Source organism: Seonamhaeicola sp. ABD4_175 (genome assembly GCF_056160885.1).
Genome location: NZ_JBSWYC010000001.1, coordinates 413,185 through 470,855, shown reverse-complemented (window position 1 = coordinate 470,855; position 57,671 = coordinate 413,185). Strand labels below are relative to the sequence as shown.

Sequence of the window (57,671 nt, the reverse complement as noted above, 5' to 3'; positions counted from 1 at the left end):
TGTGTGGTTTTTTCATAGCACAGTGCTTTTCCTCCTAAGCCTTGTTCACCCATAAATAATCCGTGGTCTGAGGTGAAAATTATAACGGTGTTTTTATCAAGTTTTAAATCTTTTAACTTTTTTCTTAAGTTGCCAACTAACCTGTCTATGCCAGTCATGGCTTGTAATTGGCGAGTGTAGCGTTCTATATTATCTTCGGGTTTGTCTACGTAGTTGTAACCTGTTTGTCTGTTTTCAACTTTCAAAAGATTAGCAGGTAATTTAGGTGTTATAATATCTTTTTTTGCAATGTAATTTTTAGGTAGCGGAATATCTAAATCACGATACATGGTTTTGTAAATGTCATCATCAGTTTTTCGTAATTTCATAGAGCCAGTACCAGCACTGTGAGGTAGGTTGAAATTTACCGATAGCATAAAGGGTTTGTTGCTTGGTCTGCTTTCTAAAAATTTGATGGCGCCTTTAAGTTTGCGTTCGTTTGGGTCTAAAAAATCATTGATACCTTCATTAATAATTTCAACCTGTGTGTCTGCAATGGCGTCATTAAAAATATTGTGGACTTCTTTTGGGTAAAATCTAATATGGCCGTGTCCTGCATACCAATAATCAAAACTCTTTTCCATGAGGCCGCTACCATAACCGCCTTTGCCAATTGGCGCGTGATTTTTACCAATCCAGCCTGTGTAATAACCCGCATTTCTGATTACCACTGGGTAAGATTTAGCCCAAGCTTCATTTGAAACACTGGTGCCAGAATTAAAATTAACGGCATGTTTTCTTTCAAACTGACTTAATAAAATTGAAATTCTGCTTGGTGTACAAATAGCGCTAGTTATATGTGCGTTTTTAAATAAAGTGCCATCTTTTGCAAGTTTGTCTAAGTTGGGTGTTTTTACAATTTCGTTACCAGTGCATCCCATCATGCCATAAGATTGATCATCAGTTAATATAAAAATGAAGTTAGGGCGTTCTTGTGCGAAACTTATAAAAAAACTTAAGCAAAAAACTGTTGCTAAAAAAGTGTTTTTAAGGTTCATTATTTTTTATGCTTTAATGATTTATTTCTAATGGCTTGAAATTTTTTCTCTTCTTTAATTACATTCTCAGGGTGCGGATCTACCCAACCAGGTTCTAAGTTTTTAGAGTTCCATTCTGCATATGCTTTTTCTAGTTTAGAAACTATTTCAGGATTATTTTGAGCAATATCGTTTCTTTCAAAAGGGTCTGTTTTTAAATCGAATAACAATGTTTTTTCTTTGTAAGCACTTTTGTATAATTTATAATCATCAATTCTAGCTGCATATTCAAAGCCACCCACAGAGCGCCAGAAAAGTTTTTCGTGTGGTCTGTTAGTGTTTTTACCTTCTATGTAAGGTAATAAATTAACGCCTTCTAGTTGTGGTTCGTTATTAATGTTTCCGCCAGCAGCATTAAGAAAAGTTGGAAATAAGTCTAATGAAATTATAGGCTTATTGTAAGTTTGATTAGCTTTAATACCGGCAGGCCAAGAGATAAAAAACGGAACTTTAATACCACCTTCAAAAATCATTCCTTTATGGCCACGGTTTGGTCTGTTATCAGCATGTTCTTTTCTTCCGCCGTTATCACTTAAAAATGCAATAATTGTGTTTTCTTTTAATCCGTTAGCAACTAGGGTTGAATCTATTTTGCCAACACCAACATCTACACCGTTAACCATGGCGGCATACACACTTCTTCCGCCATATTCTATGTGTTTTGTGTTTTCTAAATATTGTTCTGTTGCGTGGTCTGGTGCATGTGGTGCATTGTAGGCAAGATATATAAAGAATGGATTATCTTTTTCGTTGGTAATGAAATTAATGGCTTCTTCAGTAAAATCATCAGTTAAATAACTTAACTCATCTTGTGAAACATCGTTGCTATTGCGTACAATTTTATTTATTGGACTTTGAGGTATACCCCAAAAATTCATGCCGCCACCAGCAAAACCAAACCAGTGGTCAAAACCCTGAGCGTTAGGGTGTAGGTCTGGGTGGTCTCCTACGTGCCATTTACCAATAGCAGCTGTTTTGTAACCTTGTTCTTTTAAAGCTTCAGAAATCATTTTTTCAGATAAAGGAGTGCCTACAGTATTATCATTTTCACCCTGATATGGCATGTTACAATCGTGCCCAAAACGAGCTTGATACCTGCCTGTTAAAATACCTGCTCTTGAAGGGCTGCAATAGGGGTGCGATACATAGCCGTTTGAAAATATGACACCTTCGGAAGCTAGCCTATCTAAGTTTTGTGTAGGAATATCTGTTGCGCCGTTAAAGCCAACATCTGCCCAACCTTGATCATCTGTTAAAACAATAATGATATTTGGTTTTTTATTGGTTTTTGATGGTGTTTCAATTTGATTTGTAGCTAAAGCAGTTTCTTTTGAAGAATTGTTACAGTTTAAAAAGCAAAGTGTAATACTACAGAAAAATAGCTTTTTTAATAGTGATTTCATGGGTTTTTTGTTTAGTTGTAATTTAAGTTGCAAAGCAAATGTAGTTATACCTTGAGTTAAAAAAAGTTAGTTATAAATTATATTGTGCAACAAATGGTTTTATTTTAGTTTAGACGAGGTTTTGCTAATGGCTTAGTTGTTCTTTTCTAAATTTATTAGGTGTTTTGTTTGTTATTTTTTTAAAAATTCTAGAAAAGTATGAAGTGTTTTCAAAGCCTACTTTACTTGCAATTTGTTGTAAAGAGTTGTTGGTTGTTAAAAGCAAAAGTTGTGCCCTTTCTACACGTTTAGATTGAATGTATTTTAAAGGTCGCATACCAAAATTTTCTAGAAATACTCTTGAAAAATGATCTGTACTTAAATGACAAAAATTTGCTAAACTTTTCACGGTAAGTTCTTCATGCAAATGTTCTGTAATGTAAATTAAAACTTTTTCAAAATTTGTTTTGGTATTTGTGGTGTGTTTTAACGTGCTTTCATCAATAAATCTAGATAATAAAATAGATAAAATACCATGTGTTTCTAATAATTTGCTATAGCTTTTAGTGTTTTCTTTTTTAAAAAAAACTTCTTTTAAAGGTTTGTTTACATAGGCTTTAGGGTCGCTATTTGTAACGGCCATATCTGGGTTTAGTTCTATAAGTCTTTTAAAATATTGCACATCAGATATTGATGCTTTAACCTCATACTTAAAGTTTTTTAGGTTGTAAATAGATAGGCCGTTGCTTGTTTCTTCAAAAAAACCAATATAATACTGTTCGTGGTATTTATCGCATTTGTATCTATTAAATGTGTAGCTAGGTATTAAATACATAAAGCCAGGGCGCAAATTAAACTCAACATTATTATGGTATGCTTTTGCGTTTCCTGTGGTTACGTAAAATAAGCGTGAAAAAGGACTAATAACATTATTGTAGTTCCAGTTTTTGTCTAGTTTGGCGTAGCCTATATGTAGCAAATCTAAATTTATATTATGAAGGATTTGTTGCATTTTATTAGCGTTTTTTGCTGTTATAATGTTTTGAAAATAGCAATTTTTATACTTCAAAAGTATTTAAAAATGAAATTTAAAAATAGTTGAATGTCGGAAATGTACAATTTATAGTCTGATTTTGATGTTTGCTGTTGTAAACTTTTCGTTTATATTTGAAAAAAAAATTCAATAGTAATTTTTTATGTTAAAAAATATGAGATTTATCACCTTTTCTTTATTGGTGTCTTTTTTGTTTTCATGTGGCGGACCAGATATACCTGAAACCGTTGCAGCAGAGTATGATAAATTGCCTAAGAAATTAGATTTTAATCAGCATGTAAAACCCATACTATCAGATAAATGTTATTTGTGTCATGGGCCAGATGCAGGAAACATTAAAGGTGGCTTGCAGTTGCATACAGCAGAGGTGGCCTATGCAGAGTTGCCTGAAAACCCGGGAAAAGTTGCTATTAAACCTGGTAATTTGTCTAAAAGTGAGTTCTTTCATAGAATAATTACTGAAGACCCAAAGTTAATAATGCCAGAATCAAGTTCGCATTTAACCTTGTCTGATTACGAAAAAGCAGTGTTAGTAAAATGGATTGAAGATGGCGCTGAATACAAAGATCATTGGGCGTTTATAAAACCCGGAAATCATGCTATTCCTAATGTTAAAAATAAAGAGCAAGTTGCTAATCCTATAGATAATTTTGTATTAGAACAACTAGAGTTAAACGATTTAAAACTCTCGGAAAAAGCAGATAAAGAAACGCTATTAAGAAGAGCATCTTTAGATTTAACGGGTTTGCCACCTACATTAGAAGAAATTGAAGCGTTTGTTAACGATGATGCGCCAAATGCTTTTGAAAAACAAATAGATAGGCTTTTAGCTACTGTAAAATACGGCGAGCAACGTACTTTAGATTGGATGGATTTAGCGCGTTACGCAGATACGCATGGTTACAGTGTTGATAGATTTAGAGACACATCGCCATGGCGAGATTGGGTGATAAAAAGCTTTAATGAAAATATGCCTTATGACAAGTTTATACTTTGGCAAATTGCAGGTGATATGTTGCCAAATGCAACAAGAGAACAAAGGCTGGCAACTACCTTTAATAGATTGCATCCGCAAAATATGGAGGGCGGTATTATTGATGAAGAGTTTCGTGTAGAATATGTGGCAGATAGAACTGCTGTTACAGGGCAAGGGTTTTTAGGTTTAACTTTAGAATGTGCCAAATGTCATGACCATAAATATGACCCAATTTCGCAAAAAAACTATTTCGAAATGTTTAGTTTTTTTAATAATGTAGATGAAACTGGCCTTATTTCATGGGATAATGCTACGCCAGTACCAGCAATGATGTTGCCGACCGATGAACAAGAAAAAGTATTAGCATATTTAGAAACACTGGTTGATGATACAGAAAAATCTCTTGAAACTATTGTAAGTGAAGAGCACAAAAAAGCTCAAAATTGGATTGCTAGTGAAGGTTATAAAAAAATTCCATCTCAAACAAAACCAAAAGAATTAGTAGCTGCGTTTAATTTTGATAGTGGTAAACTTGTTAATACTATTGGCGGTAATGGGAAAAATAATATTAGAATGCGTCAACAATTTGCTAAAAACGAACCCGCTGTTTTCAAAAAAGGGGCTCAAGGCAAAGGGTTGTATATGGATGGTGATACTTGGCTAGATCTTGATAAAATAGGTATTTACCAAAGAGCAGAAATGTTCTCAATTGCCATTGATGTTTTTATTCCTGAAAATTTAGAAACTGGTGTTATTTTTCATAAAATGAATAGCCCAGAGTTACATAGTTTTAGAGGATATCATCTTAAAATAAAAGATAACAAACTTGAGGCGCTATTAGCGCACGTATGGCCAGATAACGCTTTAGTGGTTGAATCTTTAAATGATGTGCCAAAAGAACAATGGGTGCAATTAACCATGACTTATGATGGTTCTAGTAAAGCAAGTGGTGTATCTATTTATATGAATGGTGAAAAACTTCAAACTAAAACTACGTTTGATAACTTGTATAAAGACATCATTTTCCATGGATTACAATTATATGAAAATAGTCCTATTATAGAGCCTGGTTTACGTATTGGAGCTGTATGGAGAGGAAAAGGCATTAGGGGCGCGGTGGTAGATAATTTAATGGTTTTTGAAAAAGAATTAACCGAGGTTGAAGTTATGCAAATTTCAAAGGCAGATAAGTTGAATGCAATAAAGCAAAAAGCTGTTGGGAATTTAACTGCTGATGAAAAAAATATACTTTCAAAATACTATTTATCTGTAAATTCAAAACCATATAATTCAGTACTAGAAAAACTAGAAAAAGAACGTTTGGTTTTAGCTGATAGTGTAGATAATGTGAAACAAATTATGGTTATGAAAGAAAGCCCGAAAGTAAGGCAAGCTTATGTTTTAGATAGAGGGCAGTATGACCAACCAACAGATTCTGTTTTTCCCAACACACCCGAAGAAATTTTCCCATTTACTGATGCTTTTGAAAAAAATAGAATTGGTTTAGCTAAATGGATAACACATCCAGATAATCCGTTAACATCCAGAGTAACTGTAAATCGTTATTGGCAAAACCTTTTTGGAATTGGTATTGTTAAAACAGCCGAAGATTTTGGAAACCAAGGTGAGCTACCTTCACACCCAAAATTATTAGATTGGTTGGCCATTAAGTTTGTTGAGTCTGGTTGGGATGTTAAAGCGCTTCATAAGTTAATTATGATGTCTAATACCTATCAACAAAGTAGTTTGGCAAGTAAAGAATTAATGGAAATTGATGGAGAAAATAGGTTGCTGGCTAGAGGGCCTTCAAAACGTTTATCTGGTGAAATGTTAAGAGATAACGCACTTTATGCTTCAGGCTTATTAAATGAAACTGTTGGAGGCAAAAGTGTGCATCCGTATCAGCCGCCAGGGTTATGGCGTGTAACTGGAGATACGTATCCGCAAGGTGAAGGTGAAGCTTTATACAGAAGAAGTATGTACACTATTTGGAAGCGTGCAGTACCACACCCAACTATTTCAACTTTTGATGTACCTTCAAGAGACTTATGTACCACCCGAAGACAAGAAACAAACACACCGTTGCAGGCTTTAGTTTTACTTAATGACCCAACATTTGTTGAAGCTGCTAGAGTACTAGGGAAAAAAATGGTAGAATATGATAGTGTAGCCGAAGGTATTTCAAAAACATACAAGAAATTAACCGGACGATCTATTAAGAAAGAAGAATTAGCAATTCTTACAGATTTACAAAAATCTGAATTTGAAAAATTTCAAAATAATAACGCAAAAGCAAAAGGCTGGATAAGTATTGGCGAGCATAAATTAGACCCCAAAGATGATATAGCTTTAGTTGCAGCAAATGCGGTAGTAGCATCAACAATTATTAACTCTGATGCTTTTATAACAAAACGATAAATCATTTCATAATATGTGTGATCATCATGATATATTAAGATCTAACAATAAAGATCTTCAAAGTGTAGAAAAACAAATTGACAGAAGACATTTTTTAAAGAAAACATCTTTAGGTATTGGTGCTTTGGCTTTAGGTAGTTTGCTTAATACAGAAAAAGCTTGGAGTTCTATTGGTAAAAATGAAGCTGTTGATAGTTTTACAAGAAACAAATTAGGGCTTCCGCACCATTTGCCAAAAGCAAAACGTATTATTTATTTGTTTCAAAGCGGTGGGCCATCTCAGTTAGATTTGTTTGACTATAAACCAAAATTAGTAGATATGTTTGGTAAAGATTTACCAGAATCTGTTATTGGTGGTCAACGTTTAACAGGGATGAGTGGTAGCCAAAGTACATTGCCCGTAGCGCCTTCATTGTTTAAATTTAAACAATACGGAGAATCTAGAGCATGGGTAAGCGAAATAATGCCACATTTATCTGAAGTGGTAGATGATTTATGTTTTGTAAAATCAATGCAAACAGATCAAATTAACCATACACCAGCAGTTACCTTTATGCAAACTGGTCATCAACTACCAGGGCGACCATCAATTGGTTCTTGGTTGAGTTATGGTTTGGGGTCAGACAATGATAACCTACCAACATTTATTACCCTAATTTCAAAAAACGGTAGTGGTCAACCATTAAAAGCAGGTTTGTGGGGTAATGGATTTTTACCAACAGAACATCAAGGGGTGCAATTCCGTTCTGGTAAAGATCCTGTTTTGTATTTGAATAATCCTGATAATTATGATGGTACAGACCGAAAGAAAATGCTTAATTATTTAAGTGAGCTAAACTCTATACAGCATGATGCTTACGGTGATCCTGAGATTCAATCTAGAATGGCGCAATATGAAATGGCTTTTAGAATGCAAACCTCTATTCCTGAAGTAACAGATACTTCTGATGAGCCAGAGCATGTGTTTGAAATGTATGGAAAAGATAGTAAAGACGCCGGAACCTATGCTGCAAATTGCTTAATGGCAAGAAAGTTATTAGAAAAAGGCGTGAAATTTGTACAACTATATCATCAAGGTTGGGACCAACATATTGGTTGTCCTTGGGGGGTTAAAAATAAAGCGAAACAAACAGATCAAGCAACAGCGGCACTTATAAAAGATTTGAAGCAACGCGGTATGTTAGATGATACGCTTGTTGTTTGGGGAGGTGAGTTTGGTAGAACAGTATATTCTCAGGGCCAACTAACTGAAAAAAATTATGGTAGAGATCATCACCCAAAAGCATTTACAATGTGGATGGCAGGTGCCGGTGTAAAACCAGGTTTTACCTATGGTGAAACTGATGATTTTAGTTATAACGTTACTAAAGATCCTGTTCATGTGCATGATTTTCATGCAACATTACTCCATTTATTCGGCGTAGACCACGAAAGACTTACGTTTAAACACCAAGGAAGACGTTACAGGCTAACAGATGTGCATGGTCATGTGGTAAAAGATATTTTAACTTAAAAAACAACTAAACTAATTAAACTAAACTATGTCCTCTAGAAGAAATTTTATAAAAAAAACAGGATTGGCAGCCAGTGCTGCTTTAGCTTCGTCTTCGTCCGTTTTTGGAGCTTCAATAATAACAAAAAAGGAAACTTCAACACATTTACTTAATGAAACAGATACTATTCTAGGGCATGGTGATTATAAGTACAAGTTAACCAAAAATTGGGCGCAAATGAGTTCTACAAGAATTCCATTGCTTAATTGTCATGAAATGGTAATGGACAGTAAAGGGCGCTTAATTATGGTGGGTGATCATCCTCAAAATAACATCTTAATTTTTGATAAATCTGGTAAATTGTTAGACTATTGGGGAACAGCCTACCAAGGCGGTCACGGTTTAACATTGCATGATGAAGGTGGCGAAGATATGTTGTATATAACAGATTCTGGTTGGGCATTAGGTAAAAACAATAAAATGGTAAAACACAATGGTCGTGTTGCTAAAACTACCGTTGATGGTAAGGTGATTTTTGATATTGGACACCCAATGACTATTGGAGTTTATAAACCAGGTGAAGATTTTTGTCCTACCGAAACTGCCATTGGGCCTAATGGCGATATTTATGTAGCCGATGGTTATGGCCAAAGTAGAATTATTCAATACGATTTACACGGAAGGTATATCCGCCATTGGGGTGGTAGTGATAACCCAGATCCTAATTATAGGTTAATGAGCGCCCACGGTGTTGCTATAGATTACAGAGAAAAAGGAAACCCTATGGTGGTTTGTACATCGCGTTCAGAGCAATGTTTTAAATATTTTACCTTAGATGGTAAATATGTAAAAACAGTTAAAATGCCAAATATGCAAGTGTGTAGAGCTGTTTTTGATGATGATAATTTATATGCAGGTGTATGTTGGTCTCAACCAAAAGTAGGTAAAACCAATTGGAGAGATCATACGGGGTTTGTTACCATTATGGAGGGCGATAAAGTGGTATCTAACCCAGGTGGTACAGCGCCAGTTTATGAAAATGGCGAACTTCAAAAAACATATCAAATTGATGAAAAACCAATTTTACATGGTCATGATGTGTGTATTGATGAAGATAAAAACATTTACATCTGCCAATGGAATGCCAACCATTCTGCACCGTATAAATTAACACGTATATAAAGAATTTACTTTTTGTTTTATGAATGAAACATCAGACTTTGTCTTGTTTTTAGGAAGGTTTCACCCATTGGTAGTGCATCTTCCTATAGGATTTTTATTTTTCGCATTTGTTTTAGAAATCTTCGGAAGAAAGAAAAAATATGAAAATATAACAGTAGCCATTCCTTTGGCTTTAATGTTGGGCTTTCTTTCTGCATTAGTTGCTTGTATTTTAGGTTACATGTTATCTCTTAGTGGAGATTATGATGAAAATATGCTCGATAGCCACTTTTGGTTTGGTGTATTTACAACAGCTTTAGCCTTGGTGGCTTGGTTAATTAGGGTTGATAGAATTAAGTTGCCAAACAAAAGCAAAGTAAAAGCAAATATTTCAGCATTAACAATCATTGTAATTTTATTAAGTGTTACAGGGCATTACGGAGGTAATTTAACTCACGGTAGTGATTATTTAACAAAGTATATGCCTTTTAATAAAAAAGAAGAAAAAGTATTAGTGCCGGTTGAAAAAGTTGAAGATGCTGTGGTTTTTGATTACTTAGTTGCGCCAATTTTAGATGAAAAATGTACCAGTTGCCATAATGAAAGTAAGAAAAAAGGAGGTTTATCATTAATAGATTCGCTTTCAATAATGAAAGGAGGTAAAGGTGGTGAAGCTGTAGTTGTTGGTAATGCCAATAAATCTGAAATTGTAAAACGCGTTCTGTTAAATCCGCATCATGAAGATTTTATGCCGCCAGAAGGAAAGACACCATTAACTGAAGAGGAAGTGGCTGTTATTAAATACTGGATTAATAATGCCTTTGCAGGATTTTCAAATACAGTAGGCGCGGTTGAAACACCTGAAAGTATTTCAAAAATAGCATCAAATATGTTAGGCTTAAGTGCCGGTGCTGCAAAACAGGCAAGTTTAAAAGCGCTACCTAAAGTATCTGATGATGTTTTAAAAGAAATAGTAGTACAAGGTTTTCGTGTGTCTGAATTAGTGTTTAATTCAAATATTTACGCTGTAGAGTTGCCTGCAAATACCATAACTGCTAATAATTCTGCAGAATTAAAATCAAAATTAGAAATACTTTCAAAAATAAAAGATAATATTCTGTGGCTGTATTTAGAAAATAATCAATTAGTAGATGATCATGTGGCAGTTATAAATCAGTTTAAAAATGTTCAAAAATTAAAACTGAATAAAAATAATATAACTGATGCTGGTGTTTCAAAAATTAATTTACCACAATTAGAAGTTTTAAACCTTTTTGGAACAAAAATTACCAAAGCAAGTTTACCTATTCTAGTCAAAAATAAAAGTTTAAGTAAAGTATATATCTGGAACACATCAATTTCTAAAGAAGATATTGAAAGTACTAATTTAGAAAATGATGCGCCAGAATTTATTTTGAATTAATTTGGTTATTATTCAGGTTCTTGTTCAACTAATTTAAACTTATCAATAGCGTGATAAGCAGATCTTGCTGCAATTTCAACAGTGTATTCTTTGGCTTCGTCAAAGCGTACATAAATTGAATGGAAATCATTATCTGAAGTTCCGCTAGTCCAGGTCCAAGCACCTCCGGTATTCATGTAAATTTTAAAGAACCCGTTACCGTTTTCTCCTGCAGGGTTAGGTGTTTTACCTGATCCTTTAGGGTAAACAATGCTGCCTTCTTTTTTACCGTAAAAATCCTCCGCATCAGGAAATCTTAACCAGCTATCGTTGTGTTCAGTTGTAGGGTTGCTTGGTTCAACTTTAGCTATATATGAGCTCCAGTTAAATTGATAAGTACCTGCTCTAGGTACATTAATTTTATAAGTAAGTCTGCCTGCATTTCCAATATTAGCATCTCCTTTCCAGAATTGGTCAGGGCCTTCCCAAACAATGTAGCCTTCGCCAGTAAAGCCTTCTATGGTAGTTTTAAGTTTCCAATCTCCACTAAGTGTGGCTGTTTCTGTTTCAACCTCAATAATTTCAGCTACAAATACTTCATCTTCCTCGCATTCACAAGTATCAGCATTTAGTGTAAACCCATCTTCACAAGTTCTTGTACAATTACATTCACAAAGATCTTCATCAAGAGTATATCCGTCTTCACATGTTAGTGTGCATGGTTCGGGTTCGCATTCGCAATCATTTGTGTTTAAAATAAAACCTGTGGAGCATGTTTTGTCGCAAGTTTCTTCTTTCGTGTCTGAATCGCTACTACTACAAGAAAATATTATTAGTGTTGCTGCTAATAAATAAAAGATTTTGTAGTACGGTTTTTTTGCTTGTTTTTTCATGTGATTTAATAGTTTAGTTTGTTTGAATTTCAAAGTTTTATTATTTCTTGTGAACATTTAGTAATAAATGGTTAAATGAGTAAAACATATGATTAAAAATGTAGGTGAATAATGATTTATTTTGAAAGATGAATTTTATTTTATGAGCAATTACATTTGCTTTTAATAATTAGAAGTTATTTAATTTTTCTATAAGGTTCTTATTTCAAGCATTTGTATTAGTTTTTTAGAGATATGTGGTATAAATTAGGCTATATTTAGGTTTGTTTTATTGAGTATAGTTTTTGTCAAGTTGCAAAAAGATTATTTAATGAACAGTCTTTTTAAATTTGATACTTAAATTTAAAGTATAACTAATCAGCATAACTTACAACTAAATGAAGAAAACGGTAAATTTAATAACTGCATTATTATTAACATTAATTATGGTAGGGTGTAACTCACAGCAATCGCAACAAAATGCAAAAGAGTCTAGAGCCTCTAATGAAGAATCTATGAATATAACAAAAGAACAATTAGATCACTTAGGAATTACAGATGTAAATCATTTAAGTGCGGCATCAAAAAGAGCATTAAAATGGCCAACAGATTTAGGTAACGAATGGTTTATAGAATTTGGACCATTAAAACCACTAAAAGGTGATTTAGCTTATGAAGAAGGTGTTGTAAGAAGAGATCCTAGTGCTATGATTAAGCATGATGGGAAATATTATGTTTGGTATTCAAAAAGTACTGGAGAAACGCAAGGTTTTGGTGGTGATATTGAAAATGAAAAAGTATTTCCTTGGGATAGATGTGATATTTGGTATGCAACATCTGAAGATGGTTGGACGTGGAAAGAAGAAGGTATAGCAGTTAAACGAGGTGAAAAAGGTGCTTATGATGATAGATCTGTGTTTACTGTTGAAATTATGGAACATGAGGGTAAATATTATTTGTGTTATCAAACAGTAAAATCGCCTTATAACGTAAGAGTTAAAAACCAAGTAGGTTTATCTTGGGCAGATTCACCTGATGGCCCTTGGACTAAACTTGACGAGCCCATTTTAAGTCCTGCAGATAATGGTATTTGGAAAGGTGATAATTTGCAAGATAGAAGTATGGTTGTAAAGAAAGGTGATTTTGATAGCCATAAAGTGCATGATCCGTGTATAATTCCATATAAAGATAAATTTTATTTATATTACAAAGGAGAGCAAATGGGTGAAGAAATTACCTTTGGTGGCCGCCAAATACGTCACGGTGTGGCCATTGCCGATAATCCTTTAGGACCATACGTAAAATCACCTTACAACCCAATTAGTAATAGTGGACATGAAATTTGTGTATGGCCATACAACGGAGGTATTGCATCGCTAATAACAACCGATGGTCCTGAAAAAAACACCATTCAGTGGGCGCCAGATGGTATAAATTTTGAAATAATGTCTGTATTAAAAAGTGTAGATGCTCACGCTATTGGTTTAAACAGAACTGCAGATGTTGAAAAAGAGCCAACCGAAATTTTACGTTGGGGTTTAACACATGTTTACAATAACTGGAACTACCAAAGTATTATGCGTTTTTCATCTAAAAGAAGAACAGCTCATACAGCAAAAGGCGAGGTGAAAGAAAGTAAGAAATAAAAAATTATTTAAATAAGTAATTGAAATTTGGCTGCGATTTTTCGCAGCCAATTTTTTTATTACCTAAGTAATCTTATTTTTGTTTTCTACACAAATATGATATGAGTAAAGATAGTAATGATGCTAAACCAAATTATAATGTTCCTAATTTAGAACGTGGTTTATTAATAATAGAGTTATTGGCCAACCACTCAAAAGGTCTTACATTAACTGAAATTATTGATGTTCTAGATGTTTCAAAAACAAGTGCTTTTAGAATAATAAATACCTTAATTTTTAAAAACTATCTTCAAAAAAACGAAACAACCAAAAAAATAACGCTTTCAAGAAAAATGCTCACACTTGGTATTTCATCAATGAATGAGCAAAGTATTGTTGAAATGTCTATTGATGTTATGCGAGCTTTAAGAGATGAGCTTAAAGAATCTGTAATGCTTGGTGTTATATTGGGGTCTAAAAAAGGTACTATTTTAGAGCAGGTTTCATCATCGTACCCTGTAAAATTATTTGTTGAGCGTGGCACCCAATTTAACTTGCATAGTTCGGTTGGAGGTAAATCCATATTAGCTTTTTTGCCCGATGAAGAGTCTGATAGTATTATCAAACAAATGACATTAAATAAGTTTACCAAAAATACTATTACATCAAAAGTTGTTTTTAGAGAACAACTTAAAGAGGTTAAAAAGAAAGGATACGCTATAGATAATGGCGAAGATATTCAAGGTATTCATTGTATTGGTGCTCCAATTTTTGATGAGTACGGTTATCCGGTAGCTTCGTTATGGATAACAGCGCCTCACGGTAGGTTGCCGCATGATGAGTTTCATAAAAAAGGTAAAATTGTTTCAAAATACGCCTTAGATATTTCTGAAAAATTAGGGTATGTAGCACCCTAACAGCAGGTGTTAATAAGTCTTCCTTAAAAGTTAGGTGTCATATATTTTTTTATAAAAAATGGTTGTGCTAATTTCCTCAACATAACCAAAAATACAACAGTGTGTAAATTTTAAAAATTTTATAATAAGCATTAGTAAAATTTCTTATATTTGTTTCAAATAATAAACTAATTCCTTATTTGAAACAATTGAGTTTTTTTAATGCTGTTGGGTTGGATTTGTTTTTCGTATATAAATCTTATTTTTATATTTGAAAAAGATAAATGTATTGTATTAAAAATCATTTGTCATACTAGTAAAGAAAAACAAGAAGTAATATTGATAAATAGTAAAAATTAAAAGTTTCAATAATTAGTTAAATTAAATTAAAATGATAGCAACACAGTACGAAGGAAACAAAACCTTTTCAGTTGTAGAAAAGCAAATTGAAACTCCAGCAGCAGGCGAAGTAAGAATTAAAGTAGCCTATTCAGGAGTTTGTGGTACAGATGTACACATCTACCACGGTATGATGGATAAACGTGTGGCAATGCCACAAACTATTGGGCATGAAATGTCTGGTGTAATTGATGCTGTAGGCCAAGGGGTTAATGGCTTTACTGAAGGAGATAAAGTGGTGGTTCGCCCTTTAGATGATCGTAAAGTTAAGGCGTCAGATAAAGGTTTTAATCACATTTGTGAGGAGTTGAATTTTATAGGTATTGATAGTCCTGGTTCAATGCAGCAATACTGGAATGTGCCTGCGTTTACATTACATAAATTAAAAGAGAATACAGATTTAAAATTAGCGGCTTTAATAGAGCCTTTATCTGTTGCTACGCACGATGTACGTTTAAGTGGCTTAAAAGCATGCGAAACCGCAGTTGTTTTAGGTGGTGGGCCTATAGGGCTTTTAGTGGCTATGGTTGCTAAAGAGGTTGGTGCTCAGGTTATTATTTCTGAAGTTAACCCAACAAGAATAGCTAAGGCCAAATCTATGGGCTTAGAAGCTGTAAGTCCGTTAGATGTTGATTTAGTTGACTACGTAAAAGGAAAAACCGAAGGCGGATTAGCCGATGTTGTGTTTGAAGTAGCAGGCGTTCAGCCAGCATTAGACATAATGACAGAAGTTGCAGGAATAAGAGGTAGAATTGTAATGGTTGCAATACATGGGCAACCTAAACCTGTAAACTTATTTAAGTTTTTCTGGAAAGAATTAAAGTTAATTGGTGCGCGTGTTTATGAAAAAGAAGATTATGAAAAATCAATTGCATTAATAACTGCAAATGAGTTGCCTTTTGAAGATATGATTACAGATGTGCAACCGTTATCAAACATTCAAAAAGTGTTTGAAAATATTGATAACAACCCTGATGGCATGAAAGTTTTAATGGATTGTCAACTTTAAAAAAAAATAGGCAGTTAGTCTGTGTTTCATAATGTAAAACAGATTGATAGTTAACATCAACAAATCAAAAAATTATAAAAATGAGTATTTTAAATAAATTTAGTGTAGAAGGAAAAACAGCATTAGTAACGGGTTGTAAACGCGGTATTGGTATGGCAATGGCTATTGGTTTAGCTGAGGCTGGTGCCAATATTATTGGTGTTTCAGCATCTTTAGAGTTAGAAGGTAGTGAGGTGTCTAAAGAAGTAGAGGCTAGAGGAAAAACATTCAGTGCTTATCAATGCGATTTTTCAAACAGAGAATCATTATATGCGTTTATAAAAGCAGTAAAAGCCGATCATCCTCAAATTGATATTCTAGTAAATAATGCGGGTACAATTTTAAGAACACCAGCGGCAGATCATCCTGACGATATGTGGGATAAAGTAATTGAAGTTAACCAAAACGCTCAATTTATTTTAACTAGAGAAATTGGGAAAGAAATGGTTAATAGAGGTAGCGGAAAAATAATTTTCACAGCATCATTATTAACTTTTCAAGGAGGTATTACAGTGCCAGGATACGCAGCCAGTAAAGGTGCTATTGGCCAGTTAACTATGGCATTTGCTAATGAGTGGGCTGGTAAAGGTGTAAATGTAAATGCTATTGCGCCTGGTTATATTTCAACAGACAATACTGAAGCTTTACGTAATGATCCTGTAAGATCAGAATCAATTTTATCAAGAATTCCAGCAGGTCGCTGGGGTAATCCAGAAGACTTTGCAGGCCCAACAGTATTCCTAGCATCTGAAGCTGCTTCATACATGAACGGTGCTATCGTTCTTGTAGACGGTGGTTGGATGGGTAGATAAAACTAAAACATTCATTATTTTATTAATGACTATTTCAAAACTAAACTTTACTAAACTTTGCTTATTACTTTTGGTGATTACATCTTGTAGTCACCAAAAAGTAGTGGCACAAAAGCCTAATATTCTGTTCATTTTTTCTGATGATGCAGGATATGCCGATTTCGGATTTCAAGGAAGCAAAGATTTTAGCACACCTAATTTAGATGCACTTGCTAAAAAGGGTGTTAAGTTTACACAAGCCTATGTGTCTGCTGCAGTTTGTGGACCATCACGAGCAGGATTGTTAACGGGTAAATATCAGCAGAAATTTGGGTTTGAAGAAAACAATGTAAAGGGGTATATGAGTAATTCATCTCGCTATTTAAGTGATGAAATGGGGTTGCCTTTAGACCAAGTTACAGTTGCAGATTACCTTAAAAAGTTAGGCTATAAAACAGCTGTTTTTGGTAAATGGCATATGGGGCATGCCCATGAATTTCATCCTTTAAAAAGAGGATTTGATGAGTTTGTAGGTTTTAGAAGTGGTGCCAGAAGCTACTGGGCTTACAATAACGAAAACCCATCAGATGAAATAGAAAAACACCTAGAGTACGGATTTGGTAAATACAATGAACAACCAGAAAAGTACATGACAGATATTTTAGCAGATGAAACAGTTGCGTTTATTGAACGCAATAAAGAGCGCCCGTTTTTTGCATATTTATCTTTCAATGCTGTGCATACCCCTATGGAAGCCCGTAAGGATGATTTAGAAAAAGTTCCTTCGCATTTAACTGGTAGACGCAGAACTTTAGCAGCCATGACTATAGGTATGGATAGAGCTATTGGGCGTGTACTTAATAAAATAAAAGAACTTGGGTTAAGTAAAAACACGTTAATTATTTTTTCAAATGATAATGGCGGGCCTTCGGATACTAATCATTCATCTAATCACCCGTTAAGTGGCACAAAAGCAAATCATTTAGAAGGCGGTATTCGTGTACCTTTCTTAATGTCTTGGGAAGGAGTGTTAACGCCAAATTCAATATATAATAACCCAGTTTCTACACTAGATTTATTGCCAACATTTGTAAATGTAGCAGGTGGCAATGCTTCACAAATTGATGGGTTAGATGGTGTTGATTTACTGCCATTTGTAAAAGGAGAAATAAAAGAGAAACCACACAAAACGCTCTTTTGGAAAAAAGAAAACAGAGCAGCCATTCGTCATAATGAATGGAAGTTAATTCGTTTTCCAGATAGACCTGCAGAACTTTATAATATAGAAGAAGATATTTCTGAAGTGAATGATTTAGCTTCAGAAAAACCAGAATTAGTCCGAGAGTTATATAAAAAACTATTTGAGTGGGAGCTTACTTTAGATAGACCACTATGGCAACTAAAACGCCTTTACGAAGGGAAAGCAGCCGAAAGAATGGATAAGCACAGAAAACCAAAAATTAAAAAATAAATTACTAAATATTATGGGGCAAGTTAAAGAATACCAGTTATTTATAAACGGAGAATGGAAAACCTCTGCATCTGGAGAAACTATTGATATTATAAGTCCTTCTACAGAAGAAGTTGTGGCTAAAGTACAAAACGGTACAGCTGAAGAGGCTATTGAAGCCTTAAAAGCAGCCGAAGCAGCTCAGAAAGAATGGAAAAAATTACCAGCACGTACCAGAGCAGATTACATGTTTGCTTTAGCTGATGAAATAGATGCCAACAATGAGCGTTTAGCGGTATTATTAACAAAAGAACAAGGTAAACTTTTAAAAGTTGCACGTTTTGAAGTACAAGTTACAGCGTCTTTCATTAGATACGCTGCAGAAGGAGCAAGAAGAATTGAAGGCGATATTATTCCTTCTGATAATCCTAATGAGCAAATCTGGATTCAAAAAATTCCAAAAGGTGTTGTTGTGGCAATTACTGCTTGGAATTTCCCGTTAGCATTAGCAGGTCGTAAATTAGGGCCAGCATTAGTGGCAGGTAATTCAATAGTAATAAAACCTACTTCTGAAACACCAATCGCTACTCTAGAATTAGGAGATTTAGCTAACAAAGTAGGTATTCCAAAAGGTGTAATTAACATCCTTACAGGACCAGGAAGAGCCATGGGTAATGCTTTAGTAGAAAGCCCAATTACTAAAATGATAACCATGACGGGGTCTACTCCTGTTGGTCAATCAATTGCGCGTGCAGCAGCTAATAATTTAACACATGTGCAGTTAGAATTAGGAGGTAAAGCACCATTTATTGCATTTGCCGATGCTAATATTGATGCGGCCGTAGATGCAGCATTACACTCTCGTTTTGATAACTGCGGGCAAGTTTGTACATGTAATGAGCGTATGTACATTCATGAAGATATTTATGATGTATTTATGGAAAAATTCTTAGCTAAAGTAGCTCAGATAAAAGTTGGAGACCCAATGTTAGAAGAAACAGATATGGGGCCAAAAGTGAATGCTTCAGAATTAAAGCATATGGAACATTTAGTAGAAGTCTCAGTAAAAGAAGGTGCTACTATTGCTGCTGGAGGTAAAAAACCAGAAGGTGCAGCATTTGAAAAGGGTTACTGGTTTGAACCAACGGTTTTAACCAATGTTACCCAAGATATGACTATTGTTCATGAAGAATCATTCGGGCCAATATTACCGGTACTAAAGTTTAAAACTTTTGATGAAGTTATTGGGTATGCCAATGATTGTGAGTACGGATTAGCTGCTATGGTGTTTACTAATGATATGAATACCATTATGAAGTGTAATGATGAGTTAGAATATGGTGAAATTTATGTAAATAGAGGTCATGGCGAGCAACACCAAGGGTTCCATAACGGTTATAAATTATCAGGTTCTGGTGGTGAAGATGGAAAATATGGTTTTGAGCAATATTTAGAAAAGAAAACATTTTACATAAAACATACAGTTTAATTTAGTTTGCTTTACTTATAAATGAGAAAATATAATATCTTATTTATACTTTTTTTGAATTCACTTTTGGGCTTGAATGCCCAAGGTGAATTTAAATGGTTTGATGAATCTCTGCCTTTTGATACGCGTGCAGATTTATTAATTCAAGCCATGACTCTTGAAGAAAAGTGTAGTCAATTTACATCAAGTTCACCTGCTATTGAACGATTGGGCGTACCAGAATACGACTGGTGGAACGAATCGTTACATGGTGTTGCTAGAAATGGTAAGGCTACTATTTTTCCGCAAGGTATAGCAATGGGCGCTACTTTTAATCCTGATTTAATTAAAGAAGTAGCATCTGCTATAACTGATGAAGCACGTGCTAAATTTCAAGTATCCTTATCTATAAATAATAGAGGGAAATATGCGGGTTTAACCTTTTGGTCACCAAACGTAAACTTATTTAGAGATCCTCGCTGGGGGCGCGGACAAGAAACATATGGAGAAGACCCGTATTTAATGTCTAAAATAGGAGTGGCCTATGTTCAAGGAATTCAAGGAAATCATCCTAAATATTTAAAAGCTGCGGCTTGTGCGAAACATTTTGGTGTGCACTCTGGACCTGAAGAATTACGTCATAGTTTTAATGCAATTCCGTCTAAGTTAGATTTATATGAAACCTATTTCCCAGCTTTTGAAGCTTTAGTAAAAGAAGGTGAAGTTGAAGGTGTTATGGGAGCTTACAACGCAGTTTTTGGTGAGCCTGCAACTTCTAGTATGTTTTTAATGGATGAAATCCTTAAGAAAAAATGGGGTTTTAATGGGTACATTGTTTCAGATTGTGGAGCTTTAGGAGATATTCTTAAAGGTCATAAAAAAGCAAAAACAGCCGAAGAAGCTTCTGCTTTAGCAATGTTAGCTGGGGTGAATTTAAATTGTGGTTGGGTTTATAAAAGTGGACTAAAAAAAGCTGTAGATAAAGGATTAATTAATGAAGAATTAATTGATGAACGTTTAAAACAATTGTATTTAACGCGTTTTAAACTTGGCTTTTTTGATAAAACTGAAAGCAATCCATACAATAGTTTAGGAACAGAGGTCATTAACTCTCAAAAGCACAAAGATTTAGCCAGAAAAGTGGCGCAGCAATCCATCGTTTTGCTCAAAAACAAAAACAATGTGCTGCCTCTTAAAAAAGATATTAAGTCATTATATGTTACTGGCGCATTTTCGTCTTCAACAAATATTTTAATGGCTAATTATTATGGGATGTCTTCAGATTTAGTTACAGTTTTAGAGGGTGTCACAGAAAAAGTATCATTAGGAACTTCTCTAAATTATAGACAAGGTGTGTTGCCTTTTACATCAAACTTAAATCCTAAGAATTGGGCACCAAACGTTGCTAAAGAAGTAGAAGCTACTATTTTAGTAGCAGGTATTTCTAATGAAATTGAAGGTGAAGAAGTAGATGCTATAGCTTCAGAATCTAAAGGCGATAGAAAACATTTACGTTTACCGCAAAGTCAGATAGATTATTTAAAAGAAATAAGCGAAAAGAAAAAAGGCCCGTTAATTTTAGTAATAGGAACTGGTAGTGCAGTTTCTCTTGAGGAAGTAGAACCTTTGGTAGATGCTATTGTTTTAATGTGGTATCCTGGGGAGCAAGGTGGTAATGCTGTGGCCGATGTATTGTTTGGAGATGTTGCACCTTCAGGACATTTGCCCGTAACATTTCCAAAAAATGTAGAACAATTACCGCCTTTTGAAGATTACAGTATGAAAGGAAGAACCTATAAATACATGGATAAAGAACCTATGTATCCATTTGGTTTTGGTTTAAGTTACGGAAAAATAACTTTAGAAAATGCTATTGCTAATTCAAATAAACTAAAGAAGAACAAAGGAGATTTTGAGGTGTCTGTAGACATTAGCAATAAAAGTAATTTGAATTTAGAAGATGTTGTGCAAGCTTATTTAGTTCCAGAAGACACTAAGGGTTACCTGCCTTTTTATGCTTTGAAGGCATTCAAAAGAATAGCATTAAAGCCTGGAGAAAAACAAAGTGTGAATTTTTTGATTTCGAATAAGAGCTTTCTTCAAACAAATTTAGAAGGCAAAAAAGAATGGATAAAAGGGAATTACAAAATTGTAATTAGTAACGCCTTACCAAGTAAAAGAAGTAAAGATTTAGGAGCTGCTACACCTGTAGAGCTTCCAATAATATTAAGATAAAAATGAGTACAAAAATTTCAAAAGTAGGTGCACGTTTATTTGAAGTGCCATTACCAGAAGTGATGTCTGATGCAAAACACGGAGATCATTATCATTTTGAATTAGTCACTGTAACCATTACCCTTGAAGACGGAAGCGAGGGTACTGGTTACACATATACAGGAGGAAAAGGAGGTAGAGCCATAAAAGCTATGGTAGACTATGACTTTGCTGTTTTAGTTGGAAAGGATGGAACCGATATTGATGGTATTTATGATTTTCTAGAATGGCACATTCATTATGTTGGTAGAGGGGGTATAGCATCTTTTGCTATTTCTGCGGTAGATATCGCACTTTGGGATATTAAATGTAAAAAAGCGGGTCAGCCACTTTGGAAAATGGTAGGTGGCGTAGATAATACTTGTAAAGCGTATTGCGGTGGTATAGATTTAATGTATCCTATAGAAAAGTTGTTGGGCAACATGCAAAACTATCTAGATAGAGGTTACAAAGCTGTAAAAATTAAAATAGGGCGAGATAATTTAGATGAAGATTTAGAGCGCATTAAAGCGGTAAGAGAATTTGTTGGTCCAGATGTTACATTTATGGTAGATGCTAATTATTCCATGGATGTAGAAAAAGCTATTAAAGCAATTGAAGGATTTAAGCAATATGATATCACATGGTTTGAAGAACCTATCATCCCTGATAATTATAAAGGTTTTGGAGAAATAGTTGATAGAACAGGTTTTCCTTTAGCAATGGGTGAAAATTTACATACTATTCACGAGTTTGAATATGCAATGGAGCAAGCAAAACTATCATTTGTTCAGCCAGATGCTTCCAATTGTGGTGGCGTAACAGGGTGGTTAGCTGCTGCAAGATTAGCCGATAAACATGGTGTTCCTGCGTGCTCACATGGTATGCAAGAGTTACATGTTAGCTTGGTGTCTGCACAACCAAATTCTGGTTGGTTAGAAGTACATAGTTTCCCTATTGATGAATATACAACAAGACCATTGGTGGTAGAAAACCACAGGGCTGTGGCGCCAGATTATCCAGGTGTTGGTGTGATTTTTAATTGGGAAAAATTAGCACCTTTCGAAAAAAAATAAAAACGAAACTAAATCAGACTTATGAGTGTAACTAAATCTCTTTTTGGAAACTACAACGATGTAGATATACAGCAGTTTACCTTATCAAATGATAACGGAATGGCAGTAAAGATTACTAATTACGGAGCTACAATAACATCATTAAAAATACCCGTTAATGGTGAGTTAAGAGAGGTTGCTTGTGGTTTTGATACTTTAAATGGGTATTTTTCTGAAGATTACAAAAATAACGCACCTTATTTTGGCTGTACTGTTGGTCGTTATTGCTCGCAAATTAAAGATTCAAAATTTACCTTAAATGGTAAAACATATACTTTAGCAGATAATTGCGGACCAAATAATTTGCATGGAGGTGCGGTTGGTTTTGATAAAAAAATATGGAATGCAGAGGCTATAACTGTTGAAGGTGCAACTGCTGCTCTCAAAATGAGTCTTAAAAGCAAAGATTTAGAAGAAGGATTTCCAGGAAATGTAGATGTATTTGTAGTTTTTAGTATTAATAATGATAATGAACTTCATATAAATTATGAAGCTTTGCCAGATGCAGATACGCCTTTATCGTTAACAAATCACACATATTTTAATTTAAGCGGATTTTCTGAAAGTATAGAAAATCATACTGCTCAAGTTAATACAGATAAGCGTTTGGAAACAGATGATACAGGGGCTGCAACAGGTGTGATTTTAAACCTTGAAGGTAAAGCAGACGATTTGCGTCAACCAAAGCGAATTGCAGATGTGCATCAAGCTATGGGTGATGGTTTTGAGCACTTTTATGTGTTTGATAATCCAAATTCAGATTTAATCCAAACAGCTTCAATTACAAATCCATCAAAAGATTTAACTTTAGATGTTTTTACCACAGAACCTAGTATGTTATTGTACACAGGAAAATATACTTCAAACGATTTAAAGCGTGAAGATGGTACCCAATTTGGTAAATATAGAGGTTTCTGTTGTGAAACACACCGCTATCCAAATGGTCCAAATATTGAAAATTCACCACGTTCAATAACCAAGGCTGGTGAAACCTTCACAAGCACAACAATTTTTAAGTTTAAAAATTAATTACTAACTAAAACTAATTATTATGATTACAGGTGTTTTATTTGCCATTTTAGCAGGCTTATTATTAGGTTTATACGCATTACCTGAAAAATTTACAAAAGATTATGAGTTTGAGAACACATGGAGTATGTTCTTTGCTATCAATACTTTTGTTGTTCCTAATGTAGCAGCGTTTTTATTAATAGATGGCTTTACAGATATCTTAGGAGCTATTCCATCGGATGTGTTAATTGGTATGATTGTATCAAGTGTAGCATGGGGTATTGGAGCTATGATGTGGGGTAAAGCAATTAATTATATTGGTTTATCATTAGGGTTTTCAATATTTATTGGCACTATTATATTGGTTGGTTCTCTAATACCATTCTTTGTAAATGGCGTACCTGCAACTAATATATTTTTAACAATTTTAGCAGGTTTATTGGTTGTACTTGTTGGTGTAATGGCAAATGGTAGAGCAGGTATTATTCGTCAAAAAGATGAAGAAGGAAACTCTGCCAATGAAGAAAAGAAAAGCGGTTCTATTATTACAGGTATTTTAATTGCTGTAGTTGGTGGTTTATTGGCAACAGGGTTCAGTTTTGCTAATTCTTACGGAGCCGAAATTATAGACAAGGCTTCTCAAGCACAAGGAAATCCTTCATGGAAAAGTGCTATTGCTGTAATGTATGTTATTTATATGGCGGGCGGTGTTGCTATTGCTATTTACTTTGCTCAGCAATTAACAGCTAAAAAATTATGGGGTAAGTTTAAAACACCTCATTTAGGTAAAAACGTAATGTTAACAACAATTATGGGTATTTTTAATTTTGCAGCATCGGTAGTATTTGCTTATGCAGCCTTCAAATTAGGCGAATTAGGAGGTAGTATTGGGTACGCAATTTTTAATACAGCTTGTGTTGTAACTGCTATTGTAAGTGGGTTAATAACTAAAGAATGGGTAAAAGCCTCAACAAAAGCAAAAAACTTTTTATATATAGGTTTAACATGTATGGTAGTAGGTATTATTATTGTAGCTTATTCTAACAGTTTGGCTGCTTAATAATTTTTAAAAAAAAAATATTTTAAAGGCGCATTGTAATTAGCAATGCGCCTTTTTGTATATATAAAGTTAAGTAGTAATTTTTGGTCAAAATTAAGGGGTAAGTAATCAGTTTAATAAAATTTATAAAGGCTTTTATTAAGTTTGAAAAATGAATCATTTGTTACCGTTATTGAAACAAATATAGTGGTTAAGCAAGGTTGAAAATTGTATTTTGCAGCTTAAACTAAATTCACATTAAATGAAATTAAATATGTACCGTTTAGCTACCTTTTGTTTGGTAGCATTAATACTTTCTAGCTGTAAAGAAGAGAAAAAAGTATATGCTGATGTTATTTACACAAAACCAGCAATAGTTAAAGATCCACCAATAGATTTTTTATCACCCGAAGAAAGTATAAAAACTATGCATTTACCTGAGGGTTACAGGTTAGAGCTGGTTGCAAGTGAACCCATGATAAATGAACCCGTAGCTATTGAATGGGACGGAAACGGAAAAATGTATGTGGCAGAAATGCTAACCTACATGCAAGATGTTGATGGTACAAACCAACAAGAACCTTGGAGTAGAATTTCTGTTTTAGAAGATTTAGATAACGATGGTAAAATGGATAAAAGTACCGTTTTTATTGATAGCATTATTTTACCCAGAATTATTATGCCGTTAGATGATAGACTTATTGTTGGCGAAACGTATAACAGACATATTTGGAGTTATCGAGATACAGATGGAGATAATATTGCAGATGAAAAAATTAAACTTTTAGATGCTCCAAAACGAGACAATGCTAATTTAGAACACCAATCGGCCAGCATGCTTTGGGGTATAGATAATTGGTTGTATTTATCAAAAAACTCCATTCGTTACAGATTTACCAGAGGAAAAATTGAAACAGACACCTTACAAGATGCACCAAATGGGCAATGGGGTTTAGCACAAGACGAAATTGGACAATTGTACTACTCTAGCGCCGGTGGCGAAGTACCTGCCCTTGGGTACCAACAACACCCTTACTACGGTACTTTAGAGTTAAAAGGAAAATGGGAAGAAGGTTTTGAACAAGTATGGCCCATAACCGGAACACCCGATGTACAAGGCGGCTTAAAAAGATTACGAGAAGATGGCACCCTTAACCATTTTACAGCAAGTTGCGGACAAGCCATTTATTTGGGTGATAAATTACCACCCAACCTTTATGGCGATTTGTTTATTCCTGAACCAGTAGGAAGATTAATTAGGCGAGCAAAAGTAGTAAGCGTAAACGGCAAAAAAGTACTTAAAAACCCTTACGAACAAACCGAATTTTTAGCATCAACAGATATGAATTTTAGACCTGTTGATATGAAAACAGGACCAGATGGTTGCCTGTATGTAGTAGATATGTACCGCGGTATTATTCAAGAAGGTAATTGGACCCGAAAAGGTAGTTTTTTAAGACCTGTTATTGAGAAAAAAGGACTTGATAAAAACATTGGTAAAGGCAGAATTTATAGAATTGTTCATGATGAAATTCAGCCTTCAAAAGTTGAAAATCTCCTAGAAAAATCTGCAAAAGAATTACTTTCATATTTAGGGCATGCTAATGGTTGGTATAGGCTTAATGCGCAAAAGCTTATTATTTTAAAGAAAGATGCATCTGTAATTTCAAATCTTGAAAGTTTGGCTTCTAAAGGAGATCCGTTAGAAAGATTACATGCATTGTGGACTTTAGAAGGGTTAGATGCTATAAATGAAAGTATAGTAATTAAAGCTTTGAAAGATGATGATGCGCGCGTAAAACAGGCAGCTTTAAGATTAAGCGAACCTTTTCATGCTAAGGGTAACTCTGCAGTTTTTGAAGCACTATCAAATATAAAAAACGATACAAATATTGATGTTGTATTACAGTTATTATTATCATTAAGAGCTAATAAAACACCCGAAGTTAAAAGCCTAATTAAAGAAATTATGGCAGCCCACCCAAATAATGAGGTTATAAAAGTAACAGGCGAAGAAAGTATTAAAGAAGTACCGCCAGTAATTGAACAATTAAAAAAGAAATACGTTTTAGAAAGCTCACATACTAGAAAAAATATTATTAAGGGTTACAAAAACTACAATAATATTTGTGCAGCATGCCATGGTAAAAATGGCGAAGGTATTGATGGTTTAGCGCCAGCACTAGTAGGTTCGCCAAGAGTTAAAGGCAATAAAGATATTACTACCAAAATTATACTTAACGGTTTAACAGGGCCAATTGATGGTAAAACATACTCGGGTGTTATGGTTGGTTTTAAACACCAAGATAATGATTGGTTGGCAAGTGTTTTAACATACGTAAGAAAAGAGTTTAACAACGCATCAGCCGTTGGAGGTTGGCAAGTACAACAAATTAGAAATAGAATTAAAGATAAAGAAGATTATTTTACAATACAAGAACTATATAAAACCAAGTAAACATGCGTAAAAACACCACCACATTTATTTTTTTAGCAATGCTTTCATTTATGTTTCAATTTTCTGAAGCACAAAATATAAAAGGCGAATTAAAAAAATGGCATAAAATAACTTTAGAGTTTGAAGGCCCCGAAACATCAGAGGATGCTGAATATAATCCGTTTTTAAACTACAAGTTAGATGTCACTTTCACACATAAAAATTCAGGTAAAAAATATACAATTCCAGGATATTTTGCTGCCGATGGTAATGCTGCAAACACCAGTGCAACTAAAGGTAATGTTTGGCGTGTGCATTTTGCCGCCGATGAGGTTGGAGAGTGGCAATATAAAGTGCGTTTTGTAAAAGATAAATGGGCTGCGGTACGTGTTTCAAAAAAGTTGAAATCTGCCGGATTTATGGATGATAAAGAAGGCACTTTTGTAGTTAAAAACACAGATAAAACAGGTAGAGATATGCGCGCCAAAGGAAGGCTGCAATATGTTGGAGAACGCTATTTGAAGTTTGCCGAAACTGGTGAATACTTTTTAAAATGTGGCGCAGATGCCCCAGAAAATTTTTTAGCTTATGAAGAGTTTGATGGCACATTTCATAATGACGGGTTTAAAGATGATTTAGTAAAATCATGGGAAGCTCATGAAAAAGATTGGAAAAACGGCAATCCAACATGGCAAAATGGCAAAGGAAAAGACATTATTGGTGCCGTAAACTACTTAGCATCAAAAGGTATGAATGTATTTTCATTTATTACTATGAATATTGAAGGTGATGATAAAAATGTATTTCCGTACACAGATTATAACACAAAAGATAGATTTGACATTTCTAAATTAGACCAGTGGGAAATTATTTTTGAACACGCCGATGCTTTGGGGATGTTTTTACATTTTAAAACCTTAGAAGCCGAAAACCAAGGTTTTTTAGATAATGGTGGCGTTGGTTTATACACAAAACTATATTACCGTGAATTAATAGCGCGTTTTGGTCATCATTTGGCCTTAAATTGGAATTTATGCGAAGAAACTGGCGATTGGCAAAACCCACCACGTACCTTTCCTGTTGATGTGCAAGGGCGTTTAACATTGGCAAATTATGTAAGTGAAATTGATCCTTACAAACATCATATTGTAATTCATAACGGTAATTGGTTTACGGGTGTTTACGGTAAAAACAGCAAGTTTACAGGAGCATCTTTACAAACCAATAAAGCTGATTTTAGAAACGTTCATAATAGTGTTTTACGTATTTTAAAAGAAGCTGGAGCTGAAGGTAAAACGTGGGCTGTAGCTTGCGATGAACCTGGTGATGCTCAACATTCTTTATTACCAGACAACGAAGATCCGGAGCATAATGATGCTAGAAAAAACGGACTTTGGGGTGCTATGATGGCAGGTGCTTGGGGTACAGAGTGGTACTTTGGATATAAACATGCGCATTCAGATTTAACGTGTCAAGATTATCGCTCTAGAGATTTATTCTGGGATCAAGGTAAAATATGCTTAGATTTTTTTAATGATAATAAAGTGCCTGTTTGGGAAATGATTTCAAACGATGCTTTAATTTCAACAAAAAATGATTTCGTTTTGGCTAACGAAGGTAAAACATATGTAGTATTTTTAAAAAATGGCGGAGAAGCTATGTTAGATTTTAAAGATAATACAGGAGAATATTCTGTGCTGTGGTACAGCCCCAGAATAGGTGGAAAGCTTCTAAAAGGAAAAGTAAAAACTATAAAAGGAAATGGTAAGCAGTCTTTAGGTTTACCTCCAAAAGATAAAACAAAAGATTGGGTGGTTTACATTCAAAAAAAATAAATTAAAAAACAATAGTAAAAAAAGGTTAGAGTATAAGTTCTAACCTTTTTTATTATTATGAGTTTTGATTGTATTTATTCTTTTGCTATAAGTATATCATTTTGAACATCATTTAATAAACTTCTAAACGAAAACTTAGGGTTAAATTGATGTGGCATTATACTAATGTTGTAACGTTCATTAGTTTCAGTATAATTCCACCAATGTTTTAATCCAATTTCTAGAAATTTAACAGCTTTTTTTTGTTGTTCTTTGTTATTGGTTTTTCGGTAGTTTTCAAGTGCTACACCACCACGGATTTTAGATGCAAAATAAAGCCCAAAATGCCCCCAAGCCTCAATATCATTTAATTCTATTTTAAGTAGTTTATTTTCAGGATATTTTTCTTTAAATAGTTTAACCGTATTTAATACATCATTACTTTCTTGTTCGGTTATTTCGGCTAATTTTAATGGTGTAATTTGTTTTTTTGTGTAATTTTCTCTTACAAAATCTTTAATGTTTACATAGCTAGAGTCTAACACGGGTTGCTTTATAAATTTATTGATGTCTATAAACTTCCCTCCAACAGTGGTGAAACCTTCTGTGTAAATTGTAGCATCCCAAGTGCCTTGATGAAAACTAGCAAAACGGTTGGCATTGCTAGAGGCTTTTTTCCAGGTTTCTAGTAGTTTATTAGTTTCAGTAATATTTAGTTTTTCTTTTAAAGCATTTTCAAAATAGGTGTCTGGTGTTAATTTGTTGTATAATAAGTTACCCCAAGCCTTGTAAAACAACCATTGTCTTTCAAAAGCATAATTCCACGTACGATGTTCATTTTTTGTAATATAATCTTTTGCAGGAATGTATGTTTCTGAACCAATTATTGCTCCATCAATATAGTTTTGGCTGTTGTTGTTTATAAATTCTCTAATAAAGTCTGGTTGTGACCATCTTAAAACAAAAAAATCTTCATTTCTTACAGTGTAAATGCCTTTGTAATTTTTGGGTTCAGGATTCCAGTAAGTATCGGTTAAAATTCCACCATGAACAATAGATAGTTTAGGGGAAGAGTGACCATGTGACCAGTTAAATTTAAAACCTAAGTGCACATCGTGTTTAAGATTAATGTTTTCAAGGGCTTCACGTGTTAAAATCTCTGTTGATTTACTTACTGTACCTTCACTTGATAAACCAGCAGATAAAGGCGCTCTGTAAAAAAGTTTTGCTTCTCTATTGGCTTCTTTAAGACCTCTAATAATGGTTCTGTCAATCCAGTCTTTTCGCATTTCAGATGTCATACCGCCCATACGCTCTCCTAAAGTAATGCCAATACCAGTTAAATTTGGGTACTCATTTATGGTTTGTGTTACAACTTCTTTGGTGTATTTTTCAATGGTTTCATTTGTTTCACCTTCACCCCAAAAACCGCTGTCTTTTGAGTATTCTGCGCCGCCGTAAGCTTTTGCAAATTCTTCAGAAACAAATATATTCCAATTAACAATGTAGGTTTCAATACCGCGTTGTTTGGCCATTTTAAATAGTTTTTGCCAAAAGATTTGCCATTCTTTAAATTCTTCGTTTGTGAAAGGTGAGGCTTTAGGAAAGTTTTTTGGTTGAACCATAAATATGTAAGGATGTAAGTTCCATAATGAAAGTACATTAAATTTATTTTCAACCATCATATCTAGAAATGCTTCCCAAAATTTTAAATCTCTGCAAGTTTCATAATGCAGCGCTAAGTTGTCACCTTTTCTATATGAAAACCAGGGTAAATTAAACTTAATAGCTCTAAAGTTATAATGAGATATTGTTTGTTTGTTGTTAATATTCTTCCAGTTATTTTTGGTGGTTATTTGCTCTCTAATATCTTGCAGACCATAGATTATGCCTCTTTTGTTATTGGCTGTTAATACGGTTTGAGTATCTGTTTTATTTATGATGTAGCCATCATTTTTAACGCTGTTTTCATTTAAGTTTATAACTAATTGTGCGTTGTCTTTTTGTTTAGTTTCAACTAAGTTTATGTTGGTTTTTTCTAATTGGTTTTTTAGTTTGTTTAAACCATATGGAAATGATTTATTGGTTTGTATTTCAGTATAAAATAAAATAGATTTCGGTTGTTTTTCACAGGAAATAGTCAATAGCAAAATAATTGCTACTGACCATTTTTTTAAGCTTTTTATATGTGACATAATCGTTTGATTTATTTCCATTCACTTAATTCAAAAGCATTTATCCAAATTCCTTTGTTTCCTTCTCCGTTGAAGTTTATGGTAACTGGTGCATTTCCATTAGAAACAAATTCAATAACACTTAACCCTGGTAATTGCCATTGCATTTCTTTGCCTTCGGTAACTTTTGCTTTTTTGTGTTTTTCACCAATTAAAGATTCCGAAGAAATAATAATTTCTTTTTCATAAGGTAATTTGTGAATTGTTATAGATTTCAATTTTTCTTTATTGGGATCCATTGAATCTGAATTGCTACTAGGGGCATGATGCCATGTTGTTAATTTGTAATTTCCTTTAGGAAGGTTTTCAAAAACCAAGTTAACACCTTTATCATCTATAGCTATAGCACCTTCGCCATAAGCATAGCCATATTTTCCAATAACATTCATTTCTCCTAACCAACGTAAAACGCCATCGTTTGAGGCTGCTGATATTTTAGCATTAACACCTTCAAAATTTTTAAAATTGTAGGTGCTTTCAGTGTTATCAGATCCGTACCAAGGTTGCCACCCAAATTGAAGTAATTGATCGGCAGAACCAAGATCTACGCGTTCACTTTTAAAATCATAAATAGCTTTGGCATTTTTTTGAATAATATTGGTGTTGTTAGCAACTAAATTTACGGTGCTGCTGGCAGATTTTAATCCCTTGCATTTAGCAGTAATAGTAATGTTTCCTTCTGTATTTCCAGCTCTAATTAATGCGGGTGCTACAGCATATTCTGTAAACATTGGGTTTGCATTAATGTTAGCATTATCTCCAATAATAGAAGCATCACCTTTTACAGAGAATTGAATTAAATGGTCTGTGTTAAAAACTGGTGTTCCGTTTTTATCAACCACAGTAGCATACGCAACCAAAATATCGTTTCCATCGGCAGTAAAGGTTCTGTTATTATTGTCTAATTCAAGCGTTATAGCATGAGGTTTACCGGGTGTTTGTTTAGTAGTTTCAATGGTTTTTCCATCATTAAAAAAACCTTTAGCCACAAGTTTTCCTGAGTCATAGTTAATATTTTTAAAATGGAATGGTGCGTGGTCTAAACCATCGTAAATGGTGTCATTGCTTGGTTTTAGGCGTTCAATTAATTGTCCGTTTAAAGATAATGCTACTTCATTAGCATTACTGAATACTGTAATTTCTTTGGTGCTTGGCACCCATTCTTCTTGTATGTTTATAAAAGGTTCATCAAGTAATTCTGCCTTATACCACTCTAAATAAGGTCTTGGATCTCTAAAAATTGTCATCATACCGCTTCTAGTACGATCTCTTTTATCATTAGCTCTACTGTGTGTTGGGTGAAAGGTGTAGTAGGCATGCGCCGTCCATGATATTAAGCCTGTCATTAATACGTCTTTTTTATAAGGCGCAACAGCAGCAGCACCTCTGCCACCTTCCATGGCAAAAATAGGTTCGCTGCGGTCCCACAAAAATGGGCCGTATAGCATGTTTGCGTTAATATCAGTTAAACCAGAGGTTTGCCAACCAGTCCACCTAGCACCTTGTGATGCTGTTAAGCGCGTTGGGTCTTCTTGTTTTATAGTATTGTGAACTCTAGGTACGTACCCACGATGGTTTACACCTGCGCCCCACATAACAATAGATGGGTGATTTCTGTGATTGCGCACCATAGTTCTTGCAGATTGTTCAAGGTTATCCCACCATAGGGCTTTATCTGAAATTGAAATCCAAGTAGGTGCTTCTTCGTATACAAGAATACCTAATTCATCGCAAGCATCAATTAAAGCGTCGTCTTGTGGGTAGTGCGCTGTTCGCATAATATTCCAACCATATTCTTTAAATTGCACCATGTCTTTATAATGAAGCGCATTAGGTACGGCATCGCCTAAATACGGGTATTGTTGGTGGCGGTTTGCACCAATAAGTTCAATGGGTTTTCCGTTTAAAATAAAACCTCTAACAGGATCTAATTCAAATTTTCTAAGACCAATACGGTTTTCAACAAAGTCAACTTCTTTACCATTAATTATTACCACACTGTTAACACGGTATAGGTAAGGAGTGTCTATGTTCCAAAAATGAACATTGTCTTCTAAGCTACCTATTTGATTAAATTGGTGTTCTTGTCCTGGCCAAATATCAGCATCTTGTGTAAGGCGTAAAACAACCAAACCATTTTTATCAATTACGCGCGTTAATAATTGGCATTTGGCAGATTGAGCTGTTTCGTTTTTTACAGCTGTTTTTATTGAAATAACGGCGTTTTTGTTTACCACATCAATAGTTGGTGTAGTAATATTTACACCAGAGTTTAAAGTTTCCCAATTAAACGTTACATGTATAGGGTTGGTTTGAACAAGGTAAACATCACGGTAAAGTCCACTAAATTTCACATAGTCAAAAGGTCCTGGGTCTGGTGGAACCATTTCGTTACGTCTGTTATCAACCAAAACAGTAACTTGGTTGTCTTCTCCTTTGGTAACAAAATCTGTAATATCAAAATGAAAAGGAGTATAACCACCAACGGCGTGTTTGCCTACGTGTTTGCCGTTAATCCAAAGGTCTGTAATTTGGTGAGCGCCTTCAAACTCTAAAAACACTTTTTTGTTTGAATTTGAAACCGGAATTGTTTTTCTGTACCAGCCAACATCTCTATGGAAAATTAACTGCGTTTTTTCATCTTGTAACCCATCAAGAGTTAAAGAGGTGAGTTTTAAGGTGTGCGGAATATTTACTGTTTTCCATGAAGTATCATCTAAATTAGTGGTGTAATTTTTAGCTTCAGGGTTGCCTAATTGAAATTTCCACCCTTGATTAATACTTACTTTTGTTCTGTCTGTATCGGGAAATCCGTTTGGTAAATTTTGTGCATTAGTATTTAAAACTAATACTATTAATGTTAAAATAGTTAGGGTTAAATGGCGTAGCATAATGTGTATTGTTTAGTTTGGGAATAAAATTCATAAATAAAACACTTAAAAGCCTTAACAAATGGGTATAATAGCAAAACAAATGTTTTTGTAATTTAAAGTGTTATAGCCTTTAAAGTTTTTAAAATTATAGTTAAACAGGGTTGAAGGTTTGTAAAATATGAGAATTTAAAGGTAAAAACAGGTCAAATACGTCTACAAGTTATTTAATTTTATGTGTAATATATATATTTGGTTTAAAACACTATACTAGATTTAGCTAGGAAAAATTATACACATACAAACCAAAAAATGATAGAAAAACCAACAACCAAAAAACGGTATAATATTTTAGTAATGATATTTATTACCGTTGTTATAAATTATTTAGATAGAACAAACATATCTGTAGCTGCCTTTGCTTTAAGAACAGATTTAGGAATAAATACAGAGCAAATGGGTTGGGTATTTTCAGCATTTGGTGTGTTTTATGCAGCATTGCAAATTCCAGGAGGTGTTTTAGCAGATAGGATTAAATCTAGAGTTTTATATTCAATAATTTTAGTGCTTTGGTCTGTAGCAACGTTGGTGCAGGGCTTTGTAAATTCATTAGCAGCATTAATTGGTTTAAGAGCCAGTATAGGTGTTTTTGAAGCGCCATCTTACCCTATAAATAATTTGGTGGTAAGCCGTTGGTTTCCCGAAAAAGAAAGGGCTTCGGCTATAGCCGTTTACACGTCTGGTCAATTTTTAGGCTTAGCCTTTTTAATGCCAGTTTTAACACTAATACAAGATGCCTTAGGTTGGCGTGGTTTGTTTATAGTATCTGGTATTATAGGTATAATTTGGGCGCTAATTTGGTATTTCTTTTACAGAGACCCAAGAGATCATAAAAGTGTAAGTGATTCAGAGTTAAATTATATTGAAAAAGGAGGTGGTTTAGTAGGCTCAAAAAATAAAGAAGAAGCTCCCAAAAAGAAGTTTACGTGGCACGATTTTAAGCAAGCATTCATATATAGAAAACTTTGGGGTATATACATTGGTCAACTTTGTTTGGGGGCCATAACATGGTTCTTTTTAACATGGTTTCCAACATATTTGGTAGAGTTTAGAGGTTTAGATTTTGTGAAATCAGGATTTTATGCATCAGTACCATATTTAGCAGCCTTTTTGGGTATTTTGCTATCGGGCTTTACATCAGATTTTTTAACCAAAAAAGGATTTTCAGTTGAAATATCACGAAAAGCACCAATTATAATAGGTATGTTAATGACCATTTTTATTATAGGCGCTAATTATACAGATAATATTGTATTTATCATTTTGTTTTTAGCTCTGGCAGGTTTTGGTATGGGGTTGGCAAGTATAGCTTGGGTATTTGTATCTTTAATTGCTCCAAAAGATAACTTAGGTTTAGTTGGTGGTGCTTTCAATTTTATAGGTGGTTTTTCGGTATTTGTTCCTGCAATTATTGGTTATTTAGTTGCCGATGGCGATTTTAGTCCTGCACTTGTGTTCATAGCTGTTGTGTCATTAATAGGAGTGCTTTCATACATTTTTATAGTAGGTAAAGTAGAACGTATTGTTCCAAAAAAATAAAAAGAATTACAGTGAAAATTTCAGCAATAAAAACATTTCCGGTAAACATTGGTTCAGGTAGCCAATTGGTTGTAAAAATAGAAACAGATAATGGTTTACACGGTTGGGGAGCATCAGGTTTATCTGGTCGTGAGTTAGCAGTTATAGGCGCTATTAATCATTACCGCCCGTTATTAATTGGTAAAAACCCTATGCAAATTGGTGCCATTTGGCAAGATCTATATAGAGGGCAATATTTTGAAGGTGGCCGAGTATTAACAGCTGCTATTTCAGCTATAGATATTGCACTTTATGATATAAAAGGAAAAGCACTTGGTGTGCCAGTTTACGAACTTTTAGGAGGTAAACAACGCGATTATGTGCCTTGTTTTGCATCGGTGCGTTTTTCAACGTTAGAAGCACTTTTAGAGCAGTCTAAACGCTTGGTTAATGAAGGTTGGGATATGTTGCGTTTAGCACCAGCAGAGTTTGAAGCTCAAGAAGATATTTGTCTTTTTGAACCAAGAAAATCTATTGCTTCACTAGCCGAATGGATGGTAAAACTTAGAAAAGAAGTGGGCCAAAACGTTACAATTGGTATTGATTACCATACCCGATTAACAGCAGCCGAAACATATTCTTTTATGAATAGAATGCCAAAAGGCACTTTAGATTTTATTGAAGAACCAATTAGAGATGAAAACCCTGAAGCATACGAAAACTTAAGGAAAATGATTGATATTCCTTTTGCTATTGGCGAAGAGTTTTCAAGCAAATGGCAATTTTTACCATACATAGAGCGCAATATTACGCAGTATGCTAGAATTGATGTGTGTAATGTTGGCGGTATTACAGAATCTATGAAAGTTGCTGCCATGGCCGAAGCGCATTATATAGATTTAATGCCTCATAATCCGTTAGGCCCTATTTGTACAGCAGCAACCATTCATGTTGCAGCTGCAAGCCCTAACTTTAGTTGGTTAGAAGAAGTTAACACAGGTGCACACGTATCTACTAATGATCCTAAATATTATCCTGTACAGCCAAAATTAGAAGGCTCAAGATATCCTTTGCCAACAACACCAGGGTTGGGTGTTGAATTTAACGAAGCATTAGCTTTAAAAGAAGGATTTAAACCCGTTGAAATACCACGATTAAAACGTCATGATGGTTCTTTTACTAATTGGTAAATTTTAAATTTAAAAATGACAAGAAATGAGATTGTAAATGGTATTGAAGCCGAAAAATTAGTAGTAGTTATTCGTTTGCAACACCAAAATGAAGTAGCAGGTGCTATAAAAAACTTGGTTGAAGCTGGTATTAAAGTTTTAGAGGTAACATCAAATACACCTGGTTTTTCAGAAGAAATTAATAAAGCAAGACAACAATATCCAAACGTTTTAATTGGAGCAGGAACGGTTATAAATACTGAAATAGCAGAAAAAGCAGTAACAGCCGGTGCTCAATTTTTAGTAACCCCAAATACAAATGCTGCGGTAAGTAAAACAGCTCATAAAAATAACATACCAGTTTTAATGGGCGCTTTAACGCCAACCGAAGTTTGTAATGCGCATGAAGCCGGTGCAGATTTTGTAAAGTTATTTCCAGCAGATATTATGGGTGTAGATTATTTCAAATCTATAAAAGCACCGTTAAATCATATCAAATTATTGGCTGTTGGTGGTATAAATTTAGAAAATGTAAAAGCGTGGATGGAAGCAGGTGCAGCTGGTATTGGTATTGGTGGTGCACTAACAAAAACAGTTACTAATACGTCAGAATTAAATGCTGTTAAAACAAGAGCTGCTCAGTTTATTTCAGAAATAAAAAAGTTTAAATAATCAATATCAATAATATGAGATTTTTAACCCTATTATTAGTGTTTTTAGCACTTAATTGTTCTTCAAAAAAATCAAAAAAACAGCCTAATATTATTTTAATAATGGCCGATGATTTAGGGTTTGAATGTATTGGTAGTTACGGTGGCACATCTTACAAAACACCTAATATTGATAAGTTAGCAGCTAATGGTTTGCAGTTTAATCAGGCTTATGCACAACCACTTTGTACCAACACCAGAGTGAAGCTAATGACAGGTAAGTATAACTTTAGAAACTGGACTGCTTTTGGCATTTTAGATCCTGAAGAAAAAACCTTTGGGCATTTAATGCAAGATGCAGGTTATAAAACATGTATTGTTGGTAAATGGCAGTTACAAAGTTATGATCCGCTTGGGTATCCCGGATCTGAGTACAGGCGAGACACAGGAATGAAAATTAGCAATGCAGGTTTTGATAAATACTGCGGATGGCATGTTGGGCATACAGAAAACAAAGGGTCGCGTTTTGCAAACCCAACTATTTATCAAGATGGTGCTTTTTTAGAAGCTACAAAAGGTAAATATGGGCCTGATGTGTTTGTTAATTATCTAAATAATTTTGTAAACCAACAAAAAGATAATGAGAAGCCTTTTTTTGTGTACTATCCAATGGCGTTAACACACGACCCTTTTTCGCCTACACCAGATAGTAGTATTTGGAGTGATGAAGCTCGTAGGTTAGATAATGAACCTCAATATTTTGGTGATATGGTGGCATATGTCGATAAAATTATTGGTAAAATTATGAGCAATCTTGAAGCACAAGGTTTAGCCGAAGAAACCCTCGTTTTATTTTATTCTGATAATGGAACACATCAAAAAATTTACTCAAAAATGGGTGATAAAGTGGTGCAAGGTGGTAAAGGTTTAACAACACAAGCCGGAATTAAAGTGCCCTTTATTGCAAGCTGGAAAGGTAAAATAGAAAAAGGGCAACAGTCTGATGAATTTGTTGATGCTATAGATTTTCTTCCTACACTTTTAGATGTTGCTGGTGTGCCAGTACCAGAAAGCTTTAAAACAGACGGGCAAAGTTTTTTACCTGTTTTAAAGGGTGAAAATACCAATAGGCGAGACTGGGTATATATGAGTTATAACCCAAAACCAGGAGCGCATAAAGAACATTTAAGTCCTGCAGAATTTGTAATGAACAGCACTTATAAGTTGTATGCCGATGGCAGGTTTTATAATTTTAAAAACGATGTTTTAGAAACCAAACGAATTGATGCAAAAACAGATGCAGAAATTCAATTAAAAGCTAAATTTCAAAATATTTTAGATTCATTAAAAAAATACCCAACCACAGGAAGTATTGAAAGAATTGCGCCAGAATTAGATAGTATAATATCAAAACATGCTAGAATTGATGTAGTAGCTGAAGGTTTTAGCTGGTCTGAAGGTCCTGTGTGGCAACCAAAAGGGCAGAATCTATATTTTTCTGATGTACCAGAAAATAAGGTTTACAAATGGAATGATTTAGACGGTTTAAGCGTGTATTTGTCAACGTCAAAAAACTCAAATGGTTTAGCAATAGATGCCGAAGGAAACTTAATTTTATGTCAGCACGGTACAAGATCGGTTAGTAAACTGGTAAATTTAAAAGATACTTTAAATCCGGTTTTTAAACCTTTGGTTTTTCATTATAAAGGCCAAAAGTTTAACTCGCCAAACGATTTATTCTACGATAAAATAGGAAATTTATATTTTACAGATCCGCCTTATGGTTTAGGTAAAAAAGGTGTTAGTGCGTTAGGTTTTAATGGTGTTTATTTTTTAAGTAAAGCAGGCCAATTAACTTTACTTGATAAAACATTGGCAAGACCAAATGGTATAGCGGTTTCAAACAACGGAAAAATACTTTATGTTGCAGAATCTAATATACCAAAACCAATGATTTGGGCTTATGATATTGTAAAACCAGGAGTTGTTAAAAATAAACGTGTATTTTTCAATCCTAAAGAAATAATAGATAAAAGTACCGCAAAGCAAAATCCAGACGGTATAAAACTAGACCAGCATGGTAATATTTTTGTAGCAGTAGGCAATGGTATTTTAATAATTTCTCCAGAAGGGAAACATTTAGGAACAATTAATACCGGAAGAACAACAGGTAATTGCGTTTTTAATGATGATTATAGATACTTGTTTATAACCGCCGATAATTATTTGTTAAGAGTTAATTTAAAACCATTTTCTAAGTAAAATTGGTTGTATTTAAAGATTTTAAAATATATATGAAAAACCTTTTTTTCTTTATACTAGTAGCAACTTGTTTAATTTCTTGTAAAAAAGAAGTTGAAACAAAAAATGAGCTGTCAACATCGTTTAAATCATTATCAAAAGAAGAAACCGGAATAGTTTTTTCTAACAATATAATTGAAAATGATTCACTTAACTATTTCACATTTCCGTACATGTATATGGGTGGAGGCGTTGCTATTGGAGATGTTAATAATGATGGGTTAGATGATATCTATTTTACAGGAAACATGACGCCAAATAAACTGTACCTTAATAAGGGCAATATGCAGTTTGAAGATGTTTCTGAAAAAGCAGGTGTTTCAGGTGATGAAAGATGGTATACAGGAGCAACCATGGCCGATGTAAATGCCGATGGTTGGTTAGATATTTATACATCTGTTTCAGGGTTGTACGGTGAAACTAGAAATCAACTTTTTATAAATAATAAAAACGGTACTTTTACTGAATTAGCTGAAAATTACGGTCTTGCTGATGCTTCTTACTCCATACAAGCAACTTTTTTTGATTATGATAATGATGGCCTTTTAGATGTTTTTGTGGGTAATTATCCTTTAGTACCTGTAAGTCAGGGAAATCAGTATTACTTTAACAAAATGCAAAATAATGCGTTTGAAGATTCTGGTCATCTCTATAAAAACAATGGAAATAATACATTTACTGATGTAACAGCAAACGCTGGTGTACAAAATTTTGGAATGACTTTGGGTGTACTAGCTTCAGATTTTAATAATGATGGTTTCAAAGATTTATACTTGTCTAATGATTTTAATGTGCCAGATTATTTCTATTTAAACAACGGTGATGGTACTTTTAAAGAAGTTGTAAAAGAAGCAACCAACCAAACCGCCATGTTTGGAATGGGCATTGATGCAGCCGATTTTAATAATGATAATCTTCTAGATTTTGTACAGTTAGATATGACACCCGATGATTATAAACGCGCCAAAACCAATATGGCAAGTATGAGTCCTAAAACGTTTTATGAAGCCATAGATTTAGGTATGCACTACCAATACATGCAAAATGTATTACAGGTAAATAATGGTATAAACAAAAACGGTATGCCGCTTTTTAGTAATATTTCAAGGTTTGCAGGTATGGCCACAACAGATTGGAGTTGGGGCGTTTTGTTTGCAGATTTTGATAACGATGGCTTAAAAGATGTTATTGTAACCAACGGTATGAAGCGCGATGTTAACAACAATGATGTAAACCAAAAAACAAAAATAAAAAGTTTTACAGACCTTAATAAAGCTATAGATTATCGTCAATACCCAAGTAACCCAATTGATAATTATGTGTTTAAAAATGAAGGCCATTTAAAATTTTCAAAAGCCAATAATTTATGGAATTTAAAATATGAAGGTTTTTCAAACGGTGTGTCTTATGCAGATTTAGATAATGATGGCGATTTGGATTTGGTAATGAACAATTTAGGTGATGCAGCATCAATTTTTAAAAATGAAACTAATACTTCAAAAAATCAAAAATTTATAAAAGTAAAACTAAAGGGGCCTAAAAATAATCCTAATGGTTTAGGGGCAAAAGTTACTTTAAAAACTAGCAAAGGCACGCAATATCAAGAGTTGACTTTAAGTCGCGGTTTTCAATCTAGCGTGTCGCCAGTTTTACATTTTGGTTTAGGAGATGCAAGTATAGAGCAATTAAAAGTAATTTGGCCAAACGGAAATGAGCAAGTTTTTAATACACTTGAAGCTAATAAGCAACATGAAATTTCATTTGAAAATGCAAGTGGAATAAATACCAAAGTTAATGCTAGTTTACCAATGTTTACTGATATTACAGAAAAATGGGGCGTTAATTTTAGTCATAAAGAAGATGCTTACAATGATTTTTTAAGAGAGCCGTTATTGCCACATAAAAATTCGGCTTATGGACCAGCCTTGGCAGTAGGCGATGTTAATAATGATGGTTTAGAAGATTTTTTTATTGGTAATGCAACAGGAAGTAAGGCATCAATGTATATTCAAAAAGCAGATGAAACATTTCAAATACTAAACGGTCCTTGGGAAGATGATACTGATTTTGAAGACATATCTGCACTTTTGTTTGATGCTGATAACGATGGCGATTTAGATTTATACGTTGTTAACGGCGGAAACGACTCTGCTAAACCCGCAAGTTTTTATCAAGATAGGCTATATATAAATACTAAAAACGGTTTTATAAAAAGCAATACGGCATTACCAAAAATTACCGCTAGCGGAAGTAAAGTGATAGCCTCTGATTATGACGGAGATGGTGATTTAGATTTATTTGTTGGTGGAAGAATAGTACCAGGTAAATATCCATTTGCAGCAAAAAGTTATATTTTAAAAAATGAAGGCGGTACAAACGAAACACTAAAATATACAAACGTAACAAATCAAGTTTTACCAGAGCTACAAGACGCAGGTTTAGTAACATCGGCACTTTGGGAAGATTTTAATAATGATGGAAAACCAGATTTAATAATTACGGGTGAATGGATGCCTATTCGGTTTTTTGAAAATAAAGGCAATAAGTTTAATGAAGTTACCAATAAATTAGGTTTTAATGATTACACCGGTTGGTGGTACAGTTTAGAAAAAGCTGATGTTGATGGCGATGGAGATATAGATTTTCTTGCCGGAAATTTAGGTTTAAACTACAAATACAAAGCCAAAAAAGAAAAACCTTTTGAGGTTTATGCCAATGATTTTGATGAAAACGGCAGTATGGATATTGTACTTAGTTATCAAAAAAATGGTAAAATGTTACCACTAAGAGGTAGAGAGTGTTCATCTCAACAGGTGCCGGCCATTGCACAACGTTTTCAAACTTTTGAGTTATTTGCAGAGGCATCATTAGCTGATATCTATGGGCAAGCAATGTTAGATAAATCGTTACACTATCAAGCCAACATGTTTGAAAATGCATGGGTAGAAAACCTAGGTAATGGCACTTTTAAGCTTCATAAATTACCAAACACTGCGCAGCTATCTTCTATAAATACTTTTAAAAGTTTAAAAGTAAATAACAAAAATATTGTTTTGGCAGCAGGTAATTTGTACAACGCTGAGGTTGAAACACCAAGAAATGATGCAAGTTTAGGCTTGGTACTACAGTTTAATAAAAATGAAAAAGTAGAAGTGCTTTCAACTAAAGAAACAGGATTGTTTGTGAATGGTGAAGTTAGAAATATGGAAACCATTTTACTCGGAAAAAACGGGAAACAAGGTGTAATATTTGCGCGTAATAATAATACTGTTAAGTTACTGCAGATTTCAAAATAAAAAAGTAAAACACACTTACATAAACGCCTCATAATTTTAATTAATTATGAGGTGTTTTTTTTTGGGGTATTGTTAAACAAGTAAGTTTAACTAAATAATAAGCCTGCAAAAATTCTTTCAAATAATTGACAAATAGCTGATTCTATAAGGGTTTGATTTAATAATCCGTAATAATGAACATATTTTACCAAGCTAAAAAAAGTCAATTCTGTTACTTTGAAATTGGTATTTAAGACATAATCATGCGCTTTTCATTTTAGTTGAAAATATTCATAATTAAAATTCTAGCACATTACCCTTAAATAACAATCAAACTAAATTAAATAACTAAAACTTCAAAACGCTTATGAAAGTATTAAAATTACTTAAGAAGACATTTCAGCATCGCGTTTTTATGATTGCAACTTTTTTGCTAGCCGGTACACTGGTTAGTTTTGCGCAAGACATAAAAATTAATGGTGTTGTAAGTGATGAAAATGGGCAACCGCTAACGGGAGCCAACATTGTTGTAAAAGGAACAACAACAGGAGCACAAACAGATTTTGATGGTAACTACTCATTAACAGCCTCTAGTAGTGCAACGCTTGTTGTTAGTTACCTAGGTTTTATAACCAAAGAGGTGCCCGTAAATGGCAAAAGTCAAATTAACATTACTCTAGTTGAAGATGCTAGCCAATTAGACGAAGTGGTAATTGTAGGCTATGGAACAACAAAAAAATCTGATTTAACAGGTGCTGTGGCTGTTGTAGGGTCAAAAGATATTGAAAAATACACTTATAACGATGCTTCACAAGCGTTACAAGGTCGTGTTGCCGGTGTAAGTGTTCAGGCCGCAGGTGGTGCACCAGGTGCGGGCTCAAATTTTTTAATTAGAGGAGCTACATCTTTTTCTAATAATGAACCTTTGTTTGTTATTGATGGAATGATAACGGGTAGTATGAGTTCTGTAGCACCCCAAGATATTGAATCTATTTCAGTATTAAAAGATGCATCAGCATTGGCAATTTATGGTTCGCGTGCTGCAAATGGTGTAATTATAATTACTACTAAAAAAGGTAAAGGTGGTAAGGTTAATATCTCTTTAGATACAAGTTATGGTGTGCAAAAGGTTATTAATACTTATGATTGGGCAAACGCAAGCCAATATGCTCAAATAGTTAATAATGCTAGAGATAATGATGACCAAGATAGATACCCTGCTTTAGATGAATATTTTGATCCAAACTACAGCAATAACCTATACGATGAATCACTTAGAACAGCTGGTGTTAAAAATACAAACGTAAGAGTTACAGGTGGCGGAGAAAATACAACATACAGTGCCTCTTTTACGCAATTTGAGCAAGAAGGTATTGTTAAGTATTCAGATTTTAAAAGACAAACATTACGCACTAACGTTGGGTTAACTAAAGGTAAATTTAAAATTGAAAATACCATTGGTTTAACAAGAACTGTTAATAATCCCAATAACTACTTTAACAAAGAAAGGAACATAATTCCAGTAATTAGATTGAAAAATGATGCTGGTGATTGGAGTTTGTCTGATATTGCAGACAGAGGCGTAATAGATCCTGCAACAGGTGACTTATTTCAACAAGGTAAATTTTATGGAGCAAACAATACAATAAATGAATTAGGTTTGGCAGCTACCCAAGATAGAACTGTTACTCGTAATACGCTTTTAGGTAATATAGCAGCGTCTTATGAAATATTAAATGGTTTAACCTATAAAATTAACTTAGGATTAGAACATTACAATAACAACAATTATACATTTACACCATTAGTATCTGTATTTGCAGATAATGGAGGTAATGATGTACAATCTAGATTACAAGAAACCAATACTACATTTACTTCAACATTACTTGAGCATACATTAAGCTACAACAAAACATTTGCAGATAAACATACTATTGATGCGGTTATTGGTTTTACAGAGCAAAAAAATAATTCTAGATCTTTAGGGGTAGATGCAAGAGATTTTCCAAATAACGATATAAGAGTAGCTTCTGCAGCTCAAACGTATGTAGAAGTACCATCTAATGATATCACATCGGCAATTCACTCTTATTTAGGTAGGTTAAATTATAATTTTGATGATAGATATTTAATTACGGCATCTATACGTCAAGATAGATCATCTTTATTTAAAGAAGGACTTAGAGACGCTACCTTCCCATCGGCAGCTTTAGGTTGGAATGTAAGTAATGAACCATTTATGAAAGATTTTGAAGCTTTAACAAATATTAAATTTAGAGCAGGTTATGGTGAAGTTGGTTCAAACAATGTTAGTGCATACCAAACAGATTTTGTTATAGATTTCTTTAGTGAATATATTTTAGGTGAAAATCAAGAAAGACAAACAGGTTACGCAATTACTCAAATGGTTAATCCATTTATAAGTTGGGAGACAACAAAAACAACTAATATTGGTTTAGAATTTGAAGCTTTAGATAGAAAGTTAAGTGTTACAATGGACTATTTTAAGGCTGAGACAGAAGATATCCTGCTAAATTCATCACCTGTATTTTATTCCGGTTTTGGTAATGAGTTTCCTCAAAATATAGCAACCATGGAAAACAAAGGTTTTGAGTTTTTAGCAACCTATAGAGACAATTTTGGAGATTTAAACTTTTCAGCAACAGTAAATTTTTCTAAAATAAATAATGAAGTAACCTCATTAGGTTCTGCTGGTCGTTTAGTGCAAGGTTCTTTTACCTCTAATACTTTAAATAGTATGGAAATTGTACCTGGACGTCCAATAAGTTCATTCTATGGCTATGTGGTTGATGGTATTTATCAAACTGATGCCGAAGCCACAGCTGCTAATGATCAGGTAGGAAATCCTGTAGCTGGAGATTTAAAATTTAAAGATATTGCAGGACCTGATGGAAGCGGGCCAGATGGTATAATAGATCAGAATGACCAAACCGCTTTAGGTTCAGGTATACCAGATTTTGAATATGGTATTAACCTATCTGCAGATTATAAAAATTGGGATTTAAACTTATTCTTCAATGGCGTATCTGGTAATACAATATTAAACGGAACTAAGTATAGAGGATATTTTGATACTGAAGGTAATTATTTTACTGATAGATTAAATTCTTGGACTACTACCAACACAAATACAAACATTCCAAGAAATACAAGAACAGATAATGGTTTTAATAGAAGAATGTCTGATTTCTATTTAGAAAATGGTGCATACTTCCGTTTAAGGAATGCACAAATAGGCTACACGTTACCAACCGATATTACAGAAAGAATTAAAATTCAAAAAGTAAGATTATATGCTTCTGCAACCAATTTGTTTACAATAACAGATTATACAGGGTATTACCCAGAAGTTGGTAGAAACAATAGAGGTTCTAACGGTAGAGCAATTATCAATACAGGTATTGATGAAGGATCTTACCCAACACCAAGAACATTTCAGTTAGGTTTACAAGTGTCGTTTTAATGAAAAAAAAATAGAATTATGAAAAAAATAAATATAAAATTATCAATCACAGCTCTATTTTTAATGGGAGTTGTAGGGGTAGTAAACATTAATTGCTCAGACGATGTTTTAGATCAGGTAAACCCAAATAAACTATCACCAGATACATTTTGGCAATCGCAAGGTGACGCCGAAAAAGGAATAATAGGAGCTTACAGTCCATTCACACACATTTGGTATTATACCAGATTTGAAATATTTATTTCAGATTATAGAGATGATGTAGTAAACGGTTTCAATACTTCAGAGCGTACAGCAGTTGGCTACTTTAGCGGAACTTCAGATAGTAATGCAACACGCTGGTGTTGGCAAGCAATGTACCAAGGAATAGCCAGAGCAAACGAAGTACTTAAGCATGTGCCAGACATTGTAGACCCTGAATTTTCACAACAAGAAAAAGATAATATTCTAGGTGAAGCTTACTTTATTAGAGCCTTTAATTATTTCAATCTACTAAATAGCTGGAGGAATATTCCATTAATAACAAAACCAACTTCCGAAGTAGACTTATTTACGGTAACACAAGCAGATCCTGCTGATGTATGGGCACAAATAGAAGCTGATTTACAAATGGCTCAAAGTATGTTGCCAGATTCTTGGTCTGTAAACCAAGTTGGTAGAGCTACTTCAGGTGCTGCAACAGGTTACTTAGGTAAAGCTTATTTATACCAAAATAAATATGCTGAAGCAAAAGTAGAATTTGCTAAAATAATGGATGGTAGATACCAGTTAATGGATGATTATGCACACAACTTTACAGAAGAATTTGAAAACAATGCTGAGTCTGTATTTGAAATTCAATTGGTTGCAGACGGTTTAGGCGGATGGGGAGCAGATGCTCCAAATAGAGGTAAAGGAGCAGCATATCAACCAGATTTAGCACCTGCAGGGTACACCGGTCAAGATGGTATGCGAGTAAACCAATGGGCGCTAGATTTGTTTTTAGATGAACAAACTATTAATGGAGAAATAGACCCAAGAACATTTACTACGCTTTTTTGGAATACAGAAGAAACAACTCAGTACGAAGGTAAAACACTTAGGTCTAGAACTTATTTAAATACGCCATATACTAGTGCGTATAGTGCTACAGCAACTGAAGTTTATGCAAATAAGTTTTTAGATTGGGAATTTAATAATCATAGTGGATCGCAAGATGGTGGTTGGCATGGTTCAGGAAATAACTTAAGATTAATGCGTTATGCTGATGTTTTATTAATGTTTGCTGAAGCTGATTTAATGGATGATAATAATTTATCAGCTGAAGGTTTAGAGGCTATTAATAAAGTGAGAAGAAGAGCAGATATGCCTGAGTTCACAAGCGTTACAATGCAAGACATTGAAGACGAACGTGTTAAAGAGTTAACTTTTGAGCGCTCAAGATATTTTGATTTATTACGTTGGGGTAGAGTAAAATCTAGAATTGTAGATAACCCAGATTTAAAATCTGAAAGTGCAGGAACATCAGCCTATAAACCAGGTAGAGAGTACATTGCTATTCCTCAAAATGATGTTGATAGAAACCCTAATTTAGAACAAAACGAAGGATATTAATTATAGTTAGTCATATTTAAATTTTTAGAATTGTTTTAGTTTTTTTAAACGGCTCAAAAGCATATTTGGTTTTGGGTCGTTTTAATTTTATAAATCAAAAGTTTTAAGTTATTTTTAAATCTAAGGTCAATTTTTGCATTAATGAGTTTAAGTTTCCATAAAATGAAGTTCAAAAAAATAATACTAGTTTTAATTATAATAATTGGTATTGTTAAAGGCACAAATGCGCAGTCTCCAAAAATTCAGTTTGAACATTTTATTGATGATAAAGGCTTAACCCAAAACACCATTGAATCTGTAGTGCAAGACAATGATGGACTATTATGGCTAGGTACATCAAACGGTTTGTATAAGTATGATGGGCAAAGGTTTATTGTTTTAAGAAGTGCTATAAACAATAATGCTAATAGCCTTATTAATAACATGATAAGTAAACTAGCTGTAGATAAAACCAATACACTTTGGGTGGGTACTGTTGGTGGTTTATGCGCTTATAATATAAACAAACAGCATTTTTATGCCGTAAATTCACAATTAAAAAATAAAGAAATAACCGCTATTTTTCCTGATGAGGCTGATGGAACCATTTGGGTTGGTACAAAAAAATCAGGCCTATTTCAAATAATACATCCTAATGAATCAAATGAGAATGTAAAGCACTATTACTATCAACCAAAAGGGCAAAATGTAATTGATAGTAATACTATTTTATCTATTGCAAAAGATGCCTATAATAACCTATGGGTAGGTACAATGACAGGTTTAAATAGAGTGTATGCATCAAAATCGGGCAATAAAAGTTTTTCAAAAGTTAAAGGTTTTAATAAGCCTATTAATGCCATGTATTTATCATCAAAAAAAGCATTTTTAATAGGTGAAAAAGGTACAGGTGTTTGGAGTTTAAACAAACCAACTAGTATATATGCAACAACTAAAAGTGATTTTAAAAGGTTCCATTTAAATTTAAACGAAAATGAAAATCTTTATGGAGAAATTAATGCAATAACCGAAGATTTTAATAATAATATTTGGGTAGGTGTTTATGGCTATGGTATTTATAATTTAAATACAGAAACAGGAGCCTATACATTACATGCGCCTAGTGATGTTTTTTCAACAAATTTGAGTAATACAAGGGTTAAATCTATACTAGTAGATAAAACCAATGTGTTGTGGGTTGGTACAGAAGTAGGCGGATTAAATAAAGCCGATTTACAAAAAAAAGATATACTGTATTTTACAAGAAATAAATTAACTAAAAACACATTAAGTAATGCTTCAGTAAACACTATTTTTCAAGACGATAACTACGTTTGGGTAGGTACAGAGCAAGGGTTAAATAAAATAGAATTTCAAGAAAACTTTCAATCACCCAACATCACACATTATTTTTATGACGATGAAAAAACAAGCCAAAAGTTTAACAAATCACAATCTGTAAAGTCTATTTTTAAAGATAATGAAGGCCATTATTGGTTGGGTAAAGAGGCTATTTATACCATGCAGGTTAATGCAGTTTCAAAAGCCGTAACTTTTAATAAAACACCCCTAAATATTCCTGATGTTTTTTCAATTATACAAGATAAATACGGCACAATGTGGTTTGGGTCCTTTGGTCAAGGCTTGGTAAAGTGGAAAAAAAATGAGGCCTTTAATTTTTCAAATGCAGTTCATTTTAAATCAGATTTAAATAACGAGCACAGCATAGGTAGTGATTTTATAAGTTGTTTGTTTGAAGATAGCAAGGGAAACTTATGGATTGGCGGTGTGCAAGGTGGTTTAGGATTGCTTAAGCGCGGTACTAACGGAAACCCAGATATTTTTAAAACCTATTACCACAAGCCTGATGATAACACTAGTTTAAGCCATAATTCAGTATTTGCTATTCATGAAGATAGAAATGGTGTTTTCTGGATTGGTACTTTTGGTGGCGGGCTAAACAAAATGACCTTTACAGATAATGGTACACCTGTTTTCGAACATTTTACAGAAGAGCATGGTTTAGCAAATAATGCTGTTTATGGTATTTTAGAAGACGAAAGTGGCAACCTTTGGATTAGTACAGATAACGGTATTTCATGCTTTAACCCTAAAACCAAAAGCTTTAAAAATTATAGTAAAGATGATGGTTTGCAAAGTAATAACTTCAGAAAAAATGCCTACTTTAAAAACAAACATGATTATATGTTTTTTGGCGGTTTACGGGGGTTAAATATTTTTCATCCAAAAAACTTACAACAAAACAATTTAATTGCACAACCTAAACTTACAGGTTTTAAAATAAAAAATCAGTTAATTGATGTAGGCCAAACATATAACGGGCGTGTTTTAATAAATTCTAATAAAAATAATGAAGTTGTTAAACTAAAACACCATGAAAACACCTTAACTTTTGAGTTTGCAGCCTTACATTATGCCGCCCCCGAAAAAAATAAATTTCAATACCAATTAGTAGGTTTTGATAATACTTGGCAGCCAGCAAAAAAATTACCATTTGCTCATTACACAAACCTATCACCGGGTAATTACACGTTTAAAGTAAAAGCCTCAAATAATGATGGTATTTGGAATGAAACCCCAGCCGAATTTAAATTTAGAATTTCGCCACCGTTTTGGTACACTTGGTGGGCTTACGCGTTGTATATAGTGCTATTATCAGGTGTAATTTATAGTATAATATCATATAATAGTTTAAAAGAAAAAGAAAAAGCAGCCGTTAAGGTTCAAAAAGAAATTGAAGAAGTTAACAGATTAAAATTACAGTTTTTCACCAATATATCACATGAGTTTAAAACACCAATAACATTAATTTTAAATCCTATTGAAGAACTTTTAGAAAATCTCAAGAGCAACAATCAATCAATAAAACCAAAATTAAAAATCATTCAGCGAAACGCTAATTCACTGTTAAGACTGGTACATCAGTTAATGGAATTTAGAAAAATTGAAGTTGGTGAAACCAAATTAGGCGCTACAAAATCTAACATTATTAGTTTTGTTAGAGAAATAACAAATTCATTTCGTTCTTCAGCAAAAAAAAACAACATCAATTTAATTTTCGAGTCTAAACTAAAAACTTTTGATATTTGGTTTGATTGGGATAAACTAGAAAAAATATTAAACAATTTAATATTTAATGCCATAAAATTTACCAATCAACAAGGTACTATTACAGTTAAAATTAAAAAAGCAAAAGGTGTTAATGATATTACAATTAATGATACAGACTTTAGTGTAAAATACTTAATTATTGAGGTTGAAGATAACGGTGTTGGCATTAAGCCCGATGAGCTACCATTTGTATTTCATAGGTTTTACCAAGTAAATCAAACACGTGAGCGTATGCGTAAAGGTACAGGTATTGGTTTAGCCATAACTAAAGATTTAGTAGAATTACATCATGGTAAAATTGAAGTAGCATCTCAATTAGGTATTGGTACTAAATTTACTATAAAACTACCCGTTGGAAATGATCATTTATTACCAGAAGAAATGATTGAAACAGCTACCTTTTCAGAACAAGAAGCTTTTGAAGAAACACAAGAAATTAATCAAGATTTTGATAATGATGAAGATTTAGAAAACGAAAAATTTGATAACACTATTTTGGTTGTTGATGATAATCCAGATATTCGTTTATTGGTAAAAGAAGGTTTTTCTAAAAATTATAATGTATTTGAAGCCGAAAACGGTAAAGAAGGTTTAAACATAGCCTTAAAAGAAATGCCAGATATTATTATAAGTGATATTTTAATGCCCGAAATGGATGGAATTGAACTTTGTAAAGCCTTAAAAACCAATATTAGAACAAGCCATATACCAATAGTTTTACTTACTGCATTGTATTCTGTAGAACACAGAATTGAAGGTTTAGAGTCTGGAGCAGATGCTTACATTCCAAAACCATTTAAAATGAAATTACTTCAAGTAAAAGCAGAAAACCTTATTGAAACCAGAGCGTTAATGCGTAAGCGTTTTCAAACCGAAAAAGAGTTAACACCAGAAAAAGTAACCTTAAATTCATTAGATGAGGCATTCTTAAAAAAAATTATGGATTTAATGGAAGCCAATATGGGTAATGATAGTTATTGGGTTGATAGTTTAGTTGAAGATATGAATACAAGTCGCTCAACGTTTTTTAGAAAATTAAAAAAGCTTACAGGCCAATCGCCTAATGATTTTATTAGAATGGTACGTTTAAAACGTGCAGCACAACTTTTAGAACAAAATGAGTTAACTATTGGGCAAGTAAGCTACATGGTTGGTTTTTCAGATCCTGGGTATTTTGGTAAATGTTTTAGGAAGTTTTTTGGAGATTCTCCTTCAAACTATATAAAGAAAAAAGTAACATCATAGGGCTTTTAAGGGTATTTTTCAAATGACTTTTATCATACTTTTTGTGTGCTTGGTTCTGTAATTTTAAGGAACAAAGTAAATTTAAAATGTTATGATACGTAAAGCACCCGTTTCAATGATTATGACAGCTCCCGTTATTACGTTGAAAAAAACAGACTCATTAGAAAAAGCCGAATATTTATTTAAGCATAACCATATTAGGCACATACCAGTTGTAGATAATAAAAAAATTGTTGGTATGCTAAGTTATACAGATTTGCAGCGTTTAAGTTTTGCAAACATTTCTGAAGATGAAGTAGCTGAGGCTGATACAGATGCTTTGGTTTATAACATGTTTACAATAAACCAAATAATGACCAAAAATGTAATAGTAGTATCAGCATCAAATTCAATAAAAGATGTTGCTAAAATTTTTACCGAAAAAGAGTTTCATGCTCTACCTGTGGTTGATAATAACCAACTAGTTGGCATTGTTACCACAACAGATATAATAAAACACGTTTTAAACCAAAACTAAGAATTAGCAAGCGCCTTTAACCCTTTTACAGTTTCTAATTGGTTAGCACTTTTAAAAACGTAACTACCAGCAACCAAAACATCAGCGCCAGCATCAATAAGCTGTTTTGCGTTTTTATTTGTAACGCCACCATCAATTTCAATTAATGTTTTAGCGCCTTTTGTATCAATAATTTCTTTAAGTTTTGAAACTTTATTATAGGTGTTTTCAATGAAACTTTGGCCGCCAAAACCTGGGTTTACACTCATAATGCAAACTAAGTCAATATCATTTATAACATCTTCAAGTACATTTACATTTGTATGTGGGTTTAAAGCTACACCCGCTTTCATGCCTTCAGCTTTTATAGCTTGTAAAGTGCGGTGTAAGTGCGTGCAAGCTTCATAGTGTACCGTTAAAATATCGCTTCCAAGTTTAGCAAATGTTTTTATATAACGGTCTGGGTCTACTATCATTAAATGTACGTCAATAGTTTTTTTAGCGTGTTTGGTAATAGCCTCTAAAACTGGCATGCCAAACGAAATGTTTGGTACAAAAACGCCATCCATTATATCAATGTGAAACCAATCGGCATCACTAGTATTAACCATTTCTATATCACGTTGAAGGTTTGCAAAATCTGCTGCTAAAACCGAAGGAGCTATTAATTTATTTGACATTTTAAGTGTTTGAATCTTTTTGCAAATCTAAGATTTTTATTGAATCGCTTCTAAAAGCTCTTCAACAATTTCTAAAAAAAGACCACTATTTTCAGCGTATGATGAATTTAGTTTTAAAAGATAATCGTGTAGTTGATATATAGATTCTGAATTTTCAATAACAGTGTAACCAGCGTTGAAATTACTGAAACTACGTTTTGAAATAGAGCCATTTACTAACTCTATTATATTATTGTGCCTAGAATCTTTTTTTATTTTAAGATATAATTCATCAATTATAGAAGCGTCTCCTTCTAAAATTTGGAAGAAAATGTTTTTGTCTTTAACCAATACCCCAGTAATATTGTTAGAAATATTATTGCTAATGGTTTCCTTAAATATCATTTCAGTAGAAAGTATATTTATATTAGGTTTTACACTGCTTTTGTAAGATATGGTTTTTAACATATTATAAAGTTAGTAAATTTAAATATGTTTTTCGAAACATATTCTGACAACTTTAACAGTTTACATGATAAATAGTTTAGTTTAAGATGACATAAATTGATTAGCTATTAAAATTACCCTATTAACATTTTTACTGTTGGCAGTTTTTAGCCAATTTAAATATTGCTTTAAATCTTTTAATGCGATGTTAGAATTAGCAATTGTAAAACCAAAATTATAGTCTTCAAAAATTCTATGCTCTGTATTTGTATTTATAACCATAAATATATTTTTGTGCCTTCTATCTTTCTTTATTTTTTCAAAAAGAAGGTCAACTTTTTCTGGCTCACCTTCCATTACTTGTAAAAAGTTGTGGTCTTTATGAATAAGAAATCCGGTTATATTATTTGCATTATTATTACCCTTAACATGTTGGTAGAAATCATCAAGTGAATCTTGAAACTCTTCAAGTCTAGAATCACTTATATAGCAAATAGTTTTAAGCATTATGAGTTGGGTTAAATTTATTTAAATTTAATAAAAACATTTCATTAGTTAAAGTTATAAAAAAAATAAACCCGCGGTAATCAGCCGCGGGTTCTTTCATCAATCAAAAAACGAACAGTTATGTGTAACTGTTGTGCTTGTAATTTAGGTGTTAAAAATAAACTATCCTAAATAAGTTTTTAATATTTTGCTTCTAGAGGTGTGTTTTAACCTTCTAATTGCTTTTTCTTTAATTTGTCTTACACGTTCACGAGTTAAATCAAATGTTTCACCAATTTCTTCAAGCGTCATTGGGTGTTGGTTTCCTAAGCCAAAATATAAACGGATAACGTCTGCTTCACGAGGCGTTAATGTTTCTAAAGCACGCTCAATTTCGGTACGTAAAGACTCGTGTAATAACTCTTTATCTGGGTTTGGAGATTCTCCACTATTTAATACATCATATAGGTTAGAATCTTCACCTTCAACTAAAGGAGCATCCATACTTACATGGCGCCCAGAGTTTTTCATAGATTCTTTAACGTCATTAATAGTCATGTCTAGCTCTTTTGCTATTTCTTCGGCAGAAGGCGGACGCTCATGACTTTGCTCTAAAAAGGCAAATGTTTTATTAATTTTATTTATAGAACCAATTTTGTTTAATGGTAAACGTACAATTCTAGACTGTTCAGCTAGTGCTTGAAGAATAGATTGACGAATCCACCATACAGCGTACGAAATGAATTTGAAACCACGAGTTTCATCAAAACGTTGTGCTGCTTTAATTAGGCCTAAGTTACCTTCATTAATTAAATCTGGTAAAGTTAAACCTTGGTTTTGGTATTGCTTTGCTACCGATACTACGAAACGTAAGTTAGCTTTTGTTAATTTTTCTAAAGCTATTTGATCTCCAGCTTTAATACGTTGTGCTAACTCAACTTCTTCGTCGGCAGTAATAAGGTCTACCTTACCAATTTCCTGTAAATATTTATCTAACGAAGCGGTTTCTCTGTTGGTAACCTGTTTCGTAATTTTAAGTTGTCTCATTTAAAAGTCTCCTGTAATTTAATTGTGAATATATAGGGCATTCAGTGGTTATACGTAAATAAGTCGGTTTTTGTTACAAAAAGTTTCAAATTATTTTTAACCATCTGTATTTTAGACACTAAACGCTATAAAAAGTCACAATAAAATAACACAGCGTGTACTTTTAAAATGTAATTAACTGGTTAATTTTGGCTGTAGGGTAATAATTTTTGAATCCTTTTTTTCTTTTGAAATACCACGTGTTAACCAACCACTTTTGTTGGCAGTTGCAATGGCATAAGGTGTAATCCAGAATAAACCAAATGTATGGAGTAGGCTATATGAATAAATCCATAAAGATTCTTTTAAGTTATATTTTTTAGAATAGAATAGTACCGGAAATGTTGATAAAACTAGAATACTAACCAGCGTTGAACTTATAAATAATAACGGGTGTGTGGCAACAAAATAAAGCATAAATAATAAAAACGGATAACTCATAATTATTTTATAAGCTTGGTTAAAAAATAGTAATCTTGCACCTGCTTTTGTGCCTTGTTTAAAGTTGGTAAATACATATTTAGCCATTTCAATATTTTCTCTAACATTACTGCGTGCCCACCTAATAAACATTTTGTATAAGTTTTTATATTTTTCGGGTACGTTTGTGTAAGCGTAAGCATTGCTTTGAAATAGCACATGATTACCTTCTTTTAAAATCATATTTGTCATAGCGCGGTCTTCTCCAATATCTGATGCTTGCCCCATAAAAGTTTGGTTAATCCATTTTGGTAAAATTTTAAAAACAGCACTACTACGGTAAGCAGCAAGAGCACCAGGTGTACATAATACATTGTTTAGTGTACTTTCGGCAGAACGCACAAATTCAAAACTTAGAACAAAACTAACGTCTAACATTTTAGGTATTATAGCTTTGTGTTTGTTTAAAACTCTAATATTTCCTGCAACGGCTCCAACTTTTTTATTAGTAATAAATGGACTTACTAGATTTCTTAACGTTTCGGGTGTAACAATAGAATCACTATCTACAGTAACAAAAACATCACCGGTACCTAAGTTAAAACCACGATATAATGCGTGCCTTTTCCCTTTGTTTTTTGGTTGCTTATAAATTTCTAAAGTAGAACCAAGATCTAATTTTGCTTTTTGCATCCATTGCCAAGTATTATCTACACTGCCATCATCAATAGAAATAAGTTGTAGTTTTTCTTTAGGGAAATCGCTATTAGTTAAGCTAACAAGGGTGTCATAAACCTGTTTGCCTTCATTGTAAGCAGGTACAATAACGGTTATTGTTGGCAATTCATCATTAGTAACCGAGGCAATTGGTTTGTATTTGAAATAACGGAATAACATAAATAGGAAAAATAGCGCTTTAAAAGCTAGTAATGCAGCGGCAATTACCATAAAAGTAGCACCAAAAAAGTTGCTAGTACGTTCTGTATTAAATTTTAAAAAATCGTTTTGAAGTATTACAAAAAAGTAGGCAGCTACAAGTAAAACTAAAAATGTACCTGTTAAAATAAGCTTGTTAAAAAGTTTGTTTTTTGATGCTTCAGAAATTTGATTCGTTGAGGGTTTGTTTTTTTTTGAGGCTTTTAATAACATAAGTATTGTGTTCATGGTTTAACAATTAATTTTGTTTTCACTGCTTTTACGAACAAATACTTTTTTTAGACTTTTTGTTTTTTCTATTTGTGATTATTTTAAGAAATAAACGGCATTTCAACCATGAAAATGTTAAATCTGGTAGTTGATTTTGGTAATAAAGTTTGAAATGTCTTTTTAAGATTAAATAATCGTTAAAAACACATTAAAATTCGACAAAAAACTAAAAAGAAGT

36 protein-coding genes (1 of these 36 running past the window's edge) are annotated in these 57,671 nt (G+C 33.4%); 25 read left to right on the top strand and 11 right to left on the bottom strand.

Features of this window, described 5'->3' with window-relative positions; genetic code table 11:
• From ACXAG4_RS01870 to ACXAG4_RS01860, 3 genes are all read right to left on the bottom strand, one after another.
• On the bottom strand, positions 1-1,037 hold the 5' portion of the coding sequence (locus ACXAG4_RS01870; RefSeq protein ID WP_475294380.1) for a sulfatase-like hydrolase/transferase. 628 nt of this gene lie to the left of the window's left edge; 1,037 of the gene's 1,665 nt are visible here — the first part of the coding sequence; it begins with the start codon at positions 1,035-1,037; its stop codon lies beyond the left edge, outside the window.
• On the bottom strand, positions 1,037-2,479 hold the full coding sequence (locus tag ACXAG4_RS01865) for a sulfatase-like hydrolase/transferase (RefSeq protein WP_475294379.1): 1,443 nt from the start codon (positions 2,477-2,479) through the stop codon (positions 1,037-1,039). The genes ACXAG4_RS01870 and ACXAG4_RS01865 overlap by 1 nt, the downstream gene beginning before the upstream one ends.
• A gap of 124 nt (positions 2,480-2,603) precedes the next feature.
• Positions 2,604-3,470: a helix-turn-helix domain-containing protein gene (locus tag ACXAG4_RS01860; protein WP_475294378.1), complete on the bottom strand. Its 867-nt coding sequence runs from the start codon at positions 3,468-3,470 to the stop codon at positions 2,604-2,606.
• A gap of 196 nt (positions 3,471-3,666) precedes the next feature.
• Here ACXAG4_RS01860 and ACXAG4_RS01855 point away from each other — a divergent pair, with 196 nt between their 5' ends.
• From ACXAG4_RS01855 to ACXAG4_RS01840, 4 genes are read left to right on the top strand one after another with little or no spacing between them, the layout of a single operon-like run.
• On the top strand, positions 3,667-6,906 hold the full coding sequence (locus tag ACXAG4_RS01855; RefSeq protein ID WP_475294377.1) for a DUF1553 domain-containing protein: 3,240 nt from the start codon (positions 3,667-3,669) through the stop codon (positions 6,904-6,906).
• Between the two features lie 13 nt (positions 6,907-6,919).
• On the top strand, positions 6,920-8,419 hold the full coding sequence (locus tag ACXAG4_RS01850; RefSeq protein WP_475294376.1) for a DUF1501 domain-containing protein: 1,500 nt from the start codon (positions 6,920-6,922) through the stop codon (positions 8,417-8,419).
• Between the two features lie 28 nt (positions 8,420-8,447).
• Positions 8,448-9,581 carry an NHL repeat-containing protein gene (locus ACXAG4_RS01845; RefSeq protein WP_475294375.1) on the top strand — a complete coding sequence of 378 codons (1,134 nt, stop codon included), beginning with the start codon at positions 8,448-8,450 and terminating at the stop codon, positions 9,579-9,581.
• Positions 9,582-9,600: 19 nt separating this feature from the next.
• Entirely contained in the window at positions 9,601-10,983 is a 1,383-nt protein-coding gene (locus ACXAG4_RS01840) for a DUF2231 domain-containing protein (RefSeq protein ID WP_475294374.1), read from the top strand.
• 8 nt (positions 10,984-10,991) lie between these two features.
• Here ACXAG4_RS01840 and ACXAG4_RS01835 read toward each other — a convergent pair whose 3' ends face one another.
• Positions 10,992-11,855 (bottom strand): carbohydrate-binding protein, encoded by an 864-nt coding sequence (locus tag ACXAG4_RS01835; RefSeq protein ID WP_475294373.1) that lies wholly within the window; start codon positions 11,853-11,855, stop codon positions 10,992-10,994.
• Positions 11,856-12,349: 494 nt separating this feature from the next.
• Here ACXAG4_RS01835 and ACXAG4_RS01830 point away from each other — a divergent pair, with 494 nt between their 5' ends.
• From ACXAG4_RS01830 to ACXAG4_RS01775, 12 genes are all read left to right on the top strand, one after another.
• Positions 12,350-13,480 carry a glycoside hydrolase family 117 protein gene (locus tag ACXAG4_RS01830; RefSeq protein WP_475295230.1) on the top strand — a complete coding sequence of 377 codons (1,131 nt, stop codon included), beginning with the start codon at positions 12,350-12,352 and terminating at the stop codon, positions 13,478-13,480.
• 101 nt (positions 13,481-13,581) lie between these two features.
• Complete coding sequence (locus ACXAG4_RS01825; RefSeq protein WP_475294372.1) at positions 13,582-14,376, top strand: IclR family transcriptional regulator; 795 nt, start codon at positions 13,582-13,584, stop codon at positions 14,374-14,376.
• Between the two features lie 370 nt (positions 14,377-14,746).
• On the top strand, positions 14,747-15,763 hold the full coding sequence (locus ACXAG4_RS01820; protein WP_475294371.1) for a zinc-dependent alcohol dehydrogenase: 1,017 nt from the start codon (positions 14,747-14,749) through the stop codon (positions 15,761-15,763).
• A gap of 86 nt (positions 15,764-15,849) precedes the next feature.
• Positions 15,850-16,614, top strand: a complete 765-nt coding sequence (locus tag ACXAG4_RS01815; RefSeq protein ID WP_475295229.1) for an SDR family NAD(P)-dependent oxidoreductase — start codon at positions 15,850-15,852, stop codon at positions 16,612-16,614.
• 103 nt (positions 16,615-16,717) lie between these two features.
• On the top strand, positions 16,718-18,064 hold the full coding sequence (locus tag ACXAG4_RS01810; RefSeq protein ID WP_475294370.1) for a sulfatase: 1,347 nt from the start codon (positions 16,718-16,720) through the stop codon (positions 18,062-18,064).
• Between the two features lie 13 nt (positions 18,065-18,077).
• Entirely contained in the window at positions 18,078-19,532 is a 1,455-nt protein-coding gene (aldA, locus tag ACXAG4_RS01805; protein ID WP_475294369.1) for an aldehyde dehydrogenase, read from the top strand.
• A gap of 54 nt (positions 19,533-19,586) precedes the next feature.
• On the top strand, positions 19,587-21,746 hold the full coding sequence (locus ACXAG4_RS01800) for a glycoside hydrolase family 3 C-terminal domain-containing protein (protein WP_475294368.1): 2,160 nt from the start codon (positions 19,587-19,589) through the stop codon (positions 21,744-21,746).
• Between the two features lie 2 nt (positions 21,747-21,748).
• On the top strand, positions 21,749-22,840 hold the full coding sequence (locus ACXAG4_RS01795) for a mandelate racemase/muconate lactonizing enzyme family protein (protein WP_475294367.1): 1,092 nt from the start codon (positions 21,749-21,751) through the stop codon (positions 22,838-22,840).
• Positions 22,841-22,861: 21 nt separating this feature from the next.
• Positions 22,862-23,908 carry an aldose epimerase family protein gene (locus ACXAG4_RS01790; RefSeq protein WP_475294366.1) on the top strand — a complete coding sequence of 349 codons (1,047 nt, stop codon included), beginning with the start codon at positions 22,862-22,864 and terminating at the stop codon, positions 23,906-23,908.
• A 22-nt stretch (positions 23,909-23,930) separates the two neighbouring features.
• Positions 23,931-24,950, top strand: coding sequence for an L-rhamnose/proton symporter RhaT (locus tag ACXAG4_RS01785; protein ID WP_475294365.1), 1,020 nt, complete (start codon positions 23,931-23,933; stop codon positions 24,948-24,950).
• 241 nt (positions 24,951-25,191) lie between these two features.
• Complete coding sequence (locus ACXAG4_RS01780) at positions 25,192-27,387, top strand: DUF7133 domain-containing protein (RefSeq protein WP_475294364.1); 2,196 nt, start codon at positions 25,192-25,194, stop codon at positions 27,385-27,387.
• Positions 27,388-27,389: 2 nt separating this feature from the next.
• Positions 27,390-29,201, top strand: a complete 1,812-nt coding sequence (locus ACXAG4_RS01775) for a DUF5060 domain-containing protein (protein WP_475294363.1) — start codon at positions 27,390-27,392, stop codon at positions 29,199-29,201.
• Between the two features lie 74 nt (positions 29,202-29,275).
• Here the strand turns inward: ACXAG4_RS01775 and ACXAG4_RS01770 are convergent, their stop codons facing one another.
• Complete coding sequence (locus ACXAG4_RS01770) at positions 29,276-31,375, bottom strand: glycoside hydrolase family 20 zincin-like fold domain-containing protein (RefSeq protein WP_475294362.1); 2,100 nt, start codon at positions 31,373-31,375, stop codon at positions 29,276-29,278.
• Positions 31,376-31,386: 11 nt separating this feature from the next.
• Positions 31,387-34,305 (bottom strand): glycoside hydrolase family 2 TIM barrel-domain containing protein, encoded by a 2,919-nt coding sequence (locus ACXAG4_RS01765; RefSeq protein WP_475294361.1) that lies wholly within the window; start codon positions 34,303-34,305, stop codon positions 31,387-31,389.
• Between the two features lie 291 nt (positions 34,306-34,596).
• Between ACXAG4_RS01765 and ACXAG4_RS01760 the strand changes: the two genes are divergently transcribed.
• From ACXAG4_RS01760 to ACXAG4_RS01720, 9 genes are all read left to right on the top strand, one after another.
• Positions 34,597-35,883 carry an MFS transporter gene (locus ACXAG4_RS01760; protein ID WP_475294360.1) on the top strand — a complete coding sequence of 429 codons (1,287 nt, stop codon included), beginning with the start codon at positions 34,597-34,599 and terminating at the stop codon, positions 35,881-35,883.
• An 11-nt stretch (positions 35,884-35,894) separates the two neighbouring features.
• On the top strand, positions 35,895-37,052 hold the full coding sequence (locus tag ACXAG4_RS01755; protein ID WP_475294359.1) for a mandelate racemase/muconate lactonizing enzyme family protein: 1,158 nt from the start codon (positions 35,895-35,897) through the stop codon (positions 37,050-37,052).
• 15 nt (positions 37,053-37,067) lie between these two features.
• Complete coding sequence (locus tag ACXAG4_RS01750) at positions 37,068-37,703, top strand: bifunctional 4-hydroxy-2-oxoglutarate aldolase/2-dehydro-3-deoxy-phosphogluconate aldolase (RefSeq protein WP_475294358.1); 636 nt, start codon at positions 37,068-37,070, stop codon at positions 37,701-37,703.
• Positions 37,704-37,717: 14 nt separating this feature from the next.
• Positions 37,718-39,943, top strand: coding sequence for a sulfatase-like hydrolase/transferase (locus tag ACXAG4_RS01745; RefSeq protein ID WP_475294357.1), 2,226 nt, complete (start codon positions 37,718-37,720; stop codon positions 39,941-39,943).
• A gap of 32 nt (positions 39,944-39,975) precedes the next feature.
• The gene (locus ACXAG4_RS01740; protein WP_475294356.1) at positions 39,976-43,278 is read left to right on the top strand and encodes a VCBS repeat-containing protein; all 3,303 of its coding nucleotides are present in this window, start codon (positions 39,976-39,978) and stop codon (positions 43,276-43,278) included.
• A 346-nt stretch (positions 43,279-43,624) separates the two neighbouring features.
• Positions 43,625-46,744, top strand: a complete 3,120-nt coding sequence (locus ACXAG4_RS01735; protein ID WP_475294355.1) for a SusC/RagA family TonB-linked outer membrane protein — start codon at positions 43,625-43,627, stop codon at positions 46,742-46,744.
• 18 nt (positions 46,745-46,762) lie between these two features.
• On the top strand, positions 46,763-48,337 hold the full coding sequence (locus ACXAG4_RS01730) for a RagB/SusD family nutrient uptake outer membrane protein (protein WP_475294354.1): 1,575 nt from the start codon (positions 46,763-46,765) through the stop codon (positions 48,335-48,337).
• A gap of 162 nt (positions 48,338-48,499) precedes the next feature.
• Positions 48,500-52,693 carry a hybrid sensor histidine kinase/response regulator transcription factor gene (locus ACXAG4_RS01725; RefSeq protein ID WP_475294353.1) on the top strand — a complete coding sequence of 1,398 codons (4,194 nt, stop codon included), beginning with the start codon at positions 48,500-48,502 and terminating at the stop codon, positions 52,691-52,693.
• Positions 52,694-52,784: 91 nt separating this feature from the next.
• Positions 52,785-53,210, top strand: coding sequence for a CBS domain-containing protein (locus ACXAG4_RS01720; RefSeq protein ID WP_475294352.1), 426 nt, complete (start codon positions 52,785-52,787; stop codon positions 53,208-53,210).
• On the opposite strand, the gene rpe is transcribed toward ACXAG4_RS01720, so the two are convergent.
• The 5 genes from rpe to ACXAG4_RS01695 form a co-directional block, all read right to left on the bottom strand.
• Complete coding sequence (gene rpe, locus ACXAG4_RS01715) at positions 53,207-53,869, bottom strand: ribulose-phosphate 3-epimerase (protein ID WP_475294351.1); 663 nt, start codon at positions 53,867-53,869, stop codon at positions 53,207-53,209. The two genes, ACXAG4_RS01720 and rpe, sit on opposite strands and share 4 nt — an antisense overlap.
• Before the next feature lie 36 nt (positions 53,870-53,905).
• On the bottom strand, positions 53,906-54,316 hold the full coding sequence (locus ACXAG4_RS01710; RefSeq protein ID WP_475294350.1) for a BLUF domain-containing protein: 411 nt from the start codon (positions 54,314-54,316) through the stop codon (positions 53,906-53,908).
• A gap of 81 nt (positions 54,317-54,397) precedes the next feature.
• The gene (locus ACXAG4_RS01705; protein WP_475294349.1) at positions 54,398-54,802 is read right to left on the bottom strand and encodes a BLUF domain-containing protein; all 405 of its coding nucleotides are present in this window, start codon (positions 54,800-54,802) and stop codon (positions 54,398-54,400) included.
• Positions 54,803-54,964: 162 nt separating this feature from the next.
• On the bottom strand, positions 54,965-55,828 hold the full coding sequence (locus tag ACXAG4_RS01700; RefSeq protein ID WP_019387909.1) for a sigma-70 family RNA polymerase sigma factor: 864 nt from the start codon (positions 55,826-55,828) through the stop codon (positions 54,965-54,967).
• A gap of 174 nt (positions 55,829-56,002) precedes the next feature.
• On the bottom strand, positions 56,003-57,451 hold the full coding sequence (locus tag ACXAG4_RS01695) for a glycosyltransferase family 2 protein (RefSeq protein WP_475294348.1): 1,449 nt from the start codon (positions 57,449-57,451) through the stop codon (positions 56,003-56,005).
• Positions 57,452-57,671 lie beyond the last annotated feature (220 nt).

Coding starts and splice junctions, on each gene's coding strand:
- ACXAG4_RS01710 (WP_475294350.1), bottom strand. CDS start 54,316: ATGTTAAAAACCATATCTTACAAAAGCAGTGTAAAACCTAATATAAAT.
- ACXAG4_RS01820 (WP_475294371.1), top strand. CDS start 14,747: ATGATAGCAACACAGTACGAAGGAAACAAAACCTTTTCAGTTGTAGAA.
- ACXAG4_RS01770 (WP_475294362.1), bottom strand. CDS start 31,375: ATGTCACATATAAAAAGCTTAAAAAAATGGTCAGTAGCAATTATTTTG.
- ACXAG4_RS01795 (WP_475294367.1), top strand. CDS start 21,749: ATGAGTACAAAAATTTCAAAAGTAGGTGCACGTTTATTTGAAGTGCCA.
- aldA (WP_475294369.1), top strand. CDS start 18,078: ATGGGGCAAGTTAAAGAATACCAGTTATTTATAAACGGAGAATGGAAA.
- ACXAG4_RS01865 (WP_475294379.1), bottom strand. CDS start 2,479: ATGAAATCACTATTAAAAAAGCTATTTTTCTGTAGTATTACACTTTGC.
- ACXAG4_RS01780 (WP_475294364.1), top strand. CDS start 25,192: ATGAAATTAAATATGTACCGTTTAGCTACCTTTTGTTTGGTAGCATTA.
- ACXAG4_RS01765 (WP_475294361.1), bottom strand. CDS start 34,305: ATGCTACGCCATTTAACCCTAACTATTTTAACATTAATAGTATTAGTT.
- ACXAG4_RS01855 (WP_475294377.1), top strand. CDS start 3,667: ATGAGATTTATCACCTTTTCTTTATTGGTGTCTTTTTTGTTTTCATGT.
- ACXAG4_RS01785 (WP_475294365.1), top strand. CDS start 23,931: ATGATTACAGGTGTTTTATTTGCCATTTTAGCAGGCTTATTATTAGGT.
- ACXAG4_RS01745 (WP_475294357.1), top strand. CDS start 37,718: ATGAGATTTTTAACCCTATTATTAGTGTTTTTAGCACTTAATTGTTCT.
- ACXAG4_RS01790 (WP_475294366.1), top strand. CDS start 22,862: ATGAGTGTAACTAAATCTCTTTTTGGAAACTACAACGATGTAGATATA.
- ACXAG4_RS01830 (WP_475295230.1), top strand. CDS start 12,350: ATGAATATAACAAAAGAACAATTAGATCACTTAGGAATTACAGATGTA.
- ACXAG4_RS01860 (WP_475294378.1), bottom strand. CDS start 3,470: ATGCAACAAATCCTTCATAATATAAATTTAGATTTGCTACATATAGGC.
- ACXAG4_RS01775 (WP_475294363.1), top strand. CDS start 27,390: ATGCGTAAAAACACCACCACATTTATTTTTTTAGCAATGCTTTCATTT.
- rpe (WP_475294351.1), bottom strand. CDS start 53,869: ATGTCAAATAAATTAATAGCTCCTTCGGTTTTAGCAGCAGATTTTGCA.
- ACXAG4_RS01835 (WP_475294373.1), bottom strand. CDS start 11,855: ATGAAAAAACAAGCAAAAAAACCGTACTACAAAATCTTTTATTTATTA.
- ACXAG4_RS01760 (WP_475294360.1), top strand. CDS start 34,597: ATGATAGAAAAACCAACAACCAAAAAACGGTATAATATTTTAGTAATG.
- ACXAG4_RS01735 (WP_475294355.1), top strand. CDS start 43,625: ATGAAAGTATTAAAATTACTTAAGAAGACATTTCAGCATCGCGTTTTT.
- ACXAG4_RS01720 (WP_475294352.1), top strand. CDS start 52,785: ATGATACGTAAAGCACCCGTTTCAATGATTATGACAGCTCCCGTTATT.
- ACXAG4_RS01695 (WP_475294348.1), bottom strand. CDS start 57,451: ATGAACACAATACTTATGTTATTAAAAGCCTCAAAAAAAAACAAACCC.
- ACXAG4_RS01750 (WP_475294358.1), top strand. CDS start 37,068: ATGACAAGAAATGAGATTGTAAATGGTATTGAAGCCGAAAAATTAGTA.
- ACXAG4_RS01705 (WP_475294349.1), bottom strand. CDS start 54,802: ATGCTTAAAACTATTTGCTATATAAGTGATTCTAGACTTGAAGAGTTT.
- ACXAG4_RS01850 (WP_475294376.1), top strand. CDS start 6,920: ATGTGTGATCATCATGATATATTAAGATCTAACAATAAAGATCTTCAA.
- ACXAG4_RS01700 (WP_019387909.1), bottom strand. CDS start 55,828: ATGAGACAACTTAAAATTACGAAACAGGTTACCAACAGAGAAACCGCT.
- ACXAG4_RS01840 (WP_475294374.1), top strand. CDS start 9,601: ATGAATGAAACATCAGACTTTGTCTTGTTTTTAGGAAGGTTTCACCCA.
- ACXAG4_RS01825 (WP_475294372.1), top strand. CDS start 13,582: ATGAGTAAAGATAGTAATGATGCTAAACCAAATTATAATGTTCCTAAT.
- ACXAG4_RS01740 (WP_475294356.1), top strand. CDS start 39,976: ATGAAAAACCTTTTTTTCTTTATACTAGTAGCAACTTGTTTAATTTCT.
- ACXAG4_RS01730 (WP_475294354.1), top strand. CDS start 46,763: ATGAAAAAAATAAATATAAAATTATCAATCACAGCTCTATTTTTAATG.
- ACXAG4_RS01845 (WP_475294375.1), top strand. CDS start 8,448: ATGTCCTCTAGAAGAAATTTTATAAAAAAAACAGGATTGGCAGCCAGT.
- ACXAG4_RS01725 (WP_475294353.1), top strand. CDS start 48,500: ATGAAGTTCAAAAAAATAATACTAGTTTTAATTATAATAATTGGTATT.